The sequence below is a fragment of the Nonomuraea sp. NPDC050404 genome (genome assembly GCF_040655495.1).
In the GTDB taxonomy this organism is placed as follows: domain Bacteria; phylum Actinomycetota; class Actinomycetes; order Streptosporangiales; family Streptosporangiaceae; genus Nonomuraea.
This window is the reverse complement of sequence record NZ_JBFAKB010000050.1, coordinates 1-57671: the sequence shown is the minus strand read 5'-3', so window position 1 is coordinate 57671 and position 57671 is coordinate 1. Positions and strand designations below refer to the sequence as shown.

Below are 57671 nucleotides of genomic sequence, written 5' to 3'. Positions count from 1 at the left end.
CCTGCGCCGCGAGGTGCAGCGCCACCAGCGACGACGAGCACGCCGTGTCCACCGTCACCGCCGGACCCTCCAGGCCCAGCGTGTACGACACCCGGCCGGAGGTCACGCTGCCCGTGGTCCCGTTGACGACGATGCCCCGAGACCCGTCCTCGTCGCCCGCGGACGGGTAGTCGTGGTACATCATCCCGGCGAAGACGCCGGTCGGGCTGCCCTTGAGGGTGAGCGGATCGATGCCCGCCCGTTCGACGGCCTCCCAGGAGGTCTCCAGCAGCAGTCGTTGCTGGGCGTCGATGGCGAGTGCCTCGCGGGGTGAGATGCCGAAGAAGTGCGGGTCGAACTCGGGCGCGTCGTACAGGAATCCGCCCGCCCGAGCGAAGGAGGCGTCCGGAAGCTCCCATCCTCGGTCGGCGGGGAAGCCGGAGATGGCGTCCCTGCCCTCGGTGAGCAGGTCCCAGAGCTGTTCCGGTGAGGTGACGCCGCCGGGATAGCGGCAGGCCATGCCGACGATGACGATCGGGTCCCCGGTGACCGCAGCTGTGACGGGCACCGGCTTCTCGGCCTGTACGCCGCCGAGTCGCCCGCGGATGAACCCGGTCACCGCCACGGGGGTCGGGTGATCGAACACCAGCGTGGCGGGCAGGCGCATGCCGGTCGCCTCGATCAGCCGGTTGCGCAGCTCCACCGAGGTGAGGGAGTCGAGGCCGAGGTCTTGGAACGTCTGGTCCGGTGCGATCGCGCTCGCGGAGGCGTGTCCCAGTACGGCGGCCACCTGCCCGAGCACCAGCTGAGCCAGCTCCTCTTCCGACAGCCCGCCGAGCGCGCCGCCGGAGGGGACGGAGGCGGCGGCTGCCTGGCGCACGGTGGCGGGGACCAGGGTCTGGAGGACCGCCGGGACCCGGCCCCGCGCCCGCAGCGCGGACCGATCCAGCCGCGCCGCCACCACGACCGGTTCGGGGCCGGCCATGGCGGTGTCGAACAGGGCGAGTCCCTGCTCGGCCGGCAGGGGCAGCAGCCCGGTCCTGGCCATGCGCCGCATGTCCGTCTCGGTGAGGGCGCTGGTCATTCCGGTGTCCTGCTGCCACGGGCCCCAGCCGATCGCCAGGCCCGCCAGCCCTTGCGCGATGCGCCGGCGTACGAGGGCTTCGAGGAAGGCGTTCGCCGCCGTGTAGTTCGCCTGGCCGCCATTGCCGAGCGTCGCGGACACCGAGGAGAAGACCACGAACGCGGTCAGGCCGAGGTCCCGGGTGAGCTCGTGCAGGTGCCAGGCGCCGTCCACCTTCGGCCGCAGCACGGCGTCGATCCGGCCGGGCGTCAGGGTCTCGATCGGGCCGTCGTCGAGCACGCCGGCGGCATGTACCACCCCGGTGAGGGGGTGCTCGGGCGGGATCGCGGCGATCAGGCCGGTCAGTGCGTCACGGTCGGACACGTCGCAGGCGACCGCCGTGACCTCGGCGCCCAGGGCTTCCAGCTCCGACACCAGTTCCGCGGCACCCTCGGTGTCCGGACCGCGACGGCCGGCCAGTGTCAGGTGACGTACGCCGTGCTCGGTGATCAGGCGGCGGGCGACAAGCGCACCGAGCCCGCTCAGGCCACCGGTGACGAGCACGGTGCCGGTGGCACTCCACGCTGCGCCGACGACAGCCGCACCCGGGACGGTCCCTTGCGCGACTCGATCGCCCGCACCCGAGACCGTTCCCCGCGCGACTCCATCGTCGGCGGTCCGGACCAGGCGCGGCACCCGTAGCAGGCCGTTGCGTATCGCGAGTTGCGGCTCTGCTGAGTCGAGGGCCGCGACCAGTGTCCGGCCGTCCACTCGCTCGGCATCGAGGTCCAGCAGGACGAACCGCCCTGGGTTCTCCACCTGCGCTGACCGCACCAGGCCCCAGACCGCCGCCGCGACGGGGTCGGGCGCGGTTTCTGTGGCAACCGCCCCCGAGGTGACGAAGATCACCGGGCCGCCGTTGCGCTCGGCCGCCTCCCGCAGCCGGCTCGCAACCGTCCAAATCGCCGCTCTTACGGCAGCCGGAACGTCGTTCCCGGCGGGGACCGGAACCGGCACGACGATCACATCGGGGTCAGAGCCCGGCGCGACGATCACATCGGTTTCAGTGCCCGGCAGGACGGTCGCGTCAGCTTCGGGGTCCGGCACGACGGTCGTGTCGGCGGTGGGGGCGGTCGCGTGCGCGACGTCCGCCATCTGCCCGGCTTCGTTCAGGGCGGTGGCGAGGTCCCATTCGTCGGAGCCGAGCAGCAACCACCGCCTGGCCGGATGGCCCTGGTTTTCTGGCGGCGTCACGGGCGGCCAGTCCAGCCGGAGCAGCGGGCCGCCGCCGGTTCCCGCCGTGCGCCGCGGCGCACGGAACGCGAGGGAGCGCACCAAGGCGACCACGCCCTCGGAGTCGGCCACGACCAGCGTGATCGCATCCGGGCCCGCCATGCTCATCCGTACCCGGAGCGCCGAAGCCCCGTACGCGTGCAGGGTCACCCCGGTCCAGGCGAACGGCAGCAGCCCGCCCCCGGCCTCGTCGAGCCCGGCCAGTGAAGCCACCTGCAGCACGGCGTCGAGCAGGCTCGGATGCAGTCCGTACGAGGCCGCGTCCGTCGCGACGCCCTCGGGCAGGGCGACTTCGGCGAACACCTCCTCTTCCGTACGCCAGACGGCGCGCACCCCCTGGAACGCGGGGCCATAGCCGAACCCCGCCTCCGCCCGCCGACCGTAGAAGCCGTCGATGGCCACGGGGACGGCGTCCGCGGGGGGCCACTGCCGCAGGCCGGTGTCAGGGGTGTCCGGTGTGCCGGTGGCCAGCACACCGGTGGCGTGCTGGGTCCACGGCGCGTCCGGTTCTCCCTCCGGGCGAGAGTAGACGCCGACCGTCCGGCTGCCGTCGCCGTCGGCCCCGAGTGCCACCCGCAGCTGGACGCCTGCCTGCTCGGGCAGCACGAGCGGGGAGGTGAGCGTGAGTTCCTCCAGCAGGCCGCACCCGGCCTCGGCGCCCGCCCGTACGGCCAGCTCGACGAAGGCCGTGCCGGGGAGCAGCACGTCCCCGGCCACCACGTGGTCGGACAACCATGGATGCGCGGCGGTGGAGATCACGCCGGTGAACAGGAATCCGCCGCTGTCGGGCAGTTCGGTGGCGGCGGCGAGCAGCGGGTGGCGCGGCCGGTCCAGCCCGGCGGCGGTGACGTCGCCCGACGGCGGCGCGGGCCAGTACCGCTCCCGCTGGAAGGCGTACGTCGGCAGGTCGGCCGGGCGCGCCGCCGGGACCAGCTCCAGCCACCGAACCGGTACGCCGTGCGTGTACAGCCGGGCGGCGGCGGTCAGCGCCGCCGTTTCCTCGCCACGGTCCTTACGCAGGAGGGGAAAGGCGTTCCGCTGGATGAGCGCCGACAACCCGCCGTCAGGACCGAGCTCCAGGAACACCTCGGCCCCTGCCGCGCGGGCGGCCCGCACCGCCGCCGCGAACCGCACCGGGCGTACCACGTGGTCCGTCCAGTACTCCGGCGAGCACAGGTACGCGGCGTCGCCCGGCTCGCCGGTCACGGTGGAGATGATCGGCGTCGTCGGCGGGTGGAAGGTCAGCCTCTCGACGATCGCGCGGAACTCCGCGAGCATCGGCTCCATGAGCGGCGAGTGGAACGCGTGGCTCACGCGCAACCGGGTGGCCTTGCCGAAGCGCGCGGCGACGCGCAGGACGGCGTCCTGTTCGCCGGCGATCACGACGGACGACGGCCCGTTCACCGCGGCGATGACGACTCCGCCCTCCAGCAGCGGCTCCACCTCCGCCTCACCGGCCTGGACGGACACCATCGCGCCGCCGCCGGGCAGGCGCTGCATCAGCCGGCCCCGGGCCGCGACCAGCGTGCAGGCGTCGTCGAGGGAGAGCACTCCGGCCACGTGGGCGACGGCTATCTCGCCGATCGAGTGGCCCATCAGCAGGTCCGGCGTCACGCCCCAGGACTCGACCAGGCGGAAGAGCGCCACTTCGATCGCGAACAGCGCCGGTTGGGCGTACTCTGTGCGATCCAGCAGGCCGGGGTCGGCGCCGTACATCACCTCGCGCGGCGACCGCTCCATCTCGCCGGCCAGGCGGGTGAGAACGTCGTCGAGCGCGCGAGCGAAGACCGGGAACCGGGCGGCGAGCTCACGGCCCATCCCGATCCGCTGCGCACCTTGCCCCGCGAAGATCATCGCCAGCGAGCCGGACGGCCCGGCGACACCACGTGCCACCTCCCGCACACCCTCACCGGGCGATCCGGCGACACCGCCTGCCGCCTCCCGCACGCTGCTCTCGCCAGGCGGTCCAGCGACGCCGGCTGCCGCCTCTCGCGCGTTCTCACCGGTTGCCAGGAGCACCGCCCGGTGTGCGAACTCCGAGCGCGCCGTCACCAGCGAGTAGGCGACGCCGGCCGGATCCGCTCCGGTCCCGGCCACGAAGGACGTCAGCCGATCGATCTGGGCGACGAGCGCGGCCTCGGTCTTGCCGGAGATCACCCAGGGGACCACCGCCGGCGCAGGGCCGGACGCCACGCCGGACCCGTCCACGGGCTTGCCCACGAGTTCGTTCGCGGGCTTGCCCGCGGGCTCGTTCGCGGGGTCTGGGGTCGGGGCGTTTTCGACGATCACGTGCGCGTTGGTGCCGCTGATCCCGAAGGACGACACGCCCGCCCGGCGAGGCCGCCCGGTCTCCGGCCACCCCGCCCGCTCGGTCGCCGGCCTCACCGCGCCGGCCGACCAGTCGACCCGGGACGTGGGGGCATCGACGTGCAAAGTCTTCGGTACGACCCCCCGCCGCATGGCCATCACCATCTTGATCACGCCCGCGACCCCCGCGGCCGCCTGGCTGTGACCGATGTTCGACTTGATCGACCCGAGCAGCAGCGGCCGGTCCCGGTCCTGCCCGTACGTCTCGATCAGGGCTTGGGCCTCGATCGGATCGCCGAGTGACGTACCGGTGCCGTGCGCCTCCACCACGTCCACATCCGACGGCGACAGACCGGCGCTGCGCAGGGCCTGCCGGATCACCCGCTGCTGGGAGGCGCCGCTGGGCGCGGTCAGGCCGTTGGAGGCGCCGTCGGAGTTGACGGCCGAGCCGCGGAGCACGGCGAGCACCTGGTGGCCGTTGCGGCGGGCGTCGGAGAGGCGTTCGAGGACCAGCACGCCGACGCCTTCGGCCCAGCCCGTCCCGTCGGCCGCGTCGGAGAACGCCTTGCACCGCCCGTCCGGGGACAGGCCGCCCTGCTTGGCGAACTCCAGGAAGATGCCCGGCGCCGACATGACGGTGACGCCGCCCGCCAGCGCGAGCGAGCACTCCCCCGTACGCAGTCCCTGGGCGGCCAGGTGCATGCCGACCAGCGACGACGAGCACGCGGTGTCCACCGTGATCGCGGGCCCTTCCAGGCCCAGGGTGTAGGCGACGCGACCGGACAGGACGCTGGGCGAGGTGCCCGTCAGCGTGTACCCCTCCGCGTCCCCGTACGCCTCGTGCATCCGGGTGCCGTAGTCCTGCGCCATCGCACCGAGGTAGACGCCGGTCCTGCTGCCGTGCAGCGACGACGGCGGGATCCCGGCCCGCTCCACCGCCTCCCAGGCCACTTCCAGCGCCAGCCGCTGCTGCGGCTCCATCGCCAGCGCCTCACGCGGCGAGATACCGAAGAACGCGGCGTCGAAGTCGCCCGCGTCGTAGAGGAAGCCGCCGGGAAGGCGAGCGGCGGCATCCATCCGCCAGCCGCGGTCGGCGGGCATCGCCGACACGGCGTCGGCGCCGGTGTCCACCAGGTGCCACAGGCTTTCCGGTGAGTCGATCCCGCCCGGGTAGCGGCAGGCCATCCCGATGATCGCGATGGGCTCGTCGGCCATGAGGGGGGAGGCCGCCGGTTCCAGGGCAGAGGACCTGGAACCGGCGGTGGCCGTGGACCGCAGGAAGGCGGTGAGCCTCGCGGGTGTGGGGTGGTCGAAGAGGGTGTTCGCGGTCAGCGTCAGCCCGGCGGCGGCGTTGAGCCGGGTCGTGAGCTCGACGAGCATCGCGGAGTCGAAACCGAGCTCCTTGAAGGGCAGGGCAAGATCGACCCGATCGGGGTCGGACGTCCCGAGGACCGTCGCGCACGTGTCACGGACCAGGTCGAGCGGGTCAAGCGGGCCAAACGGGTCGAGTGAGGCAAGCGGGTCGAGTGGGGCAAGCGGGTCGAGCGGGCTGTCAGGCCGCCGGATCTCATCGGGGTCGTTCCCGCCGTCGGCCGCCGCCAGCGGCGAGGCCCCTGCGGGAGCGTCCGGGCCATCGGCTGCCATCCGCGAGGCGACGGCGAGACCGACCTCGGTGGCGGAGCCGGACCCCACCGCCCCGCGTCGCTGCTCGGGCTCCTCCAGCCAGTACCGCTCACGCTGGAACGCGTACGTGGGCAACTCGACCCTGGAAGCGGCGGGGACGAACCTCTCCCAGCCGACCTCCACCCCGTTGGCGTGCAGTTCGGCGAGTGAGGTGAGCACGCGGGAAACCCCGGCGTGGTTCCGCCGGACGGTGCAGACGGCCACCGCCGGACGGCCGGCGGCCTGCGCGCTCTCCTCGATGCTGCCGATCAGCACCGGATGCGGGCTCACCTCGATGAACGCGCCGAACCCGTCCGCCAGCATCCGCGCGATCGCGCCCTGGAAGTCGACCGGCCGGCGCAGGTTGCGGTACCAGTAGTCGCCGTCGAGTTCGGCGGTGTCGAGGGGTTCGCCGGTGACCGTCGAGTAGAAGGGGACGGCAGAGCCGCGCGGCCGGATCGAGGCCAGCGCCGGCCCCAGCCGTTCCTCGATCCGCTCGACCATGGCGCAGTGCGAGGCGTAGTCGACCTTGATGCGGCGGATCCGCGCCTCGCCGGCCAGTTCGGCCATCATCTCGGCCAGCGCGTCGTCGTCCCCGGACACGACGGCGGAGGACGGGCCGTTGACGACGGCGATGGACAGGCGGCCTGCCCAGCGCGCCAGCCTCTCGTTCAGGACGTCCGGCGGCAGGCCCACGGAGACCATGCCGCCGCTGCCGGAGAGGAGTTCGGTGATCAGCTTCGACCTGGCGGTCACGATGCGGGCGCCGTCCTCGATCGTCAGCGCGCCCGCGACGCACGCGGCGGCGACCTCGCCTTGCGAGTGGCCCACGACCGCGGCCGGTTCCATGCCGTACGAGCGCCACAACGCCGCCAGCGAGACCATGATCGCCCACAGCACCGGCTGGATGACGTCGGCTCTTTCCCTGGACGGGCTGCCTGGCTCCTCTCGTACGACGCTCGTCAGCGACCAGTCGACGAAGGGTGCCAGCGCCGCCTCGCACTCCGCCATGGCGGCGGCGAACGCCGGTGCCGAGCCGAGCAGTTCCACCCCCATCCCGGCCCACTGCGATCCTTGGCCGGGGAAGACGAACACCTGGTTGCCCGGGCGTTGCCAGCCGCGCGCCGGCGGTGCCGTGTGCTGGCCCACCCCCAGGACCAGCCGCATCTGGTCGAGGCGCTCCACCTGGTCGGCGAGCCCCCGGCCGGGGCCGGAGTCGACGCCGGTCCGGCCGCGTACCAGGCTGGGCGCGGAGCGTCCTTCGGACAGCGCGTCCAGTCCGCGGAGCAGTTGTTCGCGTCGGTCACCGATGACGACCGCCCGATGGCGCAGACCGGCGCGGGTGGTCGCCGACGAGAAGGCCACGTCGGCGATCAAAAGGTCCTCACGTTCCCTGACGTGGCGGGCCAGCCTGGCCGCCTGGGCCCGCAGCGCGCTCTCGGTGTGGCCGGACAGCGTCCAATACACGGGCCCATCCGCACCCATCTCGGGCCGCTCCAAAGAGACGGCTGCCGGGGCGGGGGTCAGGGCGGAGGTCGGGGCGGAGGTCGGGGCGGACGCCGGAGCGGAGGTCGGGGCGGGGGTGGGGGCGGGGGCCGCGATGGCCGTCGGAGCGGAGGTCGAGGCGGCTGTCGGGGCGGAGGTCAGGATGACGTGGCAGTTGGTGCCGCCGAGTCCGAAGGACGAGACGCCTGCGACGATCCCGCCATCCTCACCGCCGCCGGACGCCGGCCACGGCATCGCCGAGTCCACCACCCGCAGGTTCCACTCGTCGAAGCGGATCGCGGGATTAGGCGTCTCGAAGTTGAGGCTCGGCGGCAGCAGCCGCCGCTCGACGGCCAGCACGGTCTTGAACAGGCCGACGATCCCGGCGGCGCCTTCCAGGTGGCCGACGTTGGTCTTCGCCGATCCCACCCACAAAGGAGTGCCGGCACGCCGTGAGCCGTAGACCGCGCCGAGGGCGGCGGCCTCGGTCGGGTCGCCCACCCGGGTGCCGGTGCCGTGCAGTTCCACGTACCCGACGCTCGCCGGATCCACCCCGGCGCGCCGGCACGCCGACGTCAGCACCCGCTCCTGCGCCCGGATGCTCGGCGTGGTGAGCGCGTCGCCGGGGCCGTCGTTGTTGACCGCGCTCCCCGCGATGACGCAGTAGACGTGGTCGCCGTCCGCGAGCGCGCGTGACAGCGGCTTGAGCAGGACGATGGCGCCGCCCTCGCCGCGTACATAACCGTTGGCCCGCGCGTCGAAGGTGAAGCACCTGCCGTCCGGGGACAGCGCGCCCAGTTCCGCGGCCGCCATGGCGCTCTCGGCGGCCAGGTTGAGCTGGACGCCGCCCGCCAGGGCCATGCCGGACTCGCCGCTGCGGATGCTCTCGCAGGCCAGGTGCACCGCCACCAGCGACGACGACTGGCCGGTGTCCACGGCGAGGCTGGGTCCCGTCAGGGCGAGGAAGTGCGACACGCGGTTGGCCAGGATGCTGCGGTTGACGCCGGTGAGCGAGTGGTGGCCGATTCCCGCCGCGCCGGCCTGGCGGCTCAGCAGCGCGTAGTCGTCGGCCATCACGCCGATGAACACGCCGACGTCCGTACCGGCGACGCCCGCGGAGGCGATCCGCGCGTTCTCCAGAGCCTCCCAGCTGAGCTCCAGCGTCAGCCGCTGCTGGGGGTCCATCGCGCGGGCCTCGCGGGGCGAGATGCCGAAGAACGCGGCGTCGAACTGGTCGATCCCGTCCAGGAACGCGCCGTACGCGCCGGGGCCGAGCTCCGGGCCCGCGTTCCAGCGGCCGGGCGGCACCGTGGAGACGGCGCTCGCGCCGTCGCTCAACAACCGCCAGAACTCCGACGGACCGGGCGCCGACGGCAGCCGGCAGGACAGTCCGACGATCGCGATCGCGTCGTCACCCGTGCCGGACCCACGACCGGGTATGAACTCGGATCGATCCACGCGCCGCTCCCCATACCGTCCTCGTGCCGGCCCACGGAACGGGGATTCACCGCCCGGCAAGGGTGCGCTCGAATCGCCGCGTCCCGGCTCCCAGCCTTGACCGGGACAAATAATGCCGAGCCCCCGCTGCGCGTTTCACTAGTTGTGCGGCGCGAGAAGACCTAGTGATTTCACGAGTGCGACCCGGGTTCTTCTATACGCGACCCGACCCGTGTCCGGAGAGTCCCGTGTCGCGCCGCGGCGGGGAATGCGGGACATTCCGAGCGGCTTTTGTCGTCCCGTGCCGACGAGCCGGACGGCAGATGAGTGAGGACCCGATGGCGTTCAAATATCAGGTGTCGAAGCCGTATCTCGAAGGACGGGAACTGGAGTACCTCACCGAGGCCGTGAGTTCCGGCTGGATATCCTCGCAGGGGCCGCTCGTCCGGCGTTTCGAGGAGGAGTTCGCCCACTACAACGGCTTCAACCACGGTGTCGCGTGCTCCTCGGGCACGACCGCGCTCACCCTCGCGCTGCGCGCGCTCGGGATCGGTCCCGGCGATGAGGTGCTGGTGCCGGAGTTCACCATGGTCGCCACCGCGTGGGCGGTCAGCTACATGGGCGCGACGCCGGTGTTCGTCGACTGCGCCGACGACCTCAACATCGACGTCTCGCTGATCGAGTCGAAGATCACGCCTCGGACGAAGGCCATCATGCCGGTCCACGTGTACGGCCGGCGCTGCGACATGGACTCGATCATGAACGTGGCGTACGAGTACAACCTGAGGGTGGTGGAGGATTCCGCGGAGGCGATCGGCGTCCGCCCGGTCGGCGACGTGGCGTGCTTCTCGTTGTTCGCCAACAAGATCATCACCGCCGGCGAGGGCGGCGTCTGCGTCACCAACAGCGAGCATCTGGCCCGGCAGATGGCCCACCTGCGCGGCATGGCCTTCAGCAAGGAGCACGACTTCATCCACAAGAAGCTGGCCTACAACTTCCGGATGACCAACATGCAGGCCGCGGTCGCCCTGGCCCAGCTGGAGCGGATCGAGGAGATCCTCGCCATCCGCAAACGGATCGAGAGCCACTACGACAGCGGGCTCGACGGCATCGACGGGATCACCCTCATGCCGCCCCGCGACGTCCTGTGGATGTACGACATCCGGGCGGAGCGGCGGGAGGAGTTGCGGGAGTTCCTGGCGGACGCGGGCATCGAGACCCGTCCGTTCTTCCAGCCCATGAGCCGCCAGCCGATGTACCTCGACCCCGGCTGGCCGTCGCTGAAGGCCGCCCGCTTCGCCGCCGACGGCCTCTACCTGCCGACCGACCCCGGGCTGAGCGAGCAGGACCTGGACTTCGTGATCGGCAGGGTACGCGCGTTCTACCTGGAGGGCCGGGCCTGACATGCGCGTTCTCATAGTGACCGTCGGCTCGGAGGGGGACCTCCAGCCGTTTCTCGCCCTCGGAAAGCGCCTGCTCGCGGCGGGCCACGACGTAACGCTCTCGGCCTCCGACGGTTACGCGGCCCGCGCCGACGCCGTCGGCGTGCCGTTCGCCGGCAGGCCGACGTGGAGCGAGGCGGAGTTCCAGGAGAACTACCGCCGCATCGCCGGCTCGAAGGACCAGCTGCGGCAGTTGTCGGACGTGATCGAGTTCCTGGCGAAGGAGCAGCGTGCCGCCGTGCCGCGGCTGATGGAGCTGGCCCGCGACGCCGACGTCGTCGTGAACTCACCGCTGGCCATCGGCGCGGTCGCCGCGGCGCGGGCGGTCGGCACGCCGCACGTGGCCGTGCACCACACCTGGCCGCTGCGCCGGGCGCGCGGGTACGGCCCCACCAACATCGATTTCGGGCCGCTCGGCAACGCCCTGGCCTGGTCGATCGTCGGCTCCGGGGTCAGGCGCGCCACCGACTCGCGGCTCAACCCGGTCGTCACCGCGGCCGGCCTGCCGCCCTGGCGGAACGTGCTCTTCGACGCGAGCCATTCGCCCCTGCTCAACCTGATCGCGATCAGCCCGCACACCCGCCGGCACGATCCGCTCTTCGGCCCCACCTACCGCACCACGGGATACTGGTTCCTCGACGAGCCGGAGTACACGCCCCCGGACGACCTGGCCGCGTTCGTGGCCGGGGAGCCGCCGGTCGTGATCGGCTTCGGCTCGAACAACGGGTTCGACGCCGGCGCGGTGACGCGGCAGTTGCTCACGGCGATCCGCGGCCTGAACCGGCGCGTCGTCCTGCTGTCCGGCTGGGCGGGGCTCGGCGCCGAGGACGTGCCGTCCAACGTCTTCCTGGCGGGCTTCGTACCGCATGGGTGGCTTTATGCCCGTGCGGCGTGCGTCGTCCATCACGGAGGGGCCGGGACGACGGCGGCCGCGTTCCGGGCCGGCATTCCGCAGGCGGTCGTGTGGCTTCAGGGCGATCAGCTGCACTGGGGGAGGCAGATCGCGCGGCTCGGTGCCGGGCCCGCGCCGCGCAGCCATCACGCCCTGGACGCCGGCTGGTTGAGGGGCGCGTTCGACCGCCTGCTCGGCGACGGCGGCATGACCGACCGCGCCCGCGCGCTCGGCGCGGCGATCCGGCGGGAAGACGGGACGGGCATGGCGGTCCGCGCGATCGAGGAGGTGTCCGTGGCCACGTGAGCGTGGCCACGGACGGCGCGGCTACCTCTCCAGGGACGCCCACCAGGATCGGTTCTCCCGGTACCAGGTGACGGCGTCCGCGAGACCTTCCCTGAAGTCGATCTCGGGCTCGAACCCGATCTCTTCGGTGATCTTGGTGTGGTCGAGTGAGTACCGCTGGTCCTGGGCCAGCCGGTCCGGCACATAGCGGACCCGGTCCCAGTCGGCCCCGGCCACTTCGAGCAGCAGGCCGGTCAGCTCCCGGTTCGTGAGCTCGATCCCCCCGCCGATGTTGTAGACCTCGCCGGCGCGGCCCTTGTCGAAGACGAGGGCGATGCCGCGGCTGTGGTCATCGACGTGCAGCCATTCGCGGACGGCGCCGCCGTCACCGTGCAGGGTGAGGTCGCGCCCCTGGATCAGGCGGGTGACGAAGCGGGGGATGATCTTCTCCGGGTGCTGGCGGGGGCCATAGTTGTTGGAGCACCGGGTGATCGACAGGTCCAGCCCGTACGTACGCCAGTGCGACCGGGCCAGGCAGTCGCTGGCCGCCTTCGTCGCGGAGTACGGATTGTTGGGTTCGAGCGGAAACCGTTCCGTCCACGACCCCTGCTCGATCGACCCGTACACCTCGTCCGTGGACACGTGCACGATGCGCTGGACCCCGCTCACCTTGCACTGTTCGAGAAGGCGGTGGGTGCCCATCACGTTGGCCCACACGAAGGGTTCGGCGTTGTGCACCGCCCTGTCCACGTGCGACTCGGCGGCGAAGTGCACGACCCCGTCGTGTCCGGGCAACAACTCGGCCAGTAACTCCCGGTCGCAGATGTCACCGCGCACGAAGGTCAGTTTCGGATGTGCCTCGGGCAGGTTCTCCCTCCTGCCGGCATAGGTCAGCTTGTCGAGAACGGTGATCCGGGTGTCCTCGTGGCCGGGGTATCGGCCGTCCAACATCGACCGTACGAAATGGGATCCGATGAACCCAGCTCCGCCAGTGACCAGGATTCGCATCTGCTACTCCTTCAGCCGCGCTGACCTGCCTCGCCTCTGGCGGACAACCCGGACGGAAACACAGTGTCGGCGATCATGTGATTCCCCAGCTCAGGGATACCGTTCAGGCGATTGTGCCGCAGCCAATCACGTATTTCCCTTAGTGTTCGCGGGCGTAAGCTCCGACCGCCGGTTGATCGAGGACGTGCCGGACCACACGATCGGTGGAGGAGAGAACGCTGATGGACACCACCAGCCGCTGCCTGGTGTGCGGGACCGACACCCTGGAACAGGTGCTCTCGCTCACCCCCACTCCGCCCGCCAACGACATCGCGCCCACGGCCGAGTCGGCCCGGGGGCAGCACCGCTACCCGCTGGACCTCGTACGCTGTGCCCGCTGCGGCCTGGTCCAGCTGGTGGACGTCGTGCCCCGCTCGGCGCTGTTCGCCGACTACCGCTACGCCACCGGCGCCGCGCCGGCCCTCGTCGACCACTGCCGTGAGCTGGCCACCCGGGTCACCGACCGGCTGGGGCTGGCCGCCGGGGCGAAGGTGGTCGAGATCGGCTCGAACGACGGCACCCAGCTGAGCTTCTTCGCCGAACGCGGCATGGACGTGCTCGGCGTCGACCCGGCGATCGAGCTGGGGACCTACGCGCAGGACCACGGAGTGCCGACGCTGACCACGCTCTTCGACGAGGAGACGGCCGAGAAGATCGTCAGTGACCTGGGGCCCGTGGACGCGGTGCTGGGCAGCAACGTGGTGGCCCATGTCAACGACGTGAGCGGGGTGCTGCGCGCGATCCGCCTGCTGCTCAAGCCGGGTGGTTGCGCCGTCATCGAGGTCGCGCACGTGCTGCCGATGGTCCGGCACGGCATCTTCGAGTTCATCTACCACGAGCACCTCTCGTACTTCTCCCTACATGTGCTGGTACGGGCGGCCGAGGCGAACGGCCTCGCGGTGTTCGACGCCGAGCTCATCCCGACGCAGGGCGGCTCGTTGCGCTGCTGGATCGGCCGCGACGACGACGCCCGCGCCACCACGGCCGAACTCGATCGCATCCTGCGGGCCGAGGCCGAGGCTGGGGTGCCCGACGGCAGCTTCCTGAACGGCTTCGCCGCCCGCATCGAGCGGGTCTGCACAACCCTCGGCGACGTACTGGGCGGTCTGTCGAAGACCGGCAGGCGGATCTGCGGGTACGGCGCGTCGGCGCGGGCCGTCACCCTGCTCTCCCAGGCCGGGGTGGGCGGCGAGATCGCCTGGATCGTCGATGACAACCCGCGCAAGGTGGGCAAGTTCACCCCGGGCGACGGCATCCCCATCATGGGCTCCGAGCGGCTGGCCGCGGACGCGGCCGACTACTGCGTGTTGTTCGCCTGGAACTTCGCCGCCGGCATCCGCGCCCGGTCCACGGCGTTCACGGCGGGCGGCGGCTCGTTCGTGGTGCCGTTCCCGGAGTTGTCCATCAGTTGAGCCGGTCAAGGAGGAGCTGACGTGCACGTCCTGGTCACCGGAGGTCTGGGGTATCTCGGCCGTGCGGTCACCCTGGATCTGCTCGCCGCCGGGCATCGGGTCACCGTCCTGACCCGGGGCCGCGTGGACGCGGCGCGGCCGGACGGCGTCGGCCTGGCGCAGGGTGATGTCCGCGACCGCGCCCGGATGCGGGACCTGTTCGCCGCCGGGCGCTTCGACGCGGTGTGCCACCTCGCCGCGGTCTCCCGAGGGCGGGACTCCTTCGCCGACCCGCTGACGTACTACGACGTCAATGTGGGCGGCACCCTCAACCTGCTGATGGCGCTGGAGAGCGTGCGCGGTTCGGCGTCGCCGGCGCGGTTCCTGTTCGCCTCCACCGACAAGATCTACGGCTCGCAGCGCGCCGGCGCCCTGGGCGAGGATCTGGCGCCCCAGCCGGAGAGCCCCTACGCGGCGTCGAAGGCCGGCGCGGAGCAGCTGGTCGCGGCGTACGCGGCCACCGGCGCGATCGGCGCGGTCACGCTGCGGTGCTTCAACGTCGCCGGGGTGGCCCATGGCCGCGCCGACACCGACGACGCGCGGATCATCCCGAACGTGCTGCGCGCGCTCACCGGCGAACTGCCGTGCATCACGCTCAACGGCGACGGGTCCGCGGTCCGGGACTTCGTACACATCCTGGACGTGGTGGCGGCGATGCGGCTGTCGCTCGCCGCCGTGGAGGTGGGTGAGAGCCGCGTCTACAACATCGGCAGCGGCGTCGGGTCCAGCATGGCGCAGGTGCTGGCGACGGCGGAGGCGGTGACCGGGCTCCCGGTGCCGGTCAGGAAGGCGCCGCCCAAGCGGGAACCGCAGGCCGTCACCGCCGACAACAGGCGCGCGGTGAAGGAGCTCGGCTGGCTTCCCGAACGATCGGACCTGGCCGGGATGATCGCCGAGGCCTGGCACGCCTGGCCCGCCTGAGGAAGCGGCCCCTGAGAAAGCGACCCCGCTCGGATGGCCTCGGGCCTCCGGGCGGGGTCGCTCGTTACGTTCCGAGTTCCCGGGCGATCTCCTCGTTCACCGCGTGCTGGTGCCGGGTGAGGAAGAAGTGGCCGCCGGAGAACACCTTGATGCGGAAGCCCCCTTCGGTGTGCCGCCGCCAGACCTCCGCCTCCTCGACCGTGGTCTTCGGGTCGGCGTCCCCGGTCAGCACGGTGATCGCGCCGCGCAGGACCCGCTCCGGATCCCCGCGGTAGGTCTCGATCGCCCGATAGTCGCCCCGGAGCGCGGGCAGCGCCATCCGGAGGATCTCCTCGTCGCCGAGCAGCCCGGCGTCCGTGCCGTTGAGCAGCTTGAGCTCGGCGATGATGCCGTCGTCGTCGCGCCGGTGCACCGACTCCTCCCGCCGGGTGGACGGGCCGCGGCGTCCCGAGGCGATCAGCGTGTGGGGCGCGTTGACGCCCTTGCGCTCAAGCCGGGCGGCCACCTCGAAGCCGAGCACCGCCCCCATGCTGTGGCCGAAGAAGACGGTCGGCTTCTCCGACAGTGCGATGAGCTCGTCCACGACCCGGTCCGCCAGGGTGCCGATGTCGGTGATGCACGGCTCACGCAGCCGATCCTGCCGCCCGGGGTACTGGATGGCCACCACATCGGCGCCCGGGGAGAACCTGACCGAGGTCGGGCGGAAGAAGCTGGCCGATCCGCCCGCGTGCGGGAAACACACCAGGCGCCTGGGCGCCCGCGCCGCCGGATGATAGCGACGGATCCATTCCGTGCTGACGTCGTCCGCGGTAGTCACGATCCGTTGGTCCCTTCATCGCGCCGAATTCCGCTCGGACCAGTGAATCCCGGCAATGACTCGTGAAACTACTAGAAGCCCCGTATATCGCCGTGCACCACAAACTCCGATGATTTCCCGGTTTTTCAGTACCTAGTGTCACTGCCAGCCACGTGCGACAAAAGGGGCATTTTCATGATCACGACATCTGGCCTGGCCCGCAGTTTCCAGGTGGAAGGCCGGCGGATCGAGGCGGTGCGGGATGTCGACATCGATGTGTCAGCGGGTGAGAGCGTCACGTTGCTCGGCCCCAACGGCGCCGGCAAGACGACCACGTTCCGCATGCTCACGACCCTGCTGCGGCCGACCTCCGGCACCGCCACCGTCGCGGGTCATGATCTGCTGAGCGATCCGACGGGCGTGCGCAGGCGCATCGGGTACGTCGCGCAGGGCGGCGGGACGGACGGTGAGCGCAGGGTCTTCGAAGAGATCGAACTGCAGGGCCGGCTGTACGGGTTGTCGAAGGGCGAGGCGCGGCGCCGTACCGGAGCGGTGATCGAGCAGCTTGAGCTGACGGGACTGGACAAGCGGCTGATCAGGACGCTGTCCGGCGGGCAGCGCCGCCGCCTGGACATCGCCCTCGGGCTGGTGCACGCGCCTCCCCTGGTGTTCCTCGACGAGCCGACGAGCGGGCTGGACCCGCAGAGCAGGGCGGCCCTGTGGAGACGCGTCCAGACGCTGCGCAGCGAGCTGGGCACCACCGTGTTCGTCACGACCCACTACCTGGAGGAGGCCGACGCTTACTCCGACCGGGTGCTCATCATCGACCACGGGCGGATCATCGCCGACGGCACTCCCGAATCCCTCAAGGCGAAGGTGGCCGGCCACCGGGTCGAGATCACGGTGCCGATGGACATGGTCCGGGCCGCGGTCGCCGTCGCGGAGGGCGTCACCGACGCGAGCGAGCCCGTCGTCGTGGGCGACAGCGTGCGCTTCCAGGTGCCGAAGGCCGACGTCGTGATACCCGAACTGATCCGCGCCCTGGACTTCGCCAGTGTGCCCACGAAGTCGGTCCAGGTCGTACGGCCGACCCTCGACGACATCTTCCTGCTGCTGACCGGGCGGAGCATCCGTGAGGACGCCGGCTCCGAGACGCCGACCCCCGATGGGATGTGACCCGTGATCCGCGACACAGCGCTGATCTTCCAGAGCCAGTTCGTCCTCGCCACCAGGTCCCTGCCGCGCATCGTCCTGGAGCTCGGTCAGCCCATCGCCTGGCTGCTGCTCTTCGCGCCGCTGATGGCCGGGGTCATGACGAACACGCCGGGCTTCCTGAGCGGCGACGCCTGGATGGTGCTGACCCCGGCCATCACGATCTACATGGTGCTGATGAGCAGCGCCTTCAGCGGGTACGCCCTCCTCGGCGACCTGGCGAACGGGGTGCTGGAGCGCATGCGGGTCACTCCGGCCAGCCGCACGGCGCTCCTGCTGGGCAGCGCCATGATGCGGATCGTCCAGACGACGGCCCAGAGCCTGACGGTGTTCGTGGTGGCCTGGATACTCTTCGACCTCCGGATCACCCTCGTCGGCACCCTGCTCACCCTGGCCGTCGGAGCACTGCTCACCCTCACGCTCACGGTCAGCTCGGTCACGCTGGCCCTGCTGACGAAGAGCGAACCGATCTTCACCACGGTGATCAGCACCTGCCTGCTGCCCCTGACGCTGCTGTCGGGCATCCTGATGCCGATCACTCCGGATCTGGCACCCCAGTGGCTCTACATCCTGTCCCGGTGCAACCCGCTGACCTGGGCCGCCGACCTCGCCAGGTACACCTTCATCGGTGAGTACGCCTTCCAGCCCGTGGTCATCGGCGGCGCCGTACTGGCGACGATCACCGTGCTGTCCCTGTGGTGGGGCACCCGCACCTTCAACCGGGAGATCCTCTGAGAGAGAGCCCTCTACGGCGTCAGCGGGCGTTCATGTCGAGCGCCGTGCCCTCGGTCCAGGGTTCCGGCTCGGTCAGGAACACCGAGTCGCCGTCGGTGCCGTCCTGCATCTGCGCCCAGCGCCGCATCGCGGCCTGGGTGACCGGTGACGACATGCTCATCAACGCGGTGACCGCCTCCTGGGTGAGGCTGGCCCTGGCCGAGGCGGAACAGGCATCGTTGAAGATCCGCTTCTGCAGGGCCACCGCCTTGCGCGGCCGTCTGGCGTAGCGTTCCGCCATCCCCCGTACCGTGTCCGGCAGGTCCTCCGCCGGCACCACCCGGTTCACCAGGCCCAGCTCCAGCGCCTCCCGCGGCGTGTAGAAGCGTGCTTCGAGCATCATCTCCAGGGCCCGCGACGGCCCGGCGAGCTGGATGAGCCGCTGCGCGCCCAGGGAGGTGGTCAGCCCCACCGACAGTTCGGGCAGGCCGAAACAGGCGTCGCGATCGTCCGACACGCGCAGGTCGAAGAAGACCGACATCTCCAGGCCACCGCCGCCGCACGGCCCGTTCACCGCGGCGATCCACACCGCCGGGGAGTACATCAGCCGCAGCGCCATGTCCTGAAAGCGCGCCATCGCGCGCAGCCCGGTCGTGACGGAGCGCGTGACCAGGCGTTCGGTCGCCCGCACCCCCCGGTACAGGCTCTGTGCGACCGTACGGGAGATCTCCGGGGTGCCGTCGAGCTGCGAGGACATCTGGGCGAGGTCGAAGTGCGTGATGAACCGGCCGGACCGCGCGCCGGTGACGACGACCGCGCCGACCGACTCGTCGTGCTCCACCGCCTCGACGAGCCGGACGAAGTCCTGCTGCATCGCCCTGGTCATGTAGTTGAACGGCGGGGCGTCCACCCGCGCCGTCAGCACCCGGCCCGACTGCTCAAGCCACAACGTGGACAGTTGGAGATCCACCGCGATGCCCATGGGCTGCCGACCCTTTCCCGCGCCGATACGACTGCCACAGTGAACCGCGGATGCGACTGGCAAAATCACCGGAAATGGGGCAGGACTGGGGTATCTCCTACGGCACAGCTCCTAGAGTCCCCCCATGCCTACCGCATTGGTGACAGGGGCCAGCGCCGGGCTCGGCGCCGCGTTCGCCCACCGGCTCGCGACCGACGGGCACGATCTGGTGATCGTCGCCCGCAGCGCCGCGCTGCTGGAGCAGTCGGCGGCCGAACTGCGCGAACAGCACGGCGTCCGGGTCGAGGTGCTGGTCGCCGACCTGGCCGACCCCCTTGAACGTGCCCGCGTGGAGTCGCGGCTCGCCGCCGAGAACGAGCCGATCGACCTGCTCGTCAACAACGCGGGGTTCAGCAACCACGGCGACTTCTGGATGACCGACCCGGACAAGCTCCAGTCGCAGCTGGACGTCAACGTCACCAGCGTGCTGCGGCTCACCCGGGCCGTGTTGCCCGGCATGCTCGCCCGCGGGCGCGGCGACGTGATCAACGTGTCCAGCGTGGCCGGGCTGCTGCCCGGGGACGGCCGGCTCTACAGCGCGGACAAGGCCTGGGTGACCTCGTTCTCCGAGACCACGGCGGCGCTGGTCGCCGGGAGCGGGGTGCGGATTCTGGGATTGTGCCCTGGTTTCATCCCTACGCAGTTCTTCGAGCGAGCCGGGGTCGACACCCGGGCGATACCGGCGGGAAGCTGGCTGGCGGCCGACCGCGTCGTGCACGACTGCCTGGCCGATCTGCGGTCCGGCCGGGTGCTGTCCGTGCCCGGCCGGAACAACAGGAGAACCGCGCGCCTGTTCCGGCTGATGCCGAGATCGCTCGCGCAACGCCTCATCTTTCAGTGGAACGCCCGTACCCGTGGCTGAGCCAGCCGTCGATCAGGCGGGCCGTCTCCTGCGCCTGCTCGGCGAGCATCGAGAAATGATCCGCCTCGATGGTGCGCACGGCATGTGACGGGTCGAACGGCGCCGCCCGCCAGTAGTCCGATTCGGGTTCGACGTCGGAGAATGGCACCGTGCACTGGACGAACAGCGCGGGCGCTTTCACGTCCGCCGGTTCGAGGTCGTGCATCAGGGCCGACCAATGTCCCATGGCCGACAGCCGCGCACTGCTGAACTCGCCGAAGACCGTCTCCATTCGCATGATGTGCCGCAGCACCTGCTCGGAAAGCATCAGCGAATCGCCACCCGCCCGGGGATGGAAGCTGTCCAGCAGCACCACCGCCTCCGGGGAGATCCCGGATTTCTCCAGCAGGCCGGCCGCGCCGTAAGCAAGAATTCCGCCGGCCGAATGGCCGACAAGGATGAACGGTTCGCCCTCGCCTGCCTGCACGACGCCTTCCGCGATGCTTTCCAGCGCGATCTCGGCCGTGCCGGGCAGGCCCTCGCCTGGGGCGTAGCCGGGCAGGGGAAGCGCCGAGACGTGCCGTTCCCCGCGGAAGTACGCGGCGAGCCGTGCGTATTGGTGTACGCCTCCGGTCACCGTTGACGAACTCACGCAGATCAGTCGCGGCCTGGTCGCGCCATCGGCCAGTGTCACCGGTCGGGGGATCACTGGTGTGTCGTATGTGGGCCGGGTCTTGGCCACGGCATACAACAATCCGAACGCTTCCTGTGCCTTCCCGGAACGGAGAGCGCCGCGGAACAACTCCGCCACGCTGTCATCCGCCTCCTGGCCCGCATTCGTCCCGATGACGAGCTCACGCCGCAGCCAGCGGGCCAGTCCTTCGGCATTCTTGTGCTCGAATATCTCCATCAGCGGGAATTGCCGGCCGACCGCTTTGGCCAGGGACATACGCAGTTTGCTCGCGGCCAGGGAGTCGAAGCCCAGCTCGAAGAAATCACGGTCGAGATCGACGGCCGAGGGGTCGGTGTGGCCGAGAATGGCGGCCGCGTGACGGCGTACGAGTTCTTGCAGCAGTTCGTGTTGTTGCGCTTCGCCGAGCCCGGCCAGCCGCTCCCGCACCGGGCCGGCCTCGGGTTGCGACGCGCGCCGCCGTGTCCGCCGGTCCCGTTCCTGGTCGCGGTCATCGCCGGGAGCGACTGCCGGGGCCGGGCCCAGTACCAGCGATTCCGCCGTCAGTACCGGCTCTCCGGCCGGATCCACCGCGACCAGCGACACCGTGTCGGTGCCGGTCCGGGTCATCCGCAGCCGCAGCGTTGACGCTCCGCTCGCATGCAGGCGCACCTTGCCCCAGGACGACGCCGACCGGTCGTCCCACGCTTCGTCCAGGCTGAGCGCGGCTGCCTGCGCCACCGCGTCCAGCAGCGCCGGATGCAGCCCGTACGAGGTCGCGTCGCGGGTTGTCTCCGGCAACGCGACCTCGGCGAACACCTCACCGCTCTCGGCCTCCAGGCGCTCCGCAACCCCGCCCCCGGTCGCCAGCACACCGGACGCGCACCGTACCCACGGCTCGTCATCGGCGGGCCGGGCATGAACGCCCACCGTACGCCGGCCCTCCTCATCCGGGCCGCCCACGACGACCCGCACCGTGACCGCGTCCTGCGCACCCAGCACCAGCGGAGCCATGAGCGTCAGCTCCTCCACCACGTCGCACCCGACCTGGTCACCCGCCCTGATCGCCATCTCCAGGAACCCTGCACTTGGGAAGATCACCTTGCCGGAGACCACGTGATCGGCCAACCAGGCATGCGACCGCAGGGACAGCCGGCCGGTCAGCACCACCCCGTCGGAATCGGGCAGATCCACCGCCGCGGCCAGCAGCGGGTGGTCCGCGGCTGCCAGCCCGGCCTCCGCCAGGTTCCCCGCCGCGAAGGCAGCCCCTTCCGGCCAGTAGCGCCGGCGCTGGAAGGCATAGGTGGGCAGGTCGATCCGGCGCCCGCCGGACGGCAGTACCGACCGCCAGTCAACCGGCACGCCGTGCACGTGCAGTTCGGCCAGCGCGGACATGACCGCGGACTCCTCGTCGCGGCCCTTACGCAACATCGGCACCACATCCACAGTGTCAGCCGCCATCGCGGTCAGCACCCCATCAGGACCCAGCTCCAGGTACGCCTCCACACCCTGGTCTTGGAGAGTGCGGATGGCGTCGGCGAACTGGACCGTGCCCCGCACCTGCTCCACCCAGTACTCCGGCGAGCACAACCGCTCGGTGGTCTCCCCGGTCAACGTGGACACGATCGGGATACGCGGCTCGTTGAAGGTCAGCGTCTCGGCCACGGCACGGAAGTCCTCCAGCATCGGATCCATCAACGGCGAATGGAACGCATGCGACACCCGCAACCGCCGCGACTTCACCCCGCGCGACTCCAGCACAGCCGCCACCGCAAGAACAGCCCGCTCATCCCCGGAAATCACCGTGGAGGCCGGACCATTCACCGCCGCCACCGCCACCTCACCGTGACGCCCGGCAGGCAGGCCAACACTCCCCTCCCCCAGCAGAGCAGCGACGTCGTCCTCGCCCAGCAGGGCGGTGACTTCCTCCTCGGCGGCCTGCACCGCCACCATTGCCCCACCCTCAGGAAGCGCCTGCATCAACCGCGCCCGAGCGGCCACCAGCGCACAGGCATCTTGAAGCGACAGCACCCCGGCCACATGCGCGGCGGTGATCTCCCCGACCGAGTGCCCGGCCAGCACGTCCGGACGCACACCCCAAGAGCACACCAGCCGGAACAGCGCCGTCTCCACCGCGAACAACGCCGGCTGCGCCCACCCCGTCCATTCCAACGCCTCCGCCTCGGCCGTCCCAGGCTCGGCAAAGAGCACCTCACGCAGCGACCCCTCCAGCAACGGATCCAGCTCCGCAATCACCTCATCCAGAGCCTCGGCGAACACCGGGAACCGCTCATACAGCTCCCGGCCCATCCCCGCCCGCTGACTCCCCTGACCGGTGAACAACACCGCCAGCTTCGGCTCAGCTTTGGCCACCCCACACTCCACACCCGCCCCCGGTAGATTCTCGGCCACCGCACCAAGACCAGCGAGTGCACCCTCACGATCGCCCGCCAGCACCACCGCACGATGCTCGAACACCGACCGCGTCGTGGCCAGCGAGAACGCCAGGTCGGCCACGGCCGTTTCGCTTGTGCCCTCCATCTGCTCCAGAAGGCGCGCCGCCTGCGCCCGCAATGCCTGAGCCGTCCTGGCCGAAACCAGCATCGGCACCACGCCTGGCTTCCGGTCCTGCGGAGCCTCCTCTGTCACGGGCCCTTGTTCCAGGATGACGTGCGCGTTGGTGCCACTGATCCCGAACGACGACACCCCGGCCCGCCACGGCCGACCGACCTCCGGCCACTCCACCGGCTCCGTGAGCAGCTCTATCGCACCCGAAGCCCAATCCACGTGTGACGACGGCTTGTCCACGTGCAGGGTCTTCGGCAGTACGCCGTGCCGCATCGCCATGATCATCTTGATCACACCCGCGACACCCGCGGCCGCCTGCGTATGACCGAGATTCGACTTGATCGCCCCCAGCAGCAGCGGCCGATCCACCGGACGGTCCTTTCCATAGGTGTCCAGCAGTGCCTGCGCCTCGATCGGGTCGCCCAGCGTCGTACCGGTGCCGTGCGCCTCGACCACGTCCACCTCGGCCGGCGACAAACCCGCGCTCACCAGCGCCTGGCAGATCACCCGCTCCTGCGAAGGACCGTTCGGCGCGGTCAACCCGTTCGACGCGCCATCCTGATTCACCGCCGAACCCCGCACCACCGCCAGCACCTGATGACCGTTGCGCCGCGCGTCCGACAACCGCTCCAGCACCAGTACGCCCACACCCTCGGACCAACTGGTGCCGTCGGCCGCATCGGCGAACGCCTTGCACCGGCCATCAGGCGACAACCCGCCTTGCAGGCTGAACCCGATAAATCCCATCGGCGACGCCATCACCGTGATCCCGCCGGCCAGCGCCAGCGAGCACTCACCCGACCGCAACGCCTGCGCCGCCAGGTGCATCGCGACCAGCGACGACGAACACGCCGTGTCCACCGTCAACGCCGGGCCCTCCAGCCCCAGCGTGTACGACAGCCGCCCCGACAACACACTGGCCGCCATCCCGGTAAGAGCGTGATCTTGTACGTCCGCCTGGGTGCTCATGGCCAGGCTCGCGTAGTCCTGGCCGTTGGTGCCCACGAACACCCCGGTCTGGCTGCCCTTCAGCGAGACCGGGTCGATCCCGGCCCGCTCGACCGCCTCCCAGGAGGTCTCCAGCAACAACCGCTGCTGCGGATCCATCGCCAGCGCCTCACGCGGCGAGATCCCGAAGAAGTCGGCGTCGAACTCCGCCGCATCGGACAGGAACCCGCCCCGGCACACGACACCCATCGCCGACATCGCTTCCAGGTCCCAGCCCCGGTCGGCCGGGAACGGCGAGATCGCGTCCTCGCCGTCGGCCAACAGCCGCCACAAGTCCTCAGGAGAGCCGACTCCGCCAGGGAAGCGACACGCCATCGACACGATCGCGATCGGCTCGTGCCTGCCCGACTCCACCTCTTCAAGCCGACGACGGGTCTCGTGCAGATCGGCGGTGACCCACTTCAGATACTCAACGAGCTTCCGATCCTCGGACATCAGAGTGTCCCCCCACAATGCTCAGAAGCGCGGTCACAGATCCTTGGAGCGGCCCAGCTCGTTGTCGATGAAGCTGAGAATCTCCTCGGTGCTAGCCGATTCGAGCATGCCGGCGACCGCGATTTCACCAGTTTCCGCGCCGCTCTCGGTCACCTTCGCCAGCAGGTGCCGCAGGCGGGTCGCGATGCCGTTCCTGGCGAACTCGTTGAATGCGGCGCCGGAGAGGGCGGTCTCGAATCGATCGAGATCGGCCAGCAATGACAGCTCCGCGACGGTGTTCTCGCCGGGGGCGATCGCCGCCACGATGTGTTCGGCGAGGCTTGCCGGGGTGGGGTAGTCGAAGATGAGCGTGGCCCGCAGCCGCAGTCCCGTCGCGGCGTTCAGCCCGTTACGCAGCTCCACCGTGGTGAGTGAGTCGAAGCCCAGCTCGCGGAACTCCCGCCCGGCCTGGATCGCCTCCACCGAGTCGTGTCCCAGCACCGCCGCCGCCTGGGCGCGTACCAACTCCAGCACCAGCCGGACCTGCTCGCCCTCCTCCAGCCCCGCCAGCCGGTCGGTCAGGTGAGCGCCCGTCGGGGCGGTGACCACCGACCGGCGACCCGCGCGCACCAGGCCCCGCAGCAGATGCGGCACTTCGGGCAGGGCCCGCAGCAGCGACAGGTTCATTGGCACCGCCGCCACCAGCGCCCGATCCGACGCGACGGCCGCCTCGAACGCCGCCAGCCCCTGCTCCGCAGTCAACGGAGGCATACCCGTCCGGGCGATCCGGCGCATCTCGATCTCGCCCAAGCTGCCGGTCATTCCATGAGCCTGCGACCAAGCACCCCAGGCCATCGACAACCCGGCCAGCCCTCGCGACCGCCGATGCTCGGCCAACGCGTCCAGGAACGTGTTCGCCGCCGCGTAATTGCCCTGACCCGCGTTGCCGATCACTCCGGCGAAGGAAGAGAACACCACGAATGCGGTTAGATCCAGGTTCTGGGTCAGCTCATGCAGATGCCACGCGCCATCCACCTTCGGCCGCAACACCGACCTCAGGCTCTCCGCCGTCAACGACGGGACCGTGCCGTCGGCCAGCACACCAGCCGTGTGAATCACCGCCGTCAACGGGTGAGCCGAATCTATCCCGCCCAGCAGGGACGCCACCTGATCCCGGTCGGCCACGTCACAGGCGACAATCTCCACCTCAGCGCCATGGGCGATCAGCTCGGCCTGCAACTCCACCGCGCCCGGAGCCTCCGGCCCCCGGCGACTGGTCAACAGCAGATGCCTGATGCCGCGCTCGGCCACCACATGCCGCGCGAACAACGCACCCAGACCACCGGTACCCCCGGTGATCAGCACCGTTCCTTCCGGATCCCACACCTCGGCGGGCTCGGAATCCGGCCGCACCCGCACCAACCGAGGAACCCTCACCTCACCCCTGCGCACCGCCACCTGCGGCTCACCAGAGGCCAACACCTCAGCCGGCACCGAACCCTCATCGACATCCACCAGCACAAACCGGCCCGGATTCTCCGACTGCGCGCTCCGCACCAAACCCCACACCGCCGCACCCGCGAGATCATTCGACCCCACCGCGCCTCGGGTGACCACCACCAGGCGCGAATCGGCGTACTGGTCATCGGCCAGCCACCACTGCAACAGTTCCAGCATGCGAGTGGTCAACTCATGCGTCGACTCCACGGCATCTGCCGCCGGATCCGACACCGCCTGCGTCACCACCACGTCCGGTATCCGATCTGCCCCGGCCAACGACAGCAGATCCTCATATATCGGTGCAGGCTTCCCGCCGGTCTCGATGCCCAGCGTGTCCGATCCGAGCACCGCAACCGACACCGGCTCGGCCACCGGCAGACCAGCCGCCACCCACTCCACCCCGAACAACTCATCCCGGCCAGCAGCACGATCATCGGACACGGCCGCGAGCCACTCGGCCGAAACCGGCCGCAGCGTCACCGACCGAGCTGACACCACCGGGGCACCGGAAGCATCCACCGCCATCAGCGACACCGAATCGCCACCCACTTCGACCAGTCGCACCCGCAGCACCGACGCACCAGACGCGTGCAGACACACCCCACCCCACGACAACGGCACCCTGGCATCGCCGGCCCCGGCAAAACTCACCCCATGCAACACCGCATCCAGCAACGCCGGATGCACCCCGAAACCGGCCCCCGACACCTGCTCAGGCAGCGCAACCTCAGCGAAGATCTCACCATCACGCTGCCACGCAGCCCGCAACCCCTGGAACGCCGGACCGTATGCGAGGCCCTCCGCCGCCAGGTCCTCATACAGCCCATCCACCTCAATCGCGGACGCACCGGCCGGCGGCCAGACCTCCACGTCCCACGGCACCTCCGTGCCAGCCCTGGTAAGCATCCCGGTCGCGTACCGCACCCATGGCACCTCGTCGGCCGCCTCCGCCGGACGGGCATAGATGGTCACGGCCCGGCAATCCGTCTCCTGAACCGACCCCACCCACACCTGCACCGCGACCGCATCCCGCTCACCCAGCACCAGCGGCGCCTCCACGGTGAGCTCCTCCACCAGGTCGCAACCAACCTGGTCACCCGCCCGAACCGCCAACTCCACGAACACGCTGCCCGGCACCACCACCGAACCCGACACCACATGATCAGCCAGCCACGGATGCGAGGCGAGCGACAACCGACCCGTCAGCAGCACCCCATCCGAACCAGCCAACCCCACCGCCGCACCCAACAACGCATGCTCCGTCGCAGCCAGCCCCGCCGCCGCCACATTCCCCGCACCAAGACCCGCCTGCTCCGGCCAGTACCGCCGATGCTCGAACGGATACGTCGGCAACTCCACCCGCCGACCACCCGGCAACACCGCCGCCCAGTTCACCGGCACCCCACGCACATGCAACTCGGCCAGCGCCGCGAGCACCGCCGCCTGCTCATCACGATCCCTACGCAGCGTCGCCACCAGCACCACGTCAGCGTCCTCGTTCAGCGTGCCATCGGCCATCGCGGTCAGCACCCCGTCAGGACCCAACTCCAGGTACGCCCCCACGCCCTGATCTTGGAGAGTGCGAATTGCATCGGCGAACCGGACCGCGCCACGCACCTGCTCCACCCAGTACTCCGGCGAGCACAACCGCTCGGTTGCCTCCCCGGTCAACGTGGACACGATCGGGATGCGCGGCGGGCTGAAGGCCAGCGTCTCGGCGACCGCTCGGAAGTCCTCCAGCATCGGATCCATCAACGACGAATGGAACGCATGCGACACCCGCAACCGCCGCGTCTTCACCCCACGCTGCTCAAGGACAGCAGCCAGATTCAGCACCGCCTGCTCTTCCCCAGAAATCACCGTGGAGGCCGGACCATTCACCGCCGCCACCGACACCTCACCCAGACACCCGGCTGACAGACCGACACCACCCTCGGCCAGCAGAGCAGCGCCCTTCTCCCCAGCCAGCAGGGCGGCGGCTTCGTCCTCGGCCAGCAAGGCAGTGACTTCCTCCTCGGCCGCCTGCACCGCCACCATCGCCCCACCCGCAGGCAACGCCTGCATCAACCGCGCCCGCGCCGCCACCAACGCACACGCATCGACCAGCGACAACACCCCAGCCACATGCGCGGCGGTGATCTCCCCGACCGAGTGCCCGGCCAGCACCTCCGGACGCACACCCCAAGAAGACACCAGCCGGAACAGCGCCGTCTCCACCGCGAACAACGCCGGCTGCGCCCACCCCGTCAGATCCAACGCCTCCGAATCGGCCGTCCCAGGCTCGGCGAAGAGCACCTCACGCAGCGACCCCTCCAGCAACGGATCCAGCCCGGCAATCACCTCATCCAACGCCGCCGCGAACACCGGGAACCGGGCATACAACTCCCGCCCCATCCCCGCCTGCTGACTCCCCTGACCCGTGAACAACATGGCCAGCTTCGGCTCAGCACCGGCCACCCCACGCACGGCACCCGGCAGATCCTCGGCCACCACACCCAGACCAGCAAGCGCACCCTCACGATCACTCGCCAGCACCACCGCACGATGCTCGAACACCGACCGCGTCGTAGCCAACGAGAAGGCGACGTCCGCCAACCCCGGCCCGTCACTCAGGTGAGACGCCAACCGACCGGCCTGTACCCGCAACGCCTCTTCCGTCCTCGCGGACACCAGCAACGGCACCACACCCGCGGCCCGTTCCTTGTCCGGTGCCGCCGTTCCGTCCTCGATCTGCGGAGCGTCCGGCCCTTCCTCCATGATCACGTGCGCGTTGGTGCCACTGAGCCCGAACGACGACACGCCTGCCCGGCGCGGACGACTGTTCCGCCGCCACTCGGCCGACTCGGTCAGCAGTTCGACCGCGCCCGCTGACCAGTCCACGTGTGAAGACGGGGTATCCGCATGCAACGTCTTGGGCAGCAGCCCATGCCGCATCGCCATGACCATCTTGATCACACCCGCGACACCGGCAGCCGCCTGCGTGTGACCGAGGTTCGACTTGATCGCCCCGAGCCGGAGCGGACGATCCTCCGGCCGGTCTTTGCCGTAGGTGGCCAGCAGCGCCTGTACTTCGATCGGGTCGCCCAGCGTCGTACCGGTGCCGTGCGCCTCCACCGCATCAACTTCGGCCGGTGACAAGCCCGCGCTGGCCAGCGCCTGCCGGATCACCCGCTGCTGCGACGGGCCGTTGGGCGCGGTCAGGCCGTTGGAGGCTCCGTCCTGGTTGACGGCTGAGCCGCGCATGACCGCCAGCACTTGGTGACCGTTGCGCTGGGCGTCCGACAGCCGCTCCAGCACCAGCACACCCACACCCTCAGACCAGCTGGTGCCGTCAGCGGTGTCGGCGAACGCCTTGCAACGGCCATCGGGGGCCAATCCCCCTTGCGCGGCGAATCCGATGAAGCCGATCGGGGTGGTCATCACCGTCACACCACCCGCCAGCGCCAGCGAGCACTCACCCGACCGCAGCGCCTGAGCTGCCATGTGCATCGCCACCAGCGACGACGAACACGCCGTGTCCACCGTCACCGCCGGACCCTCCAGCCCCAGCGTGTACGACAAACGACCCGACAACACGCTGGCCGCCATACCGGTGACGGCGTGACCCTGCATATCGGCCTGGGCGTTCATGACCAAGCTCGCGTAGTCCTGGCCGTTCGTACCCACGAACACCCCGGTCGGACTGCCCTTCAGCGAGCCCGGATCGATCCCGGCCCGCTCAACCGCCTCCCACACCCCTTCCAGCAACAATCGCTGCTGCGGATCCATCGCCAGCGCCTCACGCGGCGAGATCCCGAAGAACCCGGCATCAAACCCGGCCACATCCGCCAGGAACCCGCCCTGAACATCAAGCCCGCCAGTCAGCATCTCCAGATCCCAGCCCCGATCAGCCGGAGCCGGCGAGATCGCATCCCCGCCCTCTACCAGCAGCCGCCACAGATCCTCCGGCGAATCCACCCCACCCGGGAACCGGCAACTCATCCCCACGATCACCACCGGATCATGCGCAACCTCAACCCCTGGCCTGGCCACCACACCCGACGCCTCCTGCCGGCCCAGCAGCTCCGACAGCACGAACTCCGCCAGCACGGCCGGCGTCGGATAGTCGAAGATGAGCGTGGCCGGCAGCCGCAATCCTGTCGCGGCGTTAAGCCGGTTGCGCAGTTCGACCGTGGTGAGGGAGTCGAAGCCCAGCTCGCGGAACTCCCGCCCGGCCTGGATCGCCTCCGCAGAATCGTGTCCCAGGACTGCCGCCGCCTGGGCACGCACCAGCTCCACCATCAGCCGGGCCTGCTCACCCTCATCCAGCCCAGCCAGGTGAGCACCCGCGGGCATCTGGGTGGACACCGCCAACCGGCGGCCCGCACGCATCAGCCCCCGCAGCAGATGCGGCACCTCGGGAAGGGCCCGCAGCAGCGACAGGTCTATTGGCACCGCCGCCACCAGCGCCCGATCCGACGCGACGGCCGCCTCGAACGCCGCCAGCCCCTGCTCCGCAGTCAACGGCGGCATGCCCGTCCGGGCGATCCGGCGCATCTCGATCTCGCCCAAGCTGCCGGTCATCCCATGAGCCTGCGACCACGCCCCCCAAGCCATCGACAACCCGGCCAGCCCTTGCGCCTGCCGATGCTCAGCCAGCGCGTCCAGGAACGTGTTCGCCGCCGCGTAGTTGCCCTGACCAGGGGCACCCATAACGCCAGCCATTGCGGAAAACACCACGAACGCGGCCAGGTCCAGGTCCCGGGTCAGCTCGTGCAGATGCCAGGCGGCGTCTACCTTCGGCCGCAGCACCGCTCTCAGGCCCTCGGCTGTCAGCGACGGAATCGTGCCGTCGGCCAGCACACCGGCCGTGTGAATCACCGCCGTCAACGGATGGGCCGCATTCACCCCAGCCAGCAGTTCGGCGACCTGATCGCGGTGGGACATGTCACAGGCAACAATCTCTACCTCCGCGCCGTGCGCGATCAGCTCGGCCTGCAACTCCACCGCACCCGGAGCCTCCGGCCCCCGGCGACTGGTCAACAGCAGATGCCTGATGCCTCGCTCCGCCACCACATGCCGCGCGAACAACGCACCCAGACCACCGGTACCCCCGGTGATCAACACCGTCCCCTCCGGATCCCACACCCCAACAGGCTCGGAATCCGGCCGCACCCGTACCAACCGAGGAACCCGCACTTCACCCCCGCGCACCGCCACCTGCGGCTCACCCGACGCCAGCACCGAACTCAGCACGGCCGACGGCACCCGCCACCCCGCCACATCAGCATCAGCGTCGACATCGACCAGCACGAACCGGCCCGGATCCTCCGACTGCGCACTCCGCACCAGACCCCACACCGCCGCCCCCGCCAAATCAGCGACCGCCCCACCGCCATCCGCCACACCCGCGCCAGTCGTGACCCCCTTACCACCATCCGCCGCAAGCGCGCCTCGGGTGATCACCTCGTCCTCACCCACCGCAACCGCGCCCCGAGTCACCACCACCAGCCGCGAATCAGCCAACCGCTCATCAGCCAGCCACCACTGCAACAGCTCCAGCACCTGGGCAGTCAACGCATGCGCCGACTCCACGACATCTGCCGCCGGATCCGACATCACCTGCGCCACCACCACGCCCGGCACCGGATCCGCCTCCGTCAATGACAGCAAATCCTCGTATACCGGCACGGACTCCCCGCAAGCCGCCGCCTCGATGCCCAGAGTGTCCGCTCCCAACACCGCGACCGGCACCGGCTCGGCCACCGGCAAACCAGCCGCCACCCACTCCACCCCGAACAACGCATCCCGACCGGCACCACGGCCAGAAGAGACAGCCGCAATCCACTCAGCCGGAACCGGCCGCAGCGTCACCGACTTAGCCGACACCATCGGCGCACCAGCGCCATCCACCGCCAGCAGCGACACCGAATCGTCACCGGCGTCGACCAGTCGCACCCGCAGCACCGACGCAGCAGACGCGTGCAGACACACCCCGCCCCACGACAACGGCACCCTGGCATCGCCGGCCCCGGCAAAACTCACCCCATGCAGCACCGCGTCCAGCAACGCCGGATGCAGCCCGAAACCGGCCGCCGACACCTGCTCGGGCAGCGCAACCTCAGCGAAGATCTCACCATCACGCTGCCAGGCAGCCCGCAACCCTCGAAACGCCGGCCCATAGGTCAACTCCTCCGTCGCGAGATCGTCGTACAGCCCATCCAGCTCGATCACGGTCGCCCCGGCCGGCGGCCACACCGCCACATCAAACGACGCCGCGTCCACAGCACCGGCCGACAGCACACCAGTGGCATGCCGCACCCACGGCACATCATTGGCGGAACGCGCGTAGACACTCACCGTCCGCCGACCCGACTCCTGCGCCTCTCCCACCGACACCTGCACCGCGACCGCATCCCGCTCACCCAGCACCAGCGGCGCCTCCACGGCGAGCTCCTCCACCAGGTCGCAGCCGACCTGGTCACCGGCCCGGATCGCCAGTTCCACGAACACGCTGCCCGGCACCACCACCGAACCCGACACCACATGATCAGCCAGCCACGGATGCGAGGCCAGCGACAAGCGACCCGTCAGCAGCACCCCATCCGAACCGGCCAGCCCCACAGCCGCACCCAGCAGCGGATGATCCGTGGAAGCGAGCCCTGCCGCCGCCACATTCCCCGCACCAGACCCGGCCCGCTCCGGCCAGAACCGCCGATGCTCGAACGGATACGTCGGCAACTCCACCCGCCGACCACCCGGCAACACCGCCCGCCAGTCCACTGGCACTCCGTGCACGTGCAACTCGGCCAGCGCCGTCATCGCCGCCGTCGGCTCGTCACGGTCCTTACGCAACACCGGCACCAGAACGGCATCCGGGTCCGCGAGCGCATCGGCGGCCATCGCGGTCAGCACCCCATCGGGACCCAGCTCCAGATAGGCCCGCACACCCTGAGCATGCAGAGTGCGGATGCCATCGGCGAAGCGGACCGCGCCCCGCACCTGCTCCACCCAGTACTCCGGCGAGCACAACCGCTCGGCTGTCTCCCCGCTCAACGTGGACACGATCGGGATACGCGGTTCGTTGAAGGTCAGCGTCGCGGCCACGGCGCGGAAGTCTTCCAGCATCGGGTCCATCAACGGCGAATGGAACGCATGCGACACCCGCAACCGCCGCGTCTTCACCCCGCGAGACTCCAGCACCGCCGCCACCGCAAGGACAGCCTGCTCTTCCCCGGAGATCACCACCGACGCCGGACCGTTCACCGCCGCGATCGACACCTCACTCTGACGCCCCTCCGGCCGGACACCTTCCTCGGCCAGCAGAGCGGCGACCTCCTCCCCAGCCAGCAGGGCGGCGGCTTCGTCCTCGGCCAGCAGGGCAGTGACTTCCTCCTCGGCGGCCTGCACCGCCACCATCGCCCCACCCGCAGGCAACGCCTGCATCAACCGGGCCCGAGCAGCCACCAACGCACACGCATCGACCAGCGACAACACCCCAGCCACATGCGCGGCGGTGATCTCCCCGACCGAGTGCCCGGCCAGCACCTCCGGGCGCACACCCCAAGAGCACACCAGCCGGAACAGCGCCGTCTCCACCGCGAACAACGCCGGCTGCGCCCACCCCGTCTGATCCAACGCCTCCGAATCGGCCGTCCCAGGCTCAGCGAAGAGCACCTCACGCAGCGAACGATCCGACCGCCGATCAAGCCCCACCAGCAACGGATCCAGCTCCGCGATCACCTCATCCAGAGCCTGCGCGAACACCGGGAACCGGTCATACAACTCCCGCCCCATCCCCACCCGCTGACTCCCCTGACCAGCGAACAACACCGCCAGCCTCGGCTCCCCGCTGGCCACGCCACAAACCACACCGGCACCCGGACGGTTCTCGGCTACAGCCCGCAACCCAGCCAGCGCACCCTCGCGATCTCCAGTAATGACCACCGCCCGATGCTCAAACGCCGACCGTGTCGTGGCCAGCGAGAACGCGACATCGGCCAACCTCGGATCCGACTCACCGCCCAGCCAGGACATCAGCCGCCCGGCCTGTTCCCGCAACGCCTGATCGGTCCGGCCCGAAACCACCACCGGCAACTCGCCGACCGGCTCGAACGCCACATCCGCGCCCTGCTCCACCGGGCTCTGTTCAATGATCACGTGCGCGTTGGTGCCACTGATCCCGAACGACGACACACCGGCCCGCCGCGACCGACCGACCTCCGGCCACTCCACCGAGTCCGTGAGCAGCTCAACCGCACCCGCCGACCAGTCCACATGCGAGGACGGCTCATCCACATGAAGGGTCCTGGGCAGCAGGCCGTGCCGCATCGCCATGACCATCTTGATCACACCTGCCACACCGGCAGCCGCCTGCGTGTGACCGATGTTCGACTTGATCGCCCCCAACAACAGTGGCCGATCCCGATCCTGACCGTAGGTGGCCAGCAATGCCTGCGCCTCGATCGGGTCGCCAAGCGTCGTGCCGGTGCCGTGCGCCTCTACTGCGTCCACCTCGGCCGGGGACAGACCAGCACTGGCCAAAGCCTGCCGAATCACCCGCTGCTGCGACGGACCATTCGGCGCGGTCAGACCATTCGACGCACCATCCTGATTAACCGCCGAACCCCGCACCACCGCCAGCACCTGATGCCCGTTGCGGCGCGCATCCGACAACCGCTCCAGCACCAACACACCGACGCCCTCACCCCAACTGGTGCCGTTGGCGGCATCGGAGAACGCCTTACACCGACCATCAGGCGACAAACCACCCTGCGCGCTGAACCCGATGAACCCCAACGGTGACGCCATCACCGTCACCCCGCCGGCCAGCGCCAGGTTGCATTCACCCGACCGCAGAGCCTGCGCCGCCATGTGCAGCGCCACCAGCGACGACGAGCACGCCGTGTCCACCGTCACCGCCGGACCTTCCAGTCCCAGCGTGTACGACAGCCGCCCCGACAACACACTGGCTGCCAGACCCGTGACGCCATGGCCGCCTGTGTCCGCCTGCGTACTCACGATCAGGCTCGCGTAGTCCTGGCCGCTCGTACCCACGAACACTCCGGCCGAGCTGCCCTTCAGCGAGCCCGGATCGATCCCGGCCCGCTCGACCGCCTCCCACGACACCTCCAGCAGCAACCGCTGCTGCGGATCCATCGCCAGCGCCTCACGCGGCGAAATTCGGAAGAACCCGGCATCAAACCCCGCCGCATCCGCCAGGAACCCACCCTGCACATCAAGCCCTGACTCGGACAACATCTCCAGATCCCAGCCCCGATCGGCCGGAAGCGGCGAGATCGCATCCCCGCCCTCAACCAGCAACCGCCACAGATCCTCCGGCGAATCCACCCCGCCAGGGAACCGGCAGCTCATCCCCACGATCACCACCGGGTCATCCGTGACCGCAGGCTTGGGCCCGGCCACCGCACCTGGCACCTCCACCAGGTCCCGCCGACTCAGCAGCCGTGACAGCACGAACTCCGCCAGTACCACCGGCGTCGGATAGTCGAACACCAGCGTGGCCGGCAGTCGCAGCCCGGTCACGGCGTTCAGGCGGTTGCGCAGTTCCACTGCCGTCAGGGAGTCGAAGCCCAGCTCGCGGAACTCCCGCCGCACCTCCACCGTCTCCGCCGACGCGTGTCCCAGCACCACCGCCGCCTGCGCCCGCACCAACTCCAGCACCAGCCGAACCTGCTCACCCTCACCCAGCCCGGCGAGCCGCCGCACCAGCTCCGCATCCCCGCCCGACGCGGAAACAGCCACCCGCCGACCGGCAGGCACCAGCCCCCGCAGCAGATGCGGCACCTCGGGAACCGCCCGCAACACCGACAGATCCATCCGCGCCACCGCCACCACCGCACGGTCGATCGCGAGGCACGTCTCGAACGCGGCCAGCCCTTCCTCCGCCGACAACGCAGGCATCCCGGCCCGCGCCATCCGCCGCAGATCAACCTCCCCCAACCCGCCACTCATCCCGGTCTCGCGCGCCCACAACGCCCAGGCCAGCGACAAGCCCGGCAAACCCGCAGCACGACGCGACTCAACCAACGCATCCAGGAACGTGTTCGCCGCCGCGTAGTTGCCCTGACCCGCGTTGCCGATCACTCCAGCGAAGGAAGAGAACACCACGAACCCGGCCAGGTCCAGGTCCCGGGTCAGCTCATGCAGATGCCACGCGCCATCCACCTTCGGCCGCAACACCGACCCCAGCCCCTCCGCCGTCAGCGACGGGATCGTGCCGTCGGCCAGCACACCAGCCGTGTGAATCACCGCCGTCAACGAATGAGCCGGATCCACTCCGGCCAGCAGGGACGCCACCTGATCACGATCGGAGACGTCACAGGCGACAATCTCCACCTCAGCGCCATGGGCGATCAGCTCGGCCTGCAACTCCACCGCACCCGGAGCATCCGGGCCCTGGCGACTGGTCAGCAGCAGATGCCTGATGCCTCGCTCCGCCACCACATGCCGCGCGAACAACGCGCCCAGACCACCGGTACCCCCGGTGATCAACACCGTTCCTTCCGGATCCCACACCTCGGCGGGCTCGGAATCCGGCCGCACCCGTACCAACCGAGGAACACTCACCTCACCCCCGCGCACCGCCACCTGCGGCTCACCAGAGGCCAGCACCTCAGCCGACACCGAACCCTCATCGACATCCACCAGCACAAACCGGCCCGGATTCTCCGACTGCGCCGACCGCACCAAACCCCACACCGCCGCACCCGCCAGATCAGCGACCGCCTCACCATCACCCACCGCGACCGCGCCCCGAGTCACCACCACCAGCCGCGAATCAGCCAACCGATCATCGACCAGCCACTCCTGCAGCAGGCCCAAAACTCGGGCGGCCAACTCATGGGCCGACTCCACGACACCTGCCGCCTGATCTGACACCGCCTGAACCACCACCACACCCGGCACCCGATCCGCCCCGGCCAGCAAGTCCAGATCCTCATATACCGGCGCAGACTCCCCAGCGGTCTCGATGCCCAGCACGGCGACCGGCACCGGCTCGGCCACCGGCAGACTCGCCGGAACCCACTCCACCCCGAACAACGCATCCCGACCAGAAGACCCCGCCGAAGCCCACTCGGCCGAAACCGGCCGCAGCGTCACCGACCCAGCCGACACCACCAACGCACCAGACGCATCCACCGCCACCAACGACACCGACTCGCCACCCGTCCGCACCAACCGCACCCGCAGCACCGACGCACCAGACGCGTGCAGACACACCCCACCCCACGACAGCGGAATCCGGCCACCGCCCACCACGTCCAGCCCGGCAAAGCTCACCGCATGCAACACCGCGTCCAGCAACGCCGGATGCATCCCGAAAGCGCCCGCGTCAGACACCACCCGCTCCGGCAGTGCCACTTCGGCGAAGATCTCGCCACCGCGCTCCCAGGCCGCCCGCAACCCCCGAAACGCAGGACCGTACGCAAAGCCCACCAGCTCGTCGTACAGCCCATCCAGCTCGATCGCGGTCGCCCCGGCCGGCGGCCACACCGCCACATCGAACGACGCCGCGTCCACACCACCAGACGCCAGCACACCCGTGGCATGCCGCACCCACGGCGCATCATCATCGGCCGGACGCGCATACACACTCACGTCCCGGCGACCCGACTCCTGCGCCGCGCCGACCCACACCTGCACCGTAACCGCGTCCCGCTCGCCGAGCACCAGCGGCGCGTCCATGGTGAGCTCGTCCACCAGGTCGCAACCCACCTGGTCGCCTGCCCGGATCGCCAGCTCCACGAGCACGCTGCCCGGCACCACCACCGAACCGGCCACCACGTGATCGGCCAGCCACAGGTGCGAGGCCAGCGACAGCCGGCCGGTCAGCAGCACCTCATCGGAATTGGCCAACCCCACCGCCGCACCCAGCAGCGGATGCCCCGTTGCCGCCTGACCCAGCGCCCGAGCATCACCACCCTGTAGCGGCCCCGGCCAGAAGCGCTGACGCTGGAACGCATACGTCGGCAACTCCACCCGATGCCCACCGGCCAGCACCGCCGCCCAATCCACCCGCACACCACGGACGAACAGCTCAGCCGCCGACGTCAGCACCCGGTGCAGCCCACCCTCACCAGAACGCAACGTCCCGGCCACCACCGCCGTAACCCCCGCCGCGTCCACCGCCTGCTCAATCCCCAGCATCAACAGCGGATGCGGACCCACCTCAACGAACGCCCGATACCGCTCCCCCAGCAACCGCTCCACCGCAGGCCCGAACTCCACCGTGCCACGCACGTTCTCGTACCAGTAGCCCGCATCCAACTCCGTACCGTCCAGCCACTCCCCAGTCGCCGTCGACAACATCGGCACCTGCGCCGTGCACGGCACCACCGGCGCAAGCGCGGCCAGCAACTCCTCCCGCAACCCTTCGACCTGCGGCGAATGCGCAGCGAAATCCGCCCCACCGAGCGGAAGCCGCATCACCCCATCAGCCGACAACCGCCGCTCCAGCAACCGCATCGCATCCGGGTCACCGGCCACCGTCACCACCCCGGGCCCGTTCACCGCCGCGACCGCCAACCGATCCAGCAACCCCTCCCCGGCCAAAACCTCGCGAACCTGCTCCGCCCCAGCCATCACCGACAACATCACGCCACGCCCGGACAGCCGCTCACCGATCAGACGGCTCCGCAGGGCCACCACCCGCGCGCCATCGGACAACGACAACCCACCCGCCACCACCGCCGCCGCAATCTCACCCTGAGAGTGCCCGACCACGGCGTCCGGCCGCACACCGAGGGACTCCCACACCGCAGCCAGCGACACCATCACCGCAAACGACACCGGCTGAACCACATCCACCCGATCCAGCCCCTGCGCGCCCCGGACCACATCCAGCAGCGACCAATCCACGAACGGCTCCAACGCCGCCGCACACTCCGCCATCCGCACCGCGAACACCGCCGACTCCTCCAGCAGCGCCGCACCCATCCCCACCCACTGCGCCCCCTGACCAGGGAACACCCACACCGACTTACCGACGACATCCGCCACACCCCGGACCACCCCCGGCCCTCCGGCCTCGACCGCAGCCAGACCCGCCAGCAGTTCCTCCCGATTCCCGCCGACCACCACCGCACGATGCTCGAACAGAGACCGCGTCGTCACCAGCGAATAACCCACATCCAGATCGCTATGGGCGTCAACATGAGCCGCGAGACGCCCAACCTGCGCCCGCAACGACTCATCGGACTTGCCCGAGATCACCCAAGGCAGCGCACCAGCACCGCCAACGCCCGTTTCGGCCTGCGGTGCCTCCGTACCCTGCTCCAAGATCAGGTGTGCGTTGGTGCCGCTCATCCCGAACGACGAGACACCGGCCCGCCGCGGACGTCCCGTTCGCGGCCACTCCACCGGCTCCGTCAGCAGTTCCACCGCGCCCGAGTCCCATTCCACGTGTGACGACGGCTTGTCCACGTGCAGGGTCTTCGGCAGTACGCCGTGCCGCATCGCCATGACCATCTTGATCACACCGGCGACACCCGCCGCCGCCTGCGTATGACCGAGGTTGGACTTGATCGCGCCGAGCAGGAGCGGACGATCCTCCGGACGGTCCTTTCCGTACGTGGCCAGCAGCGCCTGCGCCTCGATCGGGTCGCCGAGTGCCGTACCGGTGCCGTGTGCCTCCACCGCGTCCACGTCGGCGGGACTCAGTCCGGCGACCGCCAGCGCCTTGCGGATCACCCGGCGCTGCGACGGGCCGTTCGGCGCGGTCAGACCGTTCGACGCACCGTCCTGATTGACCGCCGAACCACGCATCACCGCCAGAACCTGATGCCCGTTGCGCTGCGCGTCCGACAAACGCTCCAGCACCAGTACGCCCACGCCCTCGGACCACGTCGTACCGTCCGCCGCATCGGAGAACGCCTTGCAACGACCGTCAGCAGCCAGCACGCCCTGACCGCTGAACCCGATGAACCCCAGCGCCGACGCCATCACCGTCACCCCGCCGGCCAGCGCCAGCGAGCACTCACCCGACCGCAGCGCCTGCGCCGCCATGTGCATCGCCACCAGCGACGACGAGCACGCCGTGTCCACCGTCACAGCCGGGCCCTCCAACCCCAGCGTGTACGACAGGCGACCTGACAACACGCTGGCCGCCATCCCGGTGATGCCGTCCGCCTGCTCCCCACCCGGCTGGCCCAGGATCAGGCTCATGTAGTCCTGGCCGTTGGTGCCCACGAACACGCCGCTCGAGCTGCCCTTCAGCGAGAGCGGGTCGATCCCGGCCCGCTCGACCGCCTCCCAGGAGGTCTCCAGCAACAACCGCTGCTGCGGATCCATCCCGATCGACTCACGCGGCGAGATCCCGAAGAACGCGGCGTCGAACTCCGCCGCGCCGGACAGGAACCCGCCCTGGCACACGACGCCCATCGCCGCCATCAGGTCCACCTCCCAACCCCGGTCGGAGGGGAAGGGGGAGATCGCGTCCGCACCGTCGGTCAGCAGCCGCCACAGGTCCTCAGGGGTACTGACCCCGCCGGGAAAACGGCAGGCCATCGACACGATCGCGATCGGGTCGTGCCTGCCAGACTCCACCTCTTCGAGCCGGCGACGGGTCTCGTGCAGATCGGCGGTGACCCACTTCAGATACTCAACGAGCTTCCGGTCCTCGGACATCAGAGTGTCCTTTCACAATGTTCAGACGCGGGGTCACAGATCTTTCGAGCGGCCCAGCTCGTTGTCGATGAAGCTGAGGATTTCCTCGGTGCTCGCCGATTCGAGCATGTCGGCGACCGCGATTTCACTAGTTTCCGCGCCGGTCTCGTGCAGGATGGCCAGCAGTTGCCGCAGCCGGGTCGCGATGCCGCTCCGGGTGAGCTCATCGAGGGCGTCGCCGGAGAGCACGGCCTCCACCCGGTCGAGGTCACCCAGCACCGTCGACTCCGCGACGGTGTTCGCGCCGGGCGCGAGCTCCGTCAGGATGTACTCGGCGAGGCTCGCCGGGGTGGGATAGTCGAAGCTCAGCGTGGCCGGCAGCCGCAACCCCGTCGCGGCGTTCAGCCGGTTGCGCAGCTCCACCGTGGTGAGCGAGTCGAAGCCCAGCTCGCGGAACTCCCGTCCCTCCTGGATCTCCTCAGCCGACGCGTGTCCCAGCACCGCCGCCGCCTGCGACTGCACCAGCTCCACCACCAGCCAGGCCTGCTCGGCCTGGTCCAGGCCGGCCAGCCGCTCGGCCAGGTGAACGCCGCCGCCGGCCTGGGTGGATACCGCGGACCTGCGTCCCGTACGTACCAGGCCGCGCAGCAGATGCGGCACCTCGGGGAATGCGCGGAGCACGGGCAGGTCCAGCCGCACGGGAACCACGGCCGCCCGTCCCGAGGCGACGGCCGCCTCGAACGCGGCCAGCCCGTGCTCGGCCGGGAGCGACGGCAGGCCCGTCCGGTTGATCCGGCGCGTCTCAGCCTCGCTCAGCGTGCCGGTCATGCCGCTGTCCTGCGCCCAGGCGCCCCACGCGAGCGACAACCCGGCCAGCTCTTGCGCCAGGCGTGACTCGGCCAGCGCGTCCAGGAACGCGTTCGCCGCCGCGTAGTTGCCCTGGCCGGCGTTGCCCATCACCCCGGCCAGGGAGGAGAAGAGCACGAACGCCGCCAGGTCGAGGTTCTTGGTCAGCTCGTGCAGGTGCCAGGCGGCGTCCACCTTGGGCCGCAGCACCGCGTCCAGGCTCTCGGCCGTCAGCGACGGGATCGTGCCGTCGGCCAGTACGCCGGCGGTGTGGATCACGGCGGTCAGCGGGTGATCCGGGTCTATCCCGGCCAGCAGAGACGCCACCTGATCCCGGTCGGCCATGTCGCAGGCGACGATCTCAACCTCGGCGCCGTGCGCGATCAGCTCGGCCCGCAACTCCACGGCACCTGGCGCCTCCGGGCCCCGGCGGCTGGTCAGCAGCAGACGCCGTACGCCGCGCTTGGCGAGCGCATGCCATGCGAACAACGCGCCCAGACCACCGGTTCCACCGGTGATCAACACCGTCCCTTCCGGATCCCATGGCCGGACGTCGTCAGTGTCCGGCCGCACCCGTACCAGCCGAGGTACGCGCACCTCGCCCCCGCGCACCGCCACCTGCGGTTCGCCGAAGGTCAGCAGACCAGCCGGGATCTGTGCACCATCCACGTCCAGGTCCACCAGCACGAACCGGCCCGGGTTCTCCGACTGCGCGCTCCGTACCAGACCCCACACGGCCGCAGCCGCCAGATCGGTGACCAGTTCGCCGTCGCCCGCCGCGACCGCACCCCGGGTCAGGATCACCAGCCGCGAATCGGCGTACTGGTCATCGGCCAGCCACCACTGGAGGAGTTCCAGCATCCGGGCGGTCAGCGCATGTGCCGACGCCACCACGCCGCCCACCGGGTCCGAGATGACCTCCGTCAGCACCACGTCCGGGATCGGCCCCGACGCCGCCAACGACGCCAGGTCCGCATGCGCCCGCACCGGAGCGCCGTTCGGCATTCCCGGCCGGCCTTCGTCCATCGCTCGCAACACCGCCGTCGCGACGTCCGATGCGTCCCCTCCGAGGACGCCAACCGACACCGGCGCCCCCACGGCCTGCGGCGTACGGGCCGGAGCGGCCCATTCCACCCGGAACAACGACTCCCACCCGGCGCCTCGACCATCGGACATCGCCGGGTCATCGGCGGCGACCGGCCGCAGCGCCACCGACCGTGCCGAGACCACCGGCGCACCCGTCGCGTCCACCGCGACCAGCGACACCGCGTCGCCGTCCGCCCTGGTCACTCGCACCCGCAACGCCGACGCACCCTCTGCGTGCAGGAACACCTCACTCCACGAGTACGGCTCCAGGCCGCCCCCGGCATCGTCCAGCCCGGCGAACGGCGCCACGTGCAGCGCCGCGTCCAGCAACGCCGGATGCACCCCGAACGCGCCCGCGTCACCGGCCTGTTCGGGCAGGGTGACCTCGGCGAAGATCTCACCATCGCGTTCCCAGGCCGCCCGCACCCCTCGGAACGCGGGACCGTAAGCCGCCGGATCGTCATACAGCCCGTCGAGCTCGATCGCGGACGCCCCGGCCGGCGGCCACACCGCCGCGTCGAACGGGTCCGCCTCCACGGCGCCGGCCGCCAGCACACCGGAGGCGTGCCGCGTCCACGGCTGATCGTCTTCGGCCTCGGCCCGGCGCGCGTACACGCTCACCGTCCGGCGACCCGACTCCTGCGCCGCCCCCACCCACACCTGTACGGCCACCGCGTCCCGCTCATCCAGCGCCAGGGGCGCCTCCACGGTGAGCTCCTCGACCACCTCGCAGCCGACCTGGTCGCCCGCCCTGACCGCCAGCTCCACGAAGCCGGCACCCGGGAAGACCACCCTCCCCGCCACCATGTGATCGGCCAGCCACGGATGCGTCCACAGCGACATCCGCCCGGTCAGCACCACCCCGTCGGAGTCGGCCAACGGCATCGCCACACCCAGCATCGGGTGATCCGTCGACGCGAGGCCCACCGCCGACACATCGCCCGCGCCGGAAGCAACCTGCTCCGGCCAGAACCACCGATGCTCGAACGGATACGTCGGCAACTCCACCCGCCGAGCCCCGGGGAACACCGCCGCCCAATCAAGCGGCACCCCCCGCACGTGCAGCTCGGCCAGCGCCGTCATGACCGCCGTCTGCTCGTCGCGGTCCTTACGCAGCGTCGGCACCACATTTACGGTGTCGGCGGCCATCGCGGTCAACACCCCGTCAGGGCCCAGCTCCAGGTACGCCCCCACGCCCCGATCTTGGAGAGTGTGTATGGCGTCGGCGAACCGGACCGCGCCCCGCACCTGCGCCACCCAGTACTCCGGCGAGCACATTGTCTCTCCGGTCAAGGTGGACACGATCGGGATCTCCGGCGCACTGTAGGTCAGCGTCTCGGCGACCGCACGGAACTCCTCCAACATCGGCTCCATCAACGGCGAATGGAACGCGTGCGACACCCGCAACCGCCGCGACTTCACTCCTAGCACCTCGGCCACCTCAAGAACAGCCTGCTCAACCCCCGAGATCACAGTGGAAGCCGGGCCATTCACCGCCGCGATCGACACCTCGGCCTCACGCCCGACCAGCAGAGCGGCGACCTCCTCCTCGGCCGCCTGAACCGCCACCATCGCCCCACCCTCAGGAAGCGCCTGCATCAACCGGGCACGCGCCGCCACCAGAGCGCACGCATCGGCCAGCGACAGCACCCCGGCCACATGCGCAGCGGTGATCTCCCCGACCGAATGGCCGACCAGCACCTCAGGTCGCACACCCCACGACTCGACGAGCCGGTACAGCGCCGTCTCCAGCGCGAACAACGCCGGCTGCGCCCACCCCGTCTGATCCAACGCCTCCGAATCGGAGAACAACACCTCCCGCAACGAACCACCCAGCTCGGTCATCACCTCATCCAGAGCGCGCGCGAACACCGGGAACCGGTCATACAACTCCCGGCCCATCCCGGCCCGTTGACTTCCCTGACCGGTGAACAGCATGGCCAGCTTCGGCTCCGACCCAGCCACCCCGCGCACCACACCCGGCAGGCCCTCGGCCACCGCACCCAGACCAGCGAGCGCACCCTCACGATCGTCCGCCAGCACCACCGCACGATGCTCGAACGCCGACCGGGTCATGGCCAGCGAATACGCGACGTCGGCCAACCCCAGATCGGTGCTCAGGTGAGACGCCAGCCGCCCGGCCTGCGCCCGCAACGCCTCTTCCGTCCTCGCGGACACCAGCAACGGCACCACACCCAACTCCTGGCCCTGGGGAGCCTCCTCTGCTGCCGGCCCTTGTTCCAAGATCACGTGCGCGTTGGTGCCGCTGATCCCGAACGACGACACCCCCGCCCGACGCGGATGACCGTTCTTCGGCCACTCCACCGGCTCGGTGAGCAGTTCCACCGCGCCAGAGGCCCAATCCACGTGCGAGGACGGCTCGTCCACATGCAGCGTCTTCGGCAGCACGCCATGCCGCATCGCCATGACCATCTTGATCACACCGGCCACACCCGCAGCCGCCTGCGTATGACCGAGATTCGACTTGATCGACCCCAGCAACAACGGCCGATCCCGATCCTGCCCATAGGTCGCCAGCAGCGCCTGTGCCTCGATCGGGTCGCCCAGCGTCGTACCCGTACCGTGCCCCTCCACCACGTCCACATCAGCGGGAGCCAACCCGGCGCTCGCCAGAGCCTGCCGGATCATCCGCTGCTGCGAAGGACCGTTCGGCGCGGTCAGACCGTTCGACGCGCCGTCCTGGTTGACCGCAGAGCCGCGCACGATCGCGAGCACCTGGTGACCGTTGCGCTGGGCGTCCGACAGCCGCTCCAGCACCAGCACACCCACACCCTCGGACCAGCCCGTGCCGTCCGCCGCATCCGCGAACGCCTTGCACCGGCCGTCGGCGGCCAGCCCGCCCTGTGCGCTGAACCCGATGAACACCCCTGGGGTGGCCATCACGGTCACGCCGCCCGCCAGCGCCAGCGAGCATTCCCCGGAGCGCAGCGCCTGAGCCGCCAGGTGCATCGCCACCAGCGACGACGAACACGCCGTGTCCACCGTAACCGCCGGCCCTTCCAGCCCCAGCGCGTACGAGATCCGGCCGGTCGCGACGCTGCCCGCGGTACCGGTGCTGATGAAACCCATCGCCTCCGGCGGGAGTCCGGCACTCATCCCGTAGTCGTGGTACATCACACCGGCGAACACACCCGTGTGGCTGCCCCGCAGCGAGGCCGGGTCGATCCCGGACCGCTCGACCGCTTCCCAGGAGGTCTCCAGCAGCAGGCGCTGCTGCGGATCCATCGCCAGCGCCTCACGCGGCGAGATCCCGAAGAACCCAGGATCGAACCCTCCCGCCTCACGCAAGAACCCGCCTTCGCGCACGTAGCTGGTGCCCTGGCTCTCCCGGTCCGGGTTGAACAGCGCCCCCAGATCCCAGCCACGGTTCGTCGGGAACTCGCTGATCCCGTCCTCTCCGTCGATCACCAGCCGCCACAGATCTTCCGGAGAGGCGACCTCACCCGGGAAGCGGCACGCCATGCCCACGATCACGACCGGATCGTCCGTCACCGGCGCGACGGCCGTGGGGACGATCGCGTCGGCGTGCTCGTCGAGCAGTTCGGCCAGCAGGAACTCCGCCAGCACGGTCGGCGTTGGGTAGTCAAACACCAGCGTGGACGGCAGCCGCAGCCCGGTCACCACGTTCAGACGGTTACGCAGTTCGACCGCGGTCAGGGAGTCGAAGCCCAGCTCGCGGAACTCCCGCCGCACCTCCACCGTCCCCGGCGAAGCGTGTCCCAGGACCATCGCAACCTCGGTGCGGACCAGGTCCACCATGACCTCGGCACGCTGGGCCGGCCCCAGCGCGGCCAGCCGCTGCAGCAACGACGCGGCCACCGCCGACCCCGACGCCGCCGACCGCCGGCCACCCCGTACCAGCCCGCGCAGCAACCCCGGCACCTCGCCGTAGGCGCGTATCGACGGCAGATCCAGCTTGACCGGAACCAGCACCGCGTGCTGATGCGCAACAGCGGCATCGAACAGCGCCAGGCCCTGCTCCACCGACAACGGCGGCATTCCCGTACGGGTGATCCGCAACATGTCGGCGTCGCTCAGCTGTCCGGTCATCCCGGCATCCTGAGTCCACGCACCCCAGGCCAAGGACAGTCCGGGAAGCCCCTGGGAGCGGCGCGACTCGGCCAACGCGTTGAGGAAGGTGTTCGCGGCTGCGTAGTTGCCCTGACCGGCCGAGCCCATTACACCCGACAAGGAGGCGTACAGGATGAACGCGGCAAGATCGAGGTCCTTGGTCAGTTCGTGCAGGTGCCAGGCCGCGTCCACCTTCGGCCGCAGCACCGCCTCCAGCCGCTCCGGCGTCAGAGACGGGATCGTCGCGTCCTCCAGCACACCGGCAGTGTGAATCACCGCAGTCAGCCGATCAACACCAGCCAGCAGCGCCGCCACCTGATCCCGATCCGCCACATCACAAGCTGCAACCTCAACCTCGACGCCATGCGCGATCAGCTCAGCCTGCAACTCCACCGCACCAGGAGCATCCAGACCCCTCCGGCTGGTCAACAGCAGACGCCGCACACCCCGCTCGGCCACCAAATGCCGAGCCAGATGACCGCCCAGACCACCGGTACCACCCGTGATCAGAACCGTGCCTTCCGGATCCCACTCCTGAGCCCCTTCGGACGGTGTCACCCGCGCCAGGCGCGGCACCCAGATCGTGCCCTCACGAACCGCCGCTTGCGGCTCTCCAGAGGCCAGCACCGACGGCGGCAGATCCCCATGGGCGTCGACCAGCACGAACCGGCCCGGGTCCTCCCATTGAGCCGAGCGCACCAACCCCCACACCGCAGCAGCCGCGAGGTCGGTGACCACATCACCATCCCGAGCCGCCACCGCACCCCGCGTGACAAACACCAGCCGTGAAGCCGCGAACCGCTCATCCGCCAACCACCACTGCAGCAAACCAAGCATCCGACCGGTGAGCTCGTGCGTCGACTCCACCGTTCCTGCGGTTTCCGACGAGCGGACACTGATGGTCATTACCTCGGGCACTACTTCCAGCAGCGCCAGGTCGGAAAGGGCCTCCTCGGTGAGCTCCACCATGTCCGGTCCGGCATCGGACACCGGCGTCTGAGCCGTCGGCACCCACTCCAGTCCGAACAGCGAATCCCGCTCCGCGCTACCACCGGCGAGCTGATCGGCTGAGACCGGCCGCAACACCAGCGACCGCACCGACACCACCGGCTCCCCGGCAGCATCCACCGCACTCAGCGACACCGCATCGTCGCCCGACCGAGCCAGCCGAACCCGCAGCACATCAGCGCCACCCGCATGCAAGCACACGTCCTGCCAGGAGAACGGCAACCGCGTACCCGCTGCAGCATCCAGCCCAACGAATGCCGACGCATGCAACGCCGCATCCAGCAACGCCGGATGCACCCCGAACAAACCCGCACCCGACTGCTCAGGAAGCACGACCTCAGCGAACACCTCACCGTCTCGCTGCCAGACCGCCCGCAACCCCTGGAACACCGGGCCATAGCCCAGCCCTCCGACGGCCAGCTCCTCATACAGCCCGTCCAGCTCGACCGAGGTCGAACCGGCCGGCGGCCACACCGTCGCATCGAACGGCGCGGCGGCCTGGCTGTCCGTGGCAAGGGTGCCGGTGGCGTGCCGCACCCACGGCACATCGTCACCAGCTTCGGCCGGACGCGAATAGACGCTCAACGCTCGCCGACCGGTCTCCTCCGGCGCACCCACCACGACCTGCACTGCAACCGACTCATCCGCACCCAGCACCAGCGGCGCGGCCAACGTCAACTCCTCCACCAGATCGCAGCCGACCTGGTCACCCGCCCGGATCGCCAGCTCCAAGAAGCCGGTACCGGGGAAGAACACCATCCCCGCCACCGAATGATCAGCCAGCCACGGATGCGACGCGAGCGACAACCGCCCGGTCAACAACACCCCATCGGAATCGGCCAAACCGACCACGGCACCCACCAGAGGATGATCCGCCGCCGACAACCCCGCCACCGCGACATCCCCGCCACCCGAACCAGTGCCCTCGGGCCAGAACCACTCATGCTGGAACGCATACGTCGGCAGGTCGATCCGGTGTCCGTCGGTAAGTGCCGCCTGCCAGTCCACCTGGACGCCGCGGACGAACAGTTCGGCTGCCGAGTTCAGCACCCGGTCCAGCCCGCCGTCGTCACGCCGCAACGTCCCGGCGATCACTGTCTCGGCACCGGTTTCGTCCACGCATTCGCTGATGCCGACCGTGAGCACCGGATGCGGGCTCACCTCGACGAACGCCCGATACCGCTGCTCCAGCAACTGCTCGATCGCCGGAGCGAACCCCACCGTACGGCGCAGATTGTCACACCAGTACCCGGCATCCAGCTCCGGCCCCTGCACCCACTCACCGGTCACCGTGGACAACATCGGCACCCGCACCGCACGCCCTGACACGTCTGCCAGGGTCTGCGTCAACTCTTCCCCGATGAGATCGATCTGGGACGAGTGCGAGGCGTAGTCCACGGCGATCCGCCGGACCCGCACCCCATCCTCGGCCAGCCGCTCGATCAGTTTCTCGACGGCCTCGACCGCACCGGCCACCACGACCGACTTCGGGCCGTTCACCGCCGCCACCGACACCTGGCCGTTCAGCCGTTCGCGCACCTGCTCCACCGGCAACGCCACCGACGCCATCGCCCCACCGCCAGCCAGCCGCTCACCGATCAGACGGCTGCGCAACGCCACCACCCGCGCGCCATCCTGCAGAGAGAGCCCTCCGGCCACCACCGCAGCGGCAATCTCACCCTGGGAATGTCCGACCACGGCGTCCGGCCGCAGACCGAGGGACTCCCACACCGCCGCCAGCGACACCATCACCGCAAACGACACCGGCTGGACAACGTCCACCCGGTCCAGCTCTTGCGCGCCTCGGACCACGTCCAGCAGCGACCAGTCCACGAACGGCTCCAACGCCGCCGCACACTCCGCCATCCGCGCCGCGAACACCGCCGACTCCTCCAGCAGCGCCGCACCCATGCCCACCCACTGCGTCCCCTGGCCGGGGAACACCCACACCATCCGGCCCTCGACGTCGGCCACACCCCGGACCACCCCTGGCCCTCCGGCCTGAACCGCTTCCAGACCCGCCACCAACGTCTCGCGATCCCCGCCGACCACCACCGCACGATGCTCAAACAGCGACCGCGTCGTCACGAGCGAGAAACCCACATCCAGATCGCCATAGGCGTCAACATGCGAAATCAGCCGACCCGCCTGAGCCCGCAGCGCATCCTCCGACTTGCCCGACAGCACCCACGGCACCACACCCGTGACCGGCTCCCGCTCCTCTACGACCGCCTGCGGCCCCTGCTCGATAAGCACGTGCGCGTTCGTGCCGCTGATCCCGAACGACGACACACCCACCCGACGCGGACGCCCGACCTCCGGCCACTCCACCGATTCCCTCAGCAGCTCCACCGCGCCCGAGTCCCACTCCACATGCGACGACGGCTCGTCCACGTGCAATGTCTGCGGCAGCACCCCATGCCGAAGTGCCATCACCATCTTGATCACACCGGCCACACCCGCCGCCGCCTGCGTGTGACCGATATTCGACTTGATCGACCCCAGCAACAACGGCTGATCCCGATCCTGCCCGTAGGTCGCAAGCAGCGCCTGCGCCTCGATCGGGTCACCCAGCGTCGTACCGGTCCCGTGTCCTTCGACCGCGTCCACCTCCAGAGGGGACAACCCCGCCACGGCCAGCGCCTGGCGAATCACCCGCTGCTGGGACGGGCCGTTCGGCGCGGTCAACCCGTTGGAGGCACCGTCCTGATTGACGGCGGAGCCGCGCACGATCGCGAGCACCTGGTGACCATTACGCTGGGCGTCCGACAGCCGCTCCACCACGAGCATGCCCACGCCCTCTGACCAGCCCGTGCCATCGGCCGACTCGGAGTAGGACTTGCACCGGCCGTCGGCCGCCAGCCCGCCCTGTGCGCTGAACCCGATGAACACCCCAGGGGTGGCCATCACGGTCACACCGCCTGCCAGCGCCAGATCGCACTCACCCGACCGCAGCGCCTGCGCGGCCATGTGCAGCGCCACCAGCGACGACGAGCAGGCGGTGTCCACTGTCACCGCAGGGCCCTCCAGCCCGAGCGTGTAGGAGATCCGACCGGTCGCGACGCTGCCTGCGGTACCGGTGCTCGCGAAGCCCATCGTCTCCGGCGGAAGGTTGGCGGTCATCCCGTAGTCGTGGTACATCACACCGGCGAACACGCCCGTGTGACTGCCCCGCAAGGAGACCGGGTCGATCCCGGACCGCTCGATCGCCTCCCAGGAGGTTTCCAGCAACAACCGCTGCTGCGGGTCCATCGCCAGCGCCTCACGCGGCGAGATCCCGAAGAACCCCGGATCGAATTTCCCCGCCTCGTGCAGGAAACCGCCCTCACGTACGTAGCTGGTGCCCCGGCTCTCCCGGTCCGGGTTGTAGAAGGACCCCAGGTCCCAGCCTCGCGTGGTCGGGAAGGACGAAATGCCGTCCCCGCCCTCCATGAGCAGTTGCCACAGATCCTCCGGCGAGTTGACCTCACCCGGGAAGCGGCACGCCATGCCCACGATCACGACCGGATCGTCCGTCACCGGCAAGACGCCTGTGGGGACGATCGCGTCGGCGTGCTCGTCGAGCAGTTCGGCCAGCAGGAACTCCGCCAGCACCGTCGGCGTCGGATAGTCGAACACCAGCGTGGACGGCAACCGCAACCCCGTCACACCGTTCAGCCGGTTACGCAACTCCACCGCAGTAAGCGAGTCGAAGCCCAGCTCGCGGAACTCCCGCCGCACCTCCACCGTCTCCGATGAGGCATGCCCCAGCACTATGGCCACCTCGGTGCGTACCAGGTCTACCAGGGCCTCGGCACGTTCGCCCGCCTCCAGCGGAGCCAGCCGCTGGAGCAACGTCGCCGCCACCACCGAGCCGGACGCCGCCGACCGCCGCCCGCCCCGTACCAGCCCGCGCAGCAACGCCGGCACCTCACCGTGAGCCCGCAGCACTGGCAGCTCAAGCCGGACTGGGATCACGACCGACCGGTCCACCCGGCCGGCGGCGTCGAACAGCGCCAGGCCCTGCTCCACCGACAACGGCGGCATTCCCGTACGGGCCATTCTGCGCATATCGGCCTCGCTCAGCGCGCCGGTCATCCCGCTGTCCTGAGTCCACGCACCCCAGGCCAGCGACTGCGCGGGCAGCCCTTCGGACCGGCGCGACTCCGCCAACGCATTGAGGAAGGTGTTCGCGGCTGCGTAGTTGCCCTGACCGGCGGAACCCATCACACCCGACAAGGACGAGTACATGACGAACGCCGCCAGGTCCAGGTCTTTGGTCAGCTCGTGCAGGTGCCAGGCCGCGTCCACCTTCGGCCGCAACACCCGGTCCAATCCGTCCGCCGTCAACGACGGGATCGTCGCGTCCTCCAGCACACCGGCGGTGTGAATCACAGCAGTCAGCCGGTCGACACCGGCCAGCAGTGCGGCCACTTGATCCCGGTCGGCCATGTCGCACGCGGCGATGGTCACCTGCGCGCCGTGTGCGGCCAGTTCCCGCTCAAGCTCACCGGCCCCGGCCGCTTCCAGGCCTTTCCGGCTGGTCAGCAGCAGGTGCCGCACACCCCGTTCGGCCACCAGGTGCCGGGCCAGATGACCACCCAGACCACCCGTGCCGCCAGTGATCAGGACCGTGCCTTCCGGATCCCACTCCTGAGCCTCTTCGGATGGTGTCACCCGGGCCAGGCGCGGCGCCCAGATCGCCCCCTCACGAACCGCCACTTGCGGCTCGCCCGAGGCCAGCACCGATGGCGGCAGGTCCCCATCGGCGTCGACCAGGACAAACCGGCCCGGATCCTCCCACTGCGCCGACCGCACCAACCCCCACACCGCAGCAGCCCCAAGATCAGTGACCACATCACCATCCCGAGCCACCACCGCACCCCGCGTGACAAACACCAACCGCGAAGCCGCAAACCGCTCATCCGCCAACCACCACTGCAGCAGACCAAGCACCCGGCTGGTCAGCTCGTGGGCCGACTCCACCACGTTCTCCACGCCGTCCGACCCCACCGTGACCGTGACCACGTCCGGCACCTCGTCCAGCGAGGACAGATCACCGACCAGCTCAACCACACTCACACCGGCCTGCGCACCCGGGGCTTCCGGCAGCGCAACCCAATCCAGACCGAACAGCGAGTCTCGCTCCGCGCTACCACCGGCGAACTGATCGGCTGAGACCGGCCGCAACACCAGCGACCGCACCGACACCACCGGCTCCCCGGCAGCATCCACCGCACTCAGCGACACCGCGTCCTCGCCCGACCTGGCCAGCCGAACCCGCAGCACATCAGCGCCACCCGCATGCAAGCACACGTCCTGCCAGGAGAACGGCAACCGCGTACCCGCCGCAACATCCAGCCCAACGAATGCCGACGCATGCAACGCCGCATCGAGCAACGCCGGATGCACCCCGAACGAACCCGCACCCGACTGCTCAGGAAGCACGACCTCAGCGAACACCTCTCCATCGGCGCCATGCCAGGCCGCCCGCAGCCCCTGAAACACCGGGCCATAGCCCAGCCCTCCGGCCGCCAGCTCCTCATACAACCCGTCCAACTCGACCGAGGCCGCACCGGCCGGCGGCCACACCACCGCATCGAACGGCGCGGCGGCCTGACCGTCCATGGCCAGCGCGCCCGTGGCATGTAGCACCCACGGCACCTCGTCACCCGCCTGCGCCGACCGCGAATAGATGCTCAGAGTTCGACGACTCGTCTCCTCCGGCGCACCCACCACGACCTGCACCACAACCGACTCGCCCTCGCCCAGCACCAGCGGCGCGGCCAACGTCAACTCCTCCACCAAATCGCAACCGACCTGGTCACCCGCCCGGATCGCCAGCTCCAGGAAACCGGTACCCGGGAAGAACACCATCCCCGCCACCGAATGATCAGCCAGCCACGGATGCGACGCCAACGACAACCGCCCAGTCAGCAACACCCCATCCGAATCGGCCAGACCCACCGCCGCGCCCAGCAGCGGATGGTCCGCCGTCGCCAATCCCGCCGCAGCCACATTCCCCACACCGGCGCCAGCGCTGCCCTCAGGCCAGAACCACTCATGCTGGAACGCATACGTCGGCAGGTCCACCCGCCGACCACCCGCCAGCACCGCCGCCCACTCGACCGGCACCCCGTGCACGTGCAACTCGGCCAGCGCCGTCATCGCCGCCGTCGGCTCGTCGCGGTCCTTACGCAACACCGGCACCAGGACGGCATCCGAGTCGGCGAGCGTGTCGGCGGCCATCGCCGTCAACACCCCATCGGGGCCCAACTCCAGATACGCCCGCACTCCCCGCGCATGCAAGGCACGGACACCATCGGCGAACCGGACCGCGCCACGCACCTGCTCCACCCAGTACTCCGGCGAGCACAACCGCTCGGTTGTCTCCCCGGTCAACGTGGACACGATCGGGATCTCCGGCGCACTGTAAGTCAGCGTCTCAGCGACCGCGCGGAAGTCCTCCAGCATCGGATCCATCAACGGCGAATGGAATGCATGCGACACCCGCAACCGCCGTGTCTTCACGCCGCGCTGCTCAAGGACGGCAGCCAGCTTCAGCACCGCCTGCTCTTCCCCGGAAATCACCGTGGAGGCCGGACCATTCACCGCCGCGATCGACACCTCAGCCTGACGCCCGGCCGACAGGCCAACAGCCCCCTCGGCCAGCAGCGCGGGGACTTCCTCCTCGGCCAGCAGGGCAGTGACTTCCTCCTCGGCAGCCTGAACCGCCACCATCGCCCCGCCCACCGGCAACGCCTGCATCAACCGAGCCCGCGCCGCCACCAGAACGCACGCATCCTGAAGCGACAACACCCCAGCCACATGCGCCGCCGTAATCTCCCCGACCGAATGGCCAGCCAGCACATCTGGCCGCGCACCCCAGGACTCGACCAACCGGAACAACGCCGTCTCCACCGCGAACAACGCCGGCTGCGCCCACCCCGTCCGATCCAACACCTCCGCCTCGGCCGTCCCAGGCCCGGCGAAGAGCACCTCACGCAGCGACCCCTCCAGCAACGGATCCAGCGCGACGATCACCTCATCCAACGCCGCCGCGAACACCGGGAACCGGTCATACAACTCCCGCCCCATCCCCACCCGTTGACTCCCCTGACCAGCGAACAACACCGCCAGCCTCGGCTCCGACCCAGCCACCCCGCGCAGCACGCCGGCACCCGGACGGTCCTCGGCCAGCGCGCCCAACCCGGCCAGCACACCATCACGGTCCCCGGCCAGCACCACTGCCCGATGCTCGAACGCCGGACGGGTCGTAGCCAGCGAGAACGCCGAATCGATCAGCGGCACCTCACCCTGATCCGTGACGTGCGCCGCCAGCCGACCGGCCTGCGCCCGCAACGCCGGACCCGTCTTAGCCGACACCAGCACCGGCACCACGCCGCCGACCGGCTCCCGTTCCTCCACACCGGCCTGCGGCCCCTGCTCAATGATCACGTGCGCATTGGTGCCACTGATCCCGAACGACGACACACCGGCCCGGCGCGGCCGACCGGCTTCCGGCCATTCGGTTGATGCGGTCAGCAGCTCGACCGCGCCCGTGCCCCACTCAACGTGCGACGACGGCGCGTCCACGTGCAACGTCCGAGGCAGCACCCCATGCCGCATGGCCATGACCATCTTGATCAGACCTGCGACACCGGCGGCGGCCTGGGTGTGGCCGATGTTCGACTTGATCGACCCGAGCAGCAGTGGACGATCCCGGTCCTGGCCATAGGTCGTCAGAAGCGCCTGCGCCTCAATCGGGTCACCCAGCGTCGTACCGGTGCCGTGGCCCTCCACCACGTCCACCTCCGCAGGGGAGAGCCCCGCCACGGCCAGGGCATGACGGATCACCCGCTGCTGCGAAGGACCGTTCGGGGCGGTCAGACCGTTCGACGCACCGTCCTGGTTGACGGCCGAGCCCCGCACCACCGCCAGCACCTGATGACCGTTGCGCTGGGCGTCCGACAACCGCTCCAGCACCAGCGCACCCACACCCTCGGACCAGCTCACCCCATCCGCCGCCTCGGAGTAGGACTTGCAACGGCCGTCGGCCGCCAGCCCACCTTGCGCACTGAAGTCGATGAACGGCCCCGGGTTCGCCATCACCGTCACGCCACCGGCCAATGCCAGCGAACAGTCACCGCCGCGCAGCGCCTGCGCGGCAAGATGCAACGCCACCAGCGACGACGAACACGCCGTATCCACCGTCACCGCCGGACCCTCCAACCCCAGCGCATAAGACAGACGACCAGTCACCACACTGCCCGCGCTGCCGGTACCCACGAACCCCAGGGCCTCCGGCGGGAACGACACGCTGCTCGCGTAGTCGTGGTACATCACCCCGGCGAACACGCCAGTCTGACTGCCCCGCAAGGCAACCGGGTCGATCCCGGCCCGCTCGATCGCCTCCCAGGAGGTCTCCAGCAACAGTCGCTGCTGCGGATCCATCGCCAGCGCCTCACGCGGCGAGATCCCGAAGAACCCCGGATCGAACTCCCCCGCCTCATGCAGGAAGCCGCCCTCACGTACGTAGCTGGTTCCTCGGCTCTCCCGGTCCGGGTTGTAGAAGGACCCCAGGTCCCAGCCTCGCGTGGTCGGGAAGGGCGAGATCGCATCCCCACCCTCGGACACCAACCGCCACAGATCCTCCGGCGAGGCAACCCCACCCGGATAACGGCACGCCATACCCACGATCACGACCGGATCGTCCGCCACCGGCACAACAGGCCCGGGAATGACCACACCGGCGTCCTCACCGAGCAACTCCGCCAGCAGAAACTCCGCCAGCAGCGTCGGCGTGGGGTAGTCGAACACCAGCGTGGACGGCAACCGCAGACCCGTCACCGAGTTCAGCCGGTTCCGCAACTCCACCGCAGTCAGCGAGTCGAAGCCCAGCTCACGAAACTCCCGCCGCACCTCCACGGTCCCCGGCGAGGCGTGTCCCAGGACCATCGCGACCTCGGTGCGGACCAGGTCCGCCATGACCTCGGCACGCTCGGCCGCTCCCAGCGGAGCCAACCGCTGCAACAACGTCGCCGCCACCACAGAACCCGACGCCGCCAACCTCCGACCGCCCCGTACCAGCCCGCGCAACAACCCCGGAACCTCACCATGAGCCCGCAACACTGGCAGCTCAAGCCGGACCGGAATCACCACCGACCGGCCCACCCGGCCGGCGGCATCGAACAGCGCCAGGCCCTCCTCCACCGACAACGGCGGCATGCCCGTACGCGCCATCCGCCGCATATCGGCCTCACTCAAGGCACCGGTCATCCCGGCATCCTGAGCCCACGCGCCCCAGGCCAACGACAGTCCGGGCAACCCCTCAGCCCGACGCAATTCCGCCAACGCATTGAGGAAGGTGTTCGCGGCCGCGTAGTTGCCCTGCCCGGCGGAACCCATCACACCCGACAAGGACGAATACATGACGAACGCCGCCAGATCCAGGTCCTTGGTCAGCTCATGCAGATACCAAGCCGCATCCACCTTCGGCCGCAACACCCGGTCCAACCCGTCCGCCGTCAACGACGGGATCGTCGCATCCTCCAGCACACCCGCCGTGTGAACCACCGCAGTCAGCCGATCAACACCAGCCAGCAGCGCCGCCACCTGATCCCGATCCGCCACATCACAAGCAGCAACCTCGACCTCGACGCCATGCGCGATCAGCTCAGCCTGCAACTCCACCGCACCCGGAGCATCCAAACCCCTCCGGCTGGTCAACAGCAGACGCCGCACACCACGCTCGGCCACCAAATGCCGAGCCAGATGACCACCCAGACCACCCGTGCCGCCAGTGATCAGAACCGTGCCTTCCGGATCCCACTCCTGAGCCCCTTCAGACGGTGTCACCCGGGCCAGACGCGGCACCCACACCGCGCCCCCACGAACCGCCACCTGCGACTCACCAGAGGCCAGCACCGACGACGGCAGATCCCCATCGGCATCGACCAGCACAAACCGGCCCGGATCCTCCCACTGCGCCGACCGCACCAAACCCCACACCGCAGCAGCCCCAAGATCAGTGACCACATCACCA

The 57671-nt window shown here is 69.9% G+C and carries 14 protein-coding genes (1 of these 14 running past the window's edge); 7 read left to right on the top strand and 7 right to left on the bottom strand.

The window, feature by feature from the left end; genetic code table 11:
• Window positions 1–9247, bottom strand: part of the annotated coding region (locus AB0I81_RS61055) for an SDR family NAD(P)-dependent oxidoreductase (protein WP_360679159.1) (this coding region is incomplete at its 3' end). The annotated region extends 4742 nt beyond the left edge of the window; 9247 of its 13989 annotated nt are in view.
• Window positions 9248–9549: 302 nt separating this feature from the next.
• Here AB0I81_RS61055 and AB0I81_RS61050 point away from each other — a divergent pair.
• Window positions 9550–10629 carry a DegT/DnrJ/EryC1/StrS family aminotransferase gene (locus tag AB0I81_RS61050; RefSeq protein WP_360679157.1) on the top strand — a complete coding sequence of 360 codons (1080 nt, stop codon included), beginning with the start codon at window positions 9550–9552 and terminating at the stop codon, window positions 10627–10629.
• 1 nt (window position 10630) lies between these two features.
• Complete coding sequence (locus AB0I81_RS61045; protein WP_360679154.1) at window positions 10631–11866, top strand: glycosyltransferase; 1236 nt, start codon at window positions 10631–10633, stop codon at window positions 11864–11866.
• Between the two features lie 21 nt (window positions 11867–11887).
• On the opposite strand, the gene rfbB is transcribed toward AB0I81_RS61045, so the two are convergent.
• Window positions 11888–12853 carry a dTDP-glucose 4,6-dehydratase gene (rfbB, locus tag AB0I81_RS61040; protein ID WP_360679150.1) on the bottom strand — a complete coding sequence of 322 codons (966 nt, stop codon included), beginning with the start codon at window positions 12851–12853 and terminating at the stop codon, window positions 11888–11890.
• Between the two features lie 221 nt (window positions 12854–13074).
• On the opposite strand from rfbB, the gene AB0I81_RS61035 reads away from it, so the two are divergent.
• Window positions 13075–14304: a class I SAM-dependent methyltransferase gene (locus tag AB0I81_RS61035; protein ID WP_360679147.1), complete on the top strand. Its 1230-nt coding sequence runs from the start codon at window positions 13075–13077 to the stop codon at window positions 14302–14304.
• A 21-nt stretch (window positions 14305–14325) separates the two neighbouring features.
• On the top strand, window positions 14326–15264 hold the full coding sequence (locus tag AB0I81_RS61030; RefSeq protein ID WP_360679145.1) for an NAD-dependent epimerase/dehydratase family protein: 939 nt from the start codon (window positions 14326–14328) through the stop codon (window positions 15262–15264).
• Window positions 15265–15328: 64 nt separating this feature from the next.
• Here the strand turns inward: AB0I81_RS61030 and AB0I81_RS61025 are convergent, their stop codons facing one another.
• Window positions 15329–16081, bottom strand: coding sequence for an alpha/beta fold hydrolase (locus tag AB0I81_RS61025; protein WP_360679142.1), 753 nt, complete (start codon window positions 16079–16081; stop codon window positions 15329–15331).
• Between the two features lie 174 nt (window positions 16082–16255).
• Here AB0I81_RS61025 and AB0I81_RS61020 point away from each other — a divergent pair, with 174 nt between their 5' ends.
• Both AB0I81_RS61020 and AB0I81_RS61015 read left to right on the top strand, forming a co-directional pair.
• Window positions 16256–17236: an ATP-binding cassette domain-containing protein gene (locus AB0I81_RS61020; RefSeq protein ID WP_360679139.1), complete on the top strand. Its 981-nt coding sequence runs from the start codon at window positions 16256–16258 to the stop codon at window positions 17234–17236.
• Between the two features lie 3 nt (window positions 17237–17239).
• A complete protein-coding gene (locus tag AB0I81_RS61015) occupies window positions 17240–18007 on the top strand; it encodes an ABC transporter permease (RefSeq protein ID WP_360679136.1) in 768 nt (255 codons plus the stop codon).
• 19 nt (window positions 18008–18026) lie between these two features.
• On the opposite strand, the gene AB0I81_RS61010 is transcribed toward AB0I81_RS61015, so the two are convergent.
• On the bottom strand, window positions 18027–18968 hold the full coding sequence (locus AB0I81_RS61010; RefSeq protein WP_360679133.1) for an enoyl-CoA hydratase/isomerase family protein: 942 nt from the start codon (window positions 18966–18968) through the stop codon (window positions 18027–18029).
• A 124-nt stretch (window positions 18969–19092) separates the two neighbouring features.
• Between AB0I81_RS61010 and AB0I81_RS61005 the strand changes: the two genes are divergently transcribed.
• Window positions 19093–19869 (top strand): SDR family oxidoreductase, encoded by a 777-nt coding sequence (locus AB0I81_RS61005; RefSeq protein ID WP_360679131.1) that lies wholly within the window; start codon window positions 19093–19095, stop codon window positions 19867–19869.
• Here the strand turns inward: AB0I81_RS61005 and AB0I81_RS61000 are convergent.
• Genes AB0I81_RS61000 through AB0I81_RS60990 form a run of 3 tightly spaced genes read right to left on the bottom strand, consistent with a single transcriptional unit; the run spans window position 19835 to window position 57484 of the window.
• Complete coding sequence (locus AB0I81_RS61000; protein WP_360679129.1) at window positions 19835–24529, bottom strand: alpha/beta fold hydrolase; 4695 nt, start codon at window positions 24527–24529, stop codon at window positions 19835–19837. The two genes, AB0I81_RS61005 and AB0I81_RS61000, sit on opposite strands and share 35 nt — an antisense overlap.
• Window positions 24530–24562: 33 nt before the next feature.
• Window positions 24563–40636 carry a type I polyketide synthase gene (locus AB0I81_RS60995; protein WP_360679127.1) on the bottom strand — a complete coding sequence of 5358 codons (16074 nt, stop codon included), beginning with the start codon at window positions 40634–40636 and terminating at the stop codon, window positions 24563–24565.
• A gap of 33 nt (window positions 40637–40669) precedes the next feature.
• On the bottom strand, window positions 40670–57484 hold the full coding sequence (locus AB0I81_RS60990) for an SDR family NAD(P)-dependent oxidoreductase (RefSeq protein ID WP_360679162.1): 16815 nt from the start codon (window positions 57482–57484) through the stop codon (window positions 40670–40672).
• Between the last annotated feature and the right edge of the window lie 187 nt (window positions 57485–57671).

Coding starts and splice junctions, on each gene's coding strand:
- AB0I81_RS61045 (WP_360679154.1), top strand. CDS start 10,631: ATGCGCGTTCTCATAGTGACCGTCGGCTCGGAGGGGGACCTCCAGCCG.
- AB0I81_RS61000 (WP_360679129.1), bottom strand. CDS start 24,529: ATGTCCGAGGATCGGAAGCTCGTTGAGTATCTGAAGTGGGTCACCGCC.
- AB0I81_RS61005 (WP_360679131.1), top strand. CDS start 19,093: ATGCCTACCGCATTGGTGACAGGGGCCAGCGCCGGGCTCGGCGCCGCG.
- AB0I81_RS61010 (WP_360679133.1), bottom strand. CDS start 18,968: ATGGGCATCGCGGTGGATCTCCAACTGTCCACGTTGTGGCTTGAGCAG.
- rfbB (WP_360679150.1), bottom strand. CDS start 12,853: ATGCGAATCCTGGTCACTGGCGGAGCTGGGTTCATCGGATCCCATTTC.
- AB0I81_RS61020 (WP_360679139.1), top strand. CDS start 16,256: ATGATCACGACATCTGGCCTGGCCCGCAGTTTCCAGGTGGAAGGCCGG.
- AB0I81_RS60995 (WP_360679127.1), bottom strand. CDS start 40,636: ATGTCCGAGGACCGGAAGCTCGTTGAGTATCTGAAGTGGGTCACCGCC.
- AB0I81_RS61035 (WP_360679147.1), top strand. CDS start 13,075: ATGGACACCACCAGCCGCTGCCTGGTGTGCGGGACCGACACCCTGGAA.
- AB0I81_RS61050 (WP_360679157.1), top strand. CDS start 9,550: ATGAGTGAGGACCCGATGGCGTTCAAATATCAGGTGTCGAAGCCGTAT.